We start from the raw sequence: 57671 nt of genomic DNA, 5'->3' as shown, positions 1-57671 counted from the left end.
TAGTAAAGTTTAGAGGCCAATTTATTTATATCCAGGAGGATTCGATTTACATGCTTAACTCAAAAAAACAAGACCCTTTCTTTATAGCTTTGCATAAAATTGCTGAGAATATGAGAGAGGCCGTACATTACGCAAATGATTTTCGTATTAACAGTGTAGCTGACTTAAAAGAGATTAGCATTACTATGAAAAATTACGAAACAGCTGGTGATAAGCTCATTCACGAACTGATCGTGATGCTAAACAAATCATTTATGACACCTATCGAGCGCGAAGACATTCTAGAATTTGCCATTCGTATGGACGACGTATTAGATGGTACGGAGCATTGTATCGCTCATTTTGAAATGTTCTCTCTAACAGAAGTTGACGAATCAATGCGTACTTTCTTAGGCTATATTTCAAAAAGCGCTGATGAAATTGTGAAAGCAACAGAAGAGTTAAAGAAAAAGAATCTTATTGGCATGCGCCCACACGCAATTCTTATTAAGGACTATGAACGTGAATGTGATGAAGTACAACGTTCGTCTATTAAACAACTATTTTTAAATGAAAAAGATCCGATTCGACTTATTAAATATAAAGATATATATGAACAACTTGAAGATATCGCTGATCATTGCCAAAACGTTGCAAATACTATGGAAACAATTATCATGCGTAACGCGTAATTAGGAGATGGGCACTTACAATGAACACAATCATTATTCTAACCGTACTGGTCGTTATCTTTGCCCTAACATTTGACTTTATCAATGGCTTCCATGATACAGCAAATGCTATTGCAACTTCGGTTTCCACTAGAGCATTGAAACCTCGCGTAGCTATCATGATGGCTGCAGTGATGAACTTTATCGGAGCTATTACTTTCGTCGGTGTTGCAAAGGCTTTAACAAAAGATATTGTAGATCCATTCGCTTTAAATGCCTTTGCGGGAGATACAACTGGTTCAGTCGTTATTTTAGCGGCGTTATTCTCCGCTATTATTTGGAACTTACTAACGTGGTATTTCGGTATTCCATCGAGTTCTTCACATACTCTGATTGGCTCCATTGCTGGTGCAGCAGTTGCATCTGCTGGCTTCGGCGTTCTAAACTATGGCGGTTTCACTAAAATCATTATGGCCTTAGTGCTATCACCAATCCTTGCGATTTGCGCTGGCTTTATTATGATGACACTGTTTAAATTATTGTTTAAAAACTTAAATTTATATCGTACGAATAAAGGTTTCCGTACGATGCAAATTTTCACTGCCGCCATTCAATCTTTTACACATGGTACAAACGATGCACAAAAGGCAATGGGGATTATGACGATGGCGTTAATCGCTGGTGGTTTGTATACAGGAGATGAAATTCCTTTCTGGGTACGAGCTGCAGCAGCAACTGCGATGGGGCTTGGTACTTCTATCGGTGGCTATAAAATTATTAAAACAGTCGGCGGTAAAATTATGAAAATCCGTCCAGTAAACGGAGTTGCAGCAGATTTAGCATCTGCGTCTGTTATCTTCGGTGCTACATTAATTCATTTACCAGTTTCTACAACACACGTTATTTCTTCCTCTATCATGGGTGTCGGCTCTGCACAACGTGTACGTGGCGTAAACTGGGGGATGGCGCGTAAAATCGTCACTACTTGGATTATTACAATGCCAATTTCTGCAGTTATGGCAGCTACGATTTACTTTTTATTATCGTTATTCTTTTAACTTCTTCCCACCTCTATAGATGGTGAGAAACATGTGGATTTCATGGAATTATGCCAAGGCATAATTGATTTTGATTGCATACTAAGACTCCTGTTCCTTATTAGGGACAGGAGTCTTTAAATTATTACACGACAAAATGTGACACATCCTTTACACTATTTTAAAAAGGGGGACAGTACCTACTATGAAAACTTTTTCAGCTTTTATAACAGCCCACGCTAAAGCTATCGTAGCCCTATGGTTCGTCATTTTTATTTCCATGGCTATGTTTGCTATACAACTTCCGAGTAAACTTCATGGCGACGGTTTCTTCGTGAAAGGAGATCATACCTACGTAACAAATGAGCTTGCCAAAACATTTGATTTACCTTCCGAGACAATTTTGGTCGTCTTCAATCCAGCGGACGATAAGAAAATTCAAGATACATTAAAAAAGTTGGAAAAAATTAAGGAGATTCATTCAATCCAGTCACCACTCGATGATGTTTCTTTACAAAAGAATGGTATAGCTTATGCCATGATTCATCTAAAAAATAATATTGATCAGCTACCGGATGTTGTGAAAGACATTCGTTCATTAATAGAAGATGACGGTGTGAGCATTACTGGCGGACCTGTTATTTCAGCGGACATCAATACAGCCAGTCAAAAGGATTTAGCGTCAGCAGAGGCGATAGGCTTACCAATTGCTATCATAGTGCTATTACTAGCTTTCGGTACTGTCGTAGCCTCCATCTTACCTATCGTTATTGGCTTAGTTACTGTTGTTACTGCGTTTGGAATTTTGACTTTGTTTAGCGGTAATGTCAATTTATCGATTTTTGTATTAAATATAGTACCCATGCTTGGACTTGCATTAAGCATTGATTTTGCCTTGTTATTTATTAACCGGTATCGCGAAGAACGTGCTTACACATCCATTGTACAAGCTATTCAAACGTCTATACAGACAGCCGGCCGTTCAATCATCTTTTCTGCTGCTTGTGTCATGATCGGCTTAGGTGCCATGATTGTCATTGACGTCGAGATTTTTCATAATATCGCTTTAGGAGGCGCAATTGTTGTATTTCTTGCAGTACTTTCCGGCTTAACCTTGCTACCTGCTACGATGATGTTATTAGGAGATCGCCTTAATAAATGGCGCCTATTACGTGTAAAATCTGGTGGTACAAATCGTTGGCGAGGTTTTGCTGGTTTTGTCATGAGACATCCTGTTGCCATCGTTATTGCGGCTTTATTATTACTAGGTATTGGCATGATTCCATTGAAGGATATTAAACTTACTATTCCTCAGGTGGATTCATTACCGGCTAAATATGAGGCACGTACTGCTTATGATCAGCTAGATGAGACGTTTGGACTTGGTGATACCTCAACATTATATTTATTAGCTGAACGTAAAGAAGGCTGGGAAGATAATGAAGCAAGAAAGCTTATTTACACTATTCAAGAAAAGTTGCTTGATGACCCATTAGTAAATCATGTTTCAACCATTTATACGACGGCTAACATTAAGTCACCTGAGGAACTGACTGCTTCTTTGAAAACTCCACAAGTGGCAGAACAAATAAAACCAATTCTAAATACGTTTGCTAAAGATAAACAACTCTTTATCCCAATTACATTGGATGCAGCCGGTTCATCCACTACCGCTCAAGAATTTGCTCGAACATGGATAGATAAAGATTTAGGTGTCGATTTCACGCTCGGAGGTCATGCGAAATTCAATCAAGAGATTTTCGATGAAATTGCTAGTAAAATTTTCTTGGCTGTATCTATTATTATCATTTCAACGTTCTTTATTTTAATGGTCGCTTTCCGCTCTATTTTAATCCCACTGAAAGCGATTATTATGAATATCATTGGACTTTCATCAGCCTTCGGTATTCTCGTCTATATTTTCCAATATGGACATTTGGGCATTGAAGCCGGTACGATTGTCCTTATTATCCCAGTAATTGTATTTTGTCTTGTATTCGGCTTAAGTATGGACTATGAAGTCTTTTTAATATCTCGCATTCAAGAGGAATATCAAAAAGGGGCGGATAATACACGTGCCACGATTGACGGTCTAACTTCTACAAGTCGTATCATTACGTCAGCAGCGCTTATTATGATTGTTATAACAGGGGCATTCGCTTTTACAGATGTGATGCCAGTGAAGCAAATTGGGGTTGGTATAGCTATTGCGGTCGCCATCGATGCAACAATTATTCGCCTCATGCTTGTTCCTAGTCTTATGAAGCTCTTTGGGGACTGGAATTGGTGGCTGCCCTTTGCGAAGAAACAGAAATAAACGGAAATTAATTATGCCTCAGCATCCGAAATCGGCTTTGTATTTGGACACCTACTGAAAGAAATTAAAAAAATCCGCACCCTTACTCAAAGGTTGCGGATTTTTCCTTATTTTGAATAAATATGGTCGTACCATTCTTTTGCAGCTTCTACCTCAGGCATTGTTAGCTGATGACCATAATTAAACCATACAGTTGTTACATCGGCCCCAGCTGACGTTAAAAGCGCCTCTAAATCTTCAGATTCCTGAGCAGTACACATTGGATCATTCGTTCCAGCACCGATAAAGACAGGAGTTGAAGAAAGTGTAGGCAATTTAATATCGCGTCTAGGCACCATTGGATGATGCAGTATTGCACCTGCTAGAGCATCCTCATAATGGAATAATAGGCTAGCAGCAATATTCGCACCATTAGAATAGCCGATAGCAACAACTCGATTACGGTCAAAGCCATACTGCTGCGCTGCTTCTAATAAAAAATCATTTAATTCCTTCGTACGGAAAATTAAATCCTCTATATCAAAAACACCTTCCGCTAATCTACGGAAAAAGCGTGGCATACCATTTTCAAGGACATTTCCACGGACACTTAAAATACTTGCTGTTTCGTCAATATCCTTCGCAAGGCCAATTAAGCTTTGTTCATTTCCACCTGTACCGTGTAACAGTAAAAAAATTGGTTTTGTTTCATCTGTTCCTTTATAAAAAACGTGCTGCATTTACAGTCCACCTCTCAATTATCTTGAATTCGAGATAATTGTAGCCTGTGGCAAAATTAAATTCAAGCTCTTTGACTTATTTATTTGGCGATTTTCACTATTTGGCTGTTCCTTATGATCTTTATAAAATTTTGTGATCGTAAATACTGAAAATAAACAAGCAGCTAGAACAACAACAATAACTATTCCCACTATTTTTTTCCCATTCATTCGTTCGTATCCCCCGAATTACTTATTTCTTTTTACGAAAACCTTCTTCTAGTAAATATTCTTTCGCAGCATCGTGTGTACCAAAGGCTTCTTCTAAGTTTTCTCCATGATAAACATTCCACGAACGTTGCTCAAAGGCTAGCATTAATTGAGCACCTTCACGATTTTGCCATAGCTCTTCGATCGGCTCTTGCTCCTCTGCTTCTTCCGATAAATATTGGATGGCATCTTCAATAATTTCACGAAGTTGTTGTTCATCGTAGTCACGAATATTTACTAGGCCTTTATCGCTTGCTTCTTCCTCGTAGCGCAATAAATCACCGACAAATACAAAACCGTTGCCATTTGGGTGTAGTTTTTCCACAACAATTGTCTTTTCATAAAGGCTATCCATAAAGTGATAATTTACGCGTTTCAATGAAATTTCCTTCTTTGTCAGTTCAGGAAATGAGTCGATGATGGCTTGCTTTTGTTCAAATGTTAGCATATAAAAATGCTCCTTTTCTATTCAATATCTCTTTTAGTATAACTTATTATTCCTGTTATATTGAAGTAAAATAGGTAGTACTAAAAGTAAAGTTTAATGTCCATAACGTGTAGGTTGATTGTGTAGGTTGATTTCCGTTCCGATTGGGCGCTTTCCTGGGGGCGTCCGATGAGCCGCTTCGTTGCTGTCGCTACGTTAACACTACGCTTTCGCACAGAAAACATCCGCTTCGCTGCAGGGTCTCGGGCCATCAGGATGTTGGTCACGAAGGCGTTAGCACAGGACGTGATGCTCTTAGCCTTCGTTCCTCTATATCGCTAATCCCCGAGGAGTCGCCCAATCTCCACTCCAATCAACTTATTCGCATAGCATACGTTTTAACAAAACGTCATCCCTAAATTAAGATGAGAGACCCAAATTAGAAAATCACATCACTATAACGTAGAAGGCGTTATAACAGGACGTGACGCTTTTAGCCTTCTTCCCTCTACCCAAAGGAGTCACCCAAGATCAACTTATATACACGGCATACTCTTTAACAAAATTAATGATTAGACAAGAAGTCAGATCCTAATCATTTTTACTATTAAAGAAAAAATCCGTTTAAACTCTCTGTGGAAAAAATAAGAATGTACCGATGTGGCACATAGCTTATCCCACGGAAAGCGAAGCGGATTTACCTTTTACAATTATGCTAGAATTCCTATGAAGGTTTTTCAGACACCCCACAAATTCATAACATTTTATCTTTTACAAACTGAATAACATGTGCAACGTATAGTTCCCGGTAAGGGACAAATTGTGCAGCACTTACAGGGCGCACAATTTTCGCTCGTTGACCATCAGGGAAATATTCATAGCCTTCAATATTTAAAGTAGCTGTCTCTCCTAAAAAGAATGCCTCTGCCTCGTCAAGCTTTGCTCGAACGACCCCTGACACTTCCTCATACTGCAGGTTAAATGATTCCCAATCATGTTTGAATGGATATATAAAAACATGACAAAATTCATTGTCAATCATGTTTTCTGAAACGATACTACAAGATGTCATGCCCATTTTAACTACTTCGTGTACGTCAACATCGAGTCCTAGCTCTTCCTTTACTTCGCGAATTCCTGACTCGACTGTCTCTACGGCTAATAAATGCCCCGCCGCTGTAATATCAAGCAAACCAGGATAGTCCTTTTTTTGTGCACTACGGATTTGGAAATAGATATAGTCCTCATTGACAAGCCAACAGTGGAATGTTTCATGCCATAGCCCTTTTTCATGTACCTCTGCTCTCGTTGCTGTCCCTATCTGTTCATGCTGTTCATTAAAAACTTTCACAATTTCTTGTTCCATTTTTTCCGACTCCTATACCGACTTCGTAGCCTTTTTCTTAATCACGTTCCGTTCATCATAAATATTGGATGCGATTACTTTTAATACTGCATAAAACGGTACAGCAATGATAATACCGATAAAGCCTGCAATATTACCTGCTGCTAAAATAACTGTAATAACGGTTAACGGATGAATATCGAGTGTTTTCCCCATTACATTAGGTGTTATAAAGTTACTATCAATTTGCTGCGCCACGAGCGTGACAACAGACACCCATATGACTAACACTGGATCCTGAACAACAGCCACAATCAGCGCTGGTGTAAAGGCAATCCATGGTCCTATAAACGGAATCATATTCATAAAGAAAGCAAATATAACAAGAAGCAATGAATATTCTAAACCTATAATTAAATACCCGACATACATAATGAGCGCAAGTAAAAAACTAATTTGTAGCTGTCCTTGTATGTAGCTACGTAAAACACCATCAATTTCACTTAACGTTTTCTTCACCCATTCACGGCGTTCACCACTAAAATATTTATAAACTGATGGTGCAAATTTTTCATGATCCTTCAACATAAATATAAAGAAAAACGGAATTAAAATAGCTAATAAAGAAACTGAAACAACTGATTGTAAAAACGATACTAGTCCCTTACTTGCCGCAAAAGCAATATCCTGCACATAGTTCGCCATATTGTCGATAAGATCTTTTAACTGTGGCGGGAAGTTATCCCTGTTTCTCAATACATAATCAGCTGCATCTTGAATACTAGCACTAATCTGCGGTACATTTTTCACTAAATTATTTACCTGTACGGCAATCGGATTACCAACGATCCACCCAAAGCTACCTACAAGCGCTATTAATCCAACGATTATCGTTAAAATGCTCGCCCATCTCGGCCATTTACGCTTCTCTAAAAATCTCTGAATCGGTTCTGTAACATAATACAAAACACCGCCCAGTAATAAAGGCACAAAAATAGCTTTTAAGATAATTACAAGCGGCGAAAAAATCCAATGAATCTCTATAAAATATTTAATGACTAATAGGGCAAGTAAAATCCCTACGCCTACTTGAAACCAAACTTTCCTCGTCACTTTAATTCACTTCCTTTTATCTCAGTTACTGAAAATACTACTTATATATTAACCATTTCGCAAGTATCCTATTAATTATTGTCTAAATATGAGAGTTTATCAATTATGCCTCGGCATAATTGTAGCTGCCGCATTGCTTTCGCTACAAAAGACACTTGCTGAAAAAAGTTAGCACAAAAAAATTCGCAACCCTCCAATGGGCAATCTCGCAAGCCCCTCAAATGCCAAAGCATCCGAGGAGGCTCATACGGTTTGCCTTCCACAGGAGTGTCGCAAATTTTCACAATGTAGTAGTTTATAATTTTGTATCGTCTATTGAATTTAAGTAATCTTCAATATCGCCAATAACCGATTCAACACAACCGTCCTCAAATGGTGAAATTAAGCCTGCTTCTTTTACAAGCTTCGTAAAGGACATAGAACCACCTAAACCACATAAATGCGTATAGTCCTTCCAAGCAGCTTCAAATTCTTCACGTGAACGTTTCCAGAACTGGAATGCACAAATTTGCGCTAACGTGTAATCAATGTAATAGAACGGACTTGCATAAATATGTGCCTGACGTTGCCATATACCACCCGCTTCTAGATAACTATTATGATCATAGTCACGGTGTGGTAAATATGTCTCCTCAATTTTTTTCCATGCAGCTTTACGTTCAGCTGGTGTCATATTCGGATTTTCATAAATCACATGCTGGAACTCATCAACTGCAACACCGTAAGGAAGGAATAATAAGCCACTGCTTAAGTGTGTGAACTTATATTTTTCTGTATCTTCCTTAAAGAATAGCTCCATCCATGGCCATGTAAAAAACTCCATACTCATCGAATGAATTTCACAAGATTCATAAGTTGGCCATACATATTCTGGGATTCCGATATCACGGCTTGAATAAACTTGGAAAGCATGTCCTGCTTCATGTGTTAACACATCGATATCACCTGAAGTACCATTAAAGTTCGAGAAGATAAATGGAGAGTGATAGTTTTCGATAAACGTACAATAACCGCCACTCTCTTTTCCTTTCTTCGCCACTAAGTCCATTAATTCATGATCAATCATAAAGTTGAAGAATTCACCCGTCTCAGGTGATAGCTCCTCATACATTTTTTTACCGTTCGCAACAATCCATTGCGGATCGCCTTTTGGTGTCGCATTTCCTGATACAAAGTTGAATGCTTCATCGTAGAACTTAAATTCAGAAATACCAATACGCTTTGCCTGGCGTTCATATAACTTAGTTGCAATAGGTACGATTAAATCACGAACTTGGTCACGGAATTTCTTTACCATATCTGCATTATAGTCAATGCGATTCATTCGAACATAGCCTAGCTCGACATAGTTTTTATAGCCTAATTTAACAGCGATTTCATGGCGCACTTTGACAAGTTCATCATATAATTGATCAAATTCCTCTTCATGCTCAGCAAAGAAGCCAAAGCGTGCATCCGTTGCCGACTTACGCATTTCACGATCAGTAGACTCTGCATACGGACCAAGCTGAGCAAGCGTTAATGTTTCACCATTAAAGTCAATTTGCGCAGAGGCAACAAGCTTATTATATTCTGAAACGAGCTTGTTCTCCTTTTGCATTAGATCAATGACTGCTGGAGAAAAACCTTTAATTTGATAGGTTGCTAAATCAAATAATTGCTGGCCCCATTTTTCTTCTAACTGCTCACGGAATGGTGAAGCGATTAGTGCTTTATAATATTCTGTTGTTACCTCTTCCAGCTCAGGTCCAACCTCATCAAAATAATCGCGTTCTGCATGATAGAATTCATCATTTGTATCAATCGAAGCACGAATATACACTAGGTTTGCCATCGTGGCATAGTCATTACTCAATCCGTTTAATTTCTCAATTATTTCACTTTGCTCGTCGATCGTTTGCGCATTTTTAAATTGGTCAATTAAAGATAATTGTTGCTCTTTCATTGCCTCAACTTTCGGACGGCTGTATTCATAGTCTTTAAATGTTTTCATAAAATCCCCTCTTTCTGTCATATCCCCCGTTTCATTTCTATTATATGCCAAATCTATAGTATTAAGAAATAAATTAATAGCCAAATACATATGTTTTTAATAGTGCAGCCTTTTCACGAAGCGTTAACTTCAATTCCACCGATTTTGGTGTTTTTGCCGCAACGACATCTACTTCAAAGCCTAAAGACTCCGCTAAATATTTTGCACGCTTTAAATGAAAATCATTAGAGACAATCGTAATTTTCTTAGTTTCTTTAGGCAAAAGTTCTTTACTAAATAATAAGTTCTCGTAAGTTGAAGTAGATTGGTCTTCCACTACTATTCTATTTGTATCAATACCATTGTCCTGTAAGTATTTAAGCATGACTGAAGCCTCTGTCCGATCTTCATCTTCCCCTTTTCCACCCGACACAATCACTTTTACACGAGGATACTTTTTCAAATACTTTACTGCCTCTTCTAATCTATTTTTCAAAGAAAGCGATGGAATTCCTCCCGGTTTTACCTTTGCTCCCAGGACAATCATGTATGTAGCTGTTCCGTTTGCAGCTGGCTGGACACCCTGTTTCATCTCCTCGTCAAGCCAAATATAAACAACACTACTCATAGCAAGTAATATAATCCCTAATCTTATTACCCATTTCTTCACGATCGATCTCCCCTTACCTTTTATTAACGTTTAGGCAAAAAAAAGGATGCTTGTACTGAAATTGCTGTACAAACATCCTAATTGATTATCTTAATATAAAACGCTTAATAGAATCCTGTAACGCTGTTATTTCATCTGTTAAATCATTAGAAGATTCACTAACAACCTGAATGGCACGCTGTTGTTCATCAACGGATGCCGTTACTTCCTCTGATGCAGCAGCATTTTTCTCACTAATCATCGCAATACTTTCGATAGATTGCATAATGTTATTTTTTGAGCCATTCAAATATTCTACTCCAGTAGTCATTTCCTTAATAATAGAAATGATTTCTTCTACTGCCAATTCTATTTCCATAAAGGATGACTCTGTTATGGCAACCGAATCATTTTGCTGACGAACAATGACGTTTGTTTTCTTCATCTCATCGTTCACTAAATTAGTTTCACTTTCAATCCCTTTTAAGGTTGTACGTACTCGCTCTGTTGCTACAGATGTTTGATCCGCTAACTTACGTACCTCCTCAGCAACAACCGCAAAGCCTTTGCCATGCTCCCCAGCTCTAGCGGCCTCTATCGATGCGTTCAATGCAAGCAGATTCGTCTGATCAGAAATCTCCGTAATCGTACCGACAATGCCTTCAATTTCCCTAACTTTCACAATTAAGCTATTAAATACAGCATGAACATTATTAATCACTTCTGAAGACTCGTGTGATGTCTCTTTCAAGCTCTTTAAATTTAAGAGCCCGTCTTGATTTGATCGCTTCATATTTTGAGATGCATCAAGCATTACTTCATTTTTGTCATGCAATAATTCAATCTGTCGCGCAAAATCAATAGCTGTTCTATTCGTATCCTCTGCATCTGAAGCTTGCATTAATGCGCCGTTTGAAACCTCATTTATCGCTTTTACTATTTCATCTCCATAAGCGTTTGTTTCCTCTGCCACAGATGTTAAATTTGACGATGTCGATTGAATTTCTACAATAGCTTCCTCTACATCTGTAATTAATGTTTTCAGTTGATCAACCATTTCATTAAAGCCTTCATTTAACTGACCAATCTCATCCGAGCGTTGTAGATTTTCAATTTCTACAGTTAAATTCCCTTTGGCTACCTCACGTACACGTTTCGATAATTTTCGCACTGGTAAAGCTAAATGTCTTGAAACCATTATGACAACTACAGTACCTATAATGATGGCACCTAATAATGTAATACCAATAACGAATAATAATGAATTAGCCCCTTCATTAAAATCTTGCATATATGTACCCGATACAATGATCCATCCCCAATTTGGATCCTTTGCAGAATAAATTATTTTATCAGCTACTACATCTTGCCCTGGTAGCTCAAACTCATATTTGGTATATCCCCCACCGGCAAGTGCTTTTTCGGTTACTTCCCGAATAAAGTAATTTCCGCTACTATCTTGATCGTTCCATAGGTTATCCCCTTCTCGAGTCGGATGGGTTGTTAATGTCCCTTTATCATCTAAAACATATAGATAACCATACTCCCCCAAGTCTCCAGGATAATTAATTGGCCTCTTTCCTTCACTATCCTTCGGTCCTAGAAATGCCTCCCGCACTTTCTCCTGTGCAACTTCTAAAGGAACGTCGCCCCTTTTAACACTCTCATTTGCAAGCTCGATTAATTGCAAAGAAGATTCAACACTATTTTTAATAACTTGTTCACCAATATCATCCAGACCTTTTTTTGCTTTACTATAGCTAGCTAAGCCTATCACTAAGCTAGGGATAATTAATAATGCTAGTGAAATGATAATTAATTTCCCCTGTATCGAACGTGAAAACTTCATGCTTTAGCCCCCCCTTTTCTCCTCTTTCACTATGACTATTAATCTATATTATGTTATGATTCGGAATATTTCACAATGGGTAAAACGTAATTTACGTTTGAATTCTTCGCCTTTTTACGCAAATATGCTTGATTACTTAATGTGGGGGATTTCCATTGCTACTGGACCTATTTCCGGCGGCATCCTGCCTTCACTCCATATCTAACAAATATGATTCCAAACTTTTAATGACGATTTTCAAATATGCATAATAGGTAAAAAAACTATCTTTCTACAAGGATATGCCTTATAGAAAAATAGTTTTTTAATTTTTATCGTCATTAAAATGTTTAGACACTACCTTAGTTCTCGCCTATGATATGATTTTAATCCATATTACTAAAGCTATTAAAGTAGCGAAAAGGGTTGGGATTGTTAACATAATACCTATTTTTAAATACTGAACCCAGCCAATCTTTATTCCTTTTTGCTTCAGTATATGGAGCCATAACAATGTTGCGAGTGAGCCAATCGGCGTCATTTTAGGACCTAAATTTGTGCCGATGACATTTGCATAAATAAGCCCTTCTTTAATAATTCCAGTTGCACTAGTTTCAGCAATAGCTAATGCATCAATCAGTACAGTTGGTAGGTTATTCATAATAGCTGACAAAATAGCTGCTACAAACCCCATCGTAATTGTCGCTACCATTAATCCTTGCTGTATAGAGTGCTCTAATAGACTCGCTAGCAATCCGGTCATTCCTACATTCTTCAAGCCGTAAACAACCACATACATACCGATAGAAAAGAACACAATATTCCACGGTGCCCCTTTCACAACTCTCTTTGTATTTACAATATGGCTACGCCGTGCTAGTAGGAAAAAGATAGCTGCTACACCACATAAAATAAATGACACTGGAATTTTGAAAAACTCACTCGTTAAGAAACCAACTAATAGAATAGCTATAACATACCATGATAATAAAAATAATCTCGAATCACGAATTGCAAGCTTTGGATTATCAACTGCCTCGAGTGAATATTCTTTTGGAATTGAACGGCGAAAGACAATATAAAGTACGACTATACTTGCTAGTAAAGAAACTATGTTCGGTACCAGCATATGTAGGGCATATTCCATAAATCCAATACCGAAATAGTCTGCCGACACAATATTTGTTAAATTACTAATGACTAACGGTAAGGATGTTGTGTCCGCTATAAAGCCACTTGCAATAATAAATGGAAAGATCATTTTATCGGTTAAATTCAATTTACGGATCATTGCGAGAACAATTGGTGTTAGTATTAAAGCTGCACCATCATTTGCAAATAACGCTGAAACAATAGCACCTAGACAGGAAAGGTAAATGAATAAGCGTATACCACTTCCCTTTGCCACTCGTGCTATATGTAAGGCAGACCATTCAAAGAATCCTATTTCGTCTAAAATAAGTGAAATAAAAATAATTCCTATAAACGAGAACGTTGCATTCCAAACAATCCCCGTCACCTCAACAACATCTTGCCAGGTAACAACTCCGAACGTTAACGCAATTGCAGCACCAAAACAAGCAGACCAGCCGATTGATATTTTACGTGGCTGCACTATTACAAAAAATAAAGTTATTAAAAATATTGCAATCGCTAAAAGAGCTTGCACAGATTTCCTCCCTGCCTCCGGCGGATGTTTGGACACCCGCAGAAGTTAAAAACCAGTAGCTTTATTCGCTACTGGTTTCATATGTTTATATTATTCGCCTAAATCAGCGTTATGGTAAACGTTTTGGACATCCTCTAAATCTTCTAATGCATCAATTAATTTTTCAAATTTCGCAATGTCGTCTCCAGTTAATTCTACTTCTGTTTGCGGAAGCATTGAAAGCTCCGCTACTGTAAATTCTTGAATGCCTGCTGCTTTTAGTGCTTCTTGTGCAGCAAAGAATTGATCTGGCTCTGCATAAATGATGACAGCCTCGTCTTCTTCAAGAATATCACGAGCATCAACATCTGCTTCCATTAAAATTTCAAGAACTTCATCTGCTGATTTACCTTCTAAACCAATAACCGCTGTTGAATCAAACATGTAGGCAACAGAACCACTGACACCCATATTCCCATTATTTTTACCAAATGCTGCACGTACATCAGAAGCTGTACGATTAACATTATTCGTTAAAGCATCAACGATTAACATAGTGCCTGCTGGTCCGAAACCTTCATAACGTAATTCGTCGAAGTTTTCATCGCCGCCACCCTTCGCTTTATCAATTGCTTTTTCAATAATATGTTTAGGAACGCTATATGTTTTTGCACGCTCAAGAACAACTTTAAGGGCACGGTTTGATTCTGGATCTGGCTCGCCTGATTTAGCCGCCACATAAATTTCGCGTCCAAATTTTGCATTGATACGACTTGTGCTTTGGTCTTTAGACGCTTTCTTTTCTTTAATATTGTTCCACTTACGACCCATTGTTTCCACTCTCTTTCAAATTATAAGTTGTTTATCAATTGCGCCTTTGCGTAATTGCGTCCGGATTTTGAATTGTGCTAGCACAATTCACTCCTTTCAAAATCCGTGACATCCGCCGGAGGCTTTATCTTCATTTAAACACCTTTGAATAGGAGTGACAATTTCGCTCATCTTATATAGAGGAAGATCTACCGCTGAATGAAGATAATCATAGATGCACAGTTGTACATCATTAAATGGTGATTAAATACTTTTCGTATCTTTACTCTGAAAATAATAACACAAATGATGCTTACAAAGCTAGATATGCCAATGTTTAAGATCATTTTCTGAAGTCATATAATGGTTGGTTGATTTCCGTTCCGACTGGGCGCTTACAGCTTGTATTGTCCTTTGATTTTTTCTAATAATGCATGACAGCCTTCTAAAACTAAATCATAGGTTTCTTGAAAATCTCCTGTATAGTACGGATCAGGCACGTCTTTTCGATGGTCAGTTAAATCTAAAAAGCGAAAGATCTTTGTGGAATCCAGATTCCCTAGCATCGTTCGGATATTACGTATATTGCTTTCATCCATGCCAATAATGTAATCAAAATTTTCAAAGTCAGCCTTTTGTAATTGTCGGCCTTGCATCCCTTTCGTTGAGATGCCATATTCTTTTAGCTTACCTTGTGTTCCTCTGTGTGGAAGATCTCCAATATGCCAAGAGCTTGTTGCAGCCGAATCTACCTCGACTTTATGACTCAAATGCTCTTTCTCTACCAAATCACGCATGACCGCTTCAGCCATTGGTGATCGACATATATTCCCCAAACATACAAAAAGTACTCGAATCATTTTTATGTCCTCCTACAATCAATCTCACCTTGGCGTATCGTAGCTGTCGCTACAGTAAACATTTGTAGCTGCCGCTTTGCATTCGCTACAGTAAACATTTGCTAAATGTAGATAAAGCACTCAAAATCAATCGATTCTGAGCGCCTTCTAAGTTATCCCATATTACTAGCAGTAAGCTACTACTTCAAAAGGATGTGAAGATAATAGTTTGGGTTCTTCACATAGAGAGTTCACCTCTGAATGGTGTTTCACTTTATTTCTTTTTTGCTGCAACTCGCTTCTCTAATTCTTCAGTTAATGCTACTAATTCATGCTCAAGGCGATTTGTAAATTCCTCGCGCCCTTCTTTACCTTTACCCGTTACGTAAAATGGCTCGCCATAAATTAGATAACCTTTACCACGTTTAAAGACATCACCGGCATTACGCGCACCAATGTAAGCGGCTGGTACAATTTGTGCTTTTGACAATTGTGCTATTGTAATCGCACCTTGCTTTAAATCCGATCCTTCCGCATTTCGCGTACCAGATGGGAATATCCCAACAATTTTTCCCTCTTTCAATAGCTGCGATGGAATTTTAATAACGCTTGGACCTGGATTGTCACGGTCGACTGGAAAGGCATTTAAACGCTCTATCAGCCAGCCAATACCCTTTATATCAAACAATTGCTTTTTAGCCATAAAGTTAATTTCTCGAGGGTATACAGCAACACCAAGATTTAAAATATCAACATAGCCCGTATGTGTACATGCAATAATAAACCCACCTTCCTTCGGTAAGTTTTGTTCTTCATATACACGCGCTTTTGAGCCTGTTAATTTTAAGATCACTTTTACAACATTTGCTATAAATTTATACACTGTTTCATTCCTACCTTATTCAATAGTTATCCCCATTGTAATCGAAAAGACCAGTATACTGCAATTGCAGGTGAAAATATCTAGACTCTTCCCACTAATACATCAACATCAATCGTAATTTCATGTAACAGGATAGTGGATCCTTCTTTTTTATGCCAGCCCATTGGTGTCATTTCCAGCAGTGCTGGTACAAGCTCTGTAGCTAGCGGTACCGTATATGTAATACGTTCTACACTAACATCGGTAAAGCTTTCTTTAAAACGAGCAACTATTTGTTCATTCGAATACGACTCTTTAGTAGAATCCGCATATAATTGCGCTCGAAGCTCATGTAAGTACCCACTTTGAGGTACAACCTTAACAACACAACCATCGTGAGTTAATAGACGTTTAAATTCTTCATAATTGGCAGGCGATAAAATATTTAATATGGCATCGAAGCTCGACCTTGCAAATGGACTTTTCGCTAAATCACCAACACACCACATTTGCTCTGGATAATGTCGAGACGCAGCAAGGATGCCTTCCTTCGCTATATCAATACCAATTCCTATCCCATGTTTCTTTGCCATAATACGAGCTAAATGCGAACCTTCACCACATCCCGTATCAAGTACGGTGTCTGCATTAGCAATTAGCTCTCCGATTTTATCTTCTACTACATCATAAATCCCACTATCAATAACCGCTTTTCGTGATTCAAACAGCTCTTTGCTATACTTAGAAACGGCACCATGTGTCAGCATATTAATGTAGCCCTGTTTGGCAATATCGAAAGAATGATTTGAGGAACATACTAATCTACCTTGTTCAAAAACATCCATTGACTCCTGACAAATTGGACAAGCAAAAAGCTTTATATTTTTATCCATTAACGCTGCCCCAGCAGCTCTTTTAGAAAGTGCCCCCATTAATTTTCCTCCTTCGGTTCTGTAGGTGAAACAAGTGCAAAACGCTCCCACTTACGACTTCTCCATCTAAAGTATACGATAATAGCTCGCATCCATTCATCTGCCGCAATCGCTAGCCAAATACCTACTAACCCCCAATTTAAAACGAATACAAACAAATATCCGAGCGGGAGACTCATACATACCATTGATAAGAAACCAATTTTCAATGGAAATCTTGCATCCCCTGAGGCACGCAGCGAGTTAATAACTACAATATTCATTGTTCGCCCTGTTTCAAGGAGAATACTTAATGCTAGGACAGATGCTCCGATGGCAATTATCTCTGGATTATCTGTAAAAACGTGCATAAGTTGCTTACGGAATATCGTTACAACTGCAACCATTGTGATTGTAAAAGCAAAAGCTGCGCGTACACTTGTCCAAAGCTGATGATAAGCTTGATCCTTTTTACCAGCACCGACACTTCGTCCAATAATTATAGCCGTACCTGTTCCGATGGCAATCGCAAATAAATACGTAAACATTGAAATATTCATGGCATATTGTCTCGCCGCAAGTGTCTCTGCGCCTAAGTAAGTCGCATAATAAAGGAAGACAATCTGACAAAACTGATAAAGCACCTGCTCAAATGCTGACGGTAAGCCTATATTTAATATTTTTTGAACATATTCCTTGGAATACTCGAAATAATATTCTAGCTTCACTCTTACTTCCATGACTTGATACAACAGCCAGAAAAACACAAGAACTGCCAAACCACGGCTTACCACTGAGGAAATAGCTGCACCTTTTACACCTAACTCCGGTAATCCTAAGTTACCAAAGATTAAACCGTAGTTTAAGATAACGTGTAGCACATTCATACCTAGTGATACATACATCGTTTGCTTTGTCCATCCATGTACACGGATAATTGCTGCTAAAGCATTTATAATAGCCTGTAAGAAAATAAAGCTTCCGATGATTACCAAGTAGCTTTGTGCGTATTTAAGCACTTCCCCTTGCAAGTTCATCATAGTCATTAAATGACTTGAAAAGAAGAAAAATAAGATACTCATCATTAGTCCAACAACCAAATTCATCGTAACTGCTAAAGCGGAAATCTTCGCAGCCTCAAAAAATCGCCTTGAACCTAAATATTGAGATACAACAATGGAAGCACCATTACCAACTACCTCAAGTATTAAAATTGCAATATGAATATATTGATTGGCTGCACCAACTCCTGATACAGCATTATCTGATAAAGCACTGAGCATAAAAGTATCGGCTAGTCCCATTAACATAAATAAAAATACTTCTAAAAATATCGGCCATGTTAAATGGAATAAACTTAACCTATCTGTCTCTTTAATATCACTTTCTTTTAATATATCTGCCAATACTTTTCACTTCTCCTAATCGTTTCATAAAGATTTTTACGGGCTCCCAACTTTCAACTACCTTCTTTACCATCTATACAGATAAATTACTGCCCAATCAATTATGCCTCGGCATAATTTCGTCCGGAATGGCTTTGTGCTTAGGCCTGCAGGTATTTTTTGTGCGAAAGCGAAGCGACAGCACCAAGGTTTTATCTGCGCGAAAGCGTAGCGGCAGCGGCAACAACACGAGGGCCGACACGATGTCGGTCATTTCCGTAATGCCACAGGACGTGGCGCTCTTAGACTGAGTTCCTCTATTTCAGCCGGTGTTTGGACACCCGCTGAAATAAGTTAAAAATATATAGTATCTTATCATAGATTTTTAGGCTGTAAAGAATTTTTAAAATGAAACACCTAATTATACCTTGTCATAATGCTTCCATAAGCTTTTTGGCCAATATGAGTTAAAAGATTATGCAAAGATAATACAATACGCAAAAAATCCCTCTCACAATTTTATGTGAAAGGGTTTCTTATCATAGTAAACAATAATCCTGCAATTGCTTACGTTTTTCAGTTGTTAACCCAAACTCTTGCTCTAAAAAAGCTGCCTTAGAGCCATATCGGTTATCCATTTCATCAAATGCTGCTTGTAAATAGTCTTCACGGGCAGACATTAACGCATAAAATTGCTGTAATTCTTGATCGCTATAATCTTGCTGAATTGTTAGAGCCATTCGTTCGACTAAGGGACGTAAATGTACATTTGTATCTAAATAATCCTCCATGATCGTTTCCTCAGGGACATCTAAAGCAAGTAAAATAAGCGCACTGCCAATACCTGTTCGGTCCTTCCCGACTGCACAATGATGAACTAGCCCTAAATTTTCAGGTTGTTGAATCGTTGCTATTAACTCTTTGAACGAGGCATTATTAAAAGGCATTTGTGCATAAAATTCTCGAAACATCTCCGTGCTTACAACCTTATAAAAATCTTTCCCACCAGCGTTTGTGGGCATCTCAAAAGCATGATTTCCTTTTGCTGGTATTTGAATATAATTGGCATATGGGAATATCGGATTAGGATTATTTTGAGCCTCATGGTTGTCTCGATAATCAAAAATTGTTTTCACACCTAGCGTTTCAAAGCGCTCTTTATCTGATTTCGTCATTTTACCAAGTGCTGCTGAGCGATAAATCAAACCATTCTTAACAGCACGCCCATCTCTCGACTTATAACCACCCATATCCCGAAAATTATAAACTGCCTCAAACGGAATAATATTCATATCAAACTGTTTCACTGACTGCACCCCTCCCTGTTAGAAAGCATACTTATCTCTATTTTATAGAACAATTCGATATAATACCAATTTTCACACTAGTGGATGTCATACACTTCTTAGACCAACGAGAGATTTATTGGGGGTGTTTCTCTATTGAGGCAGAGCAGTTATCCACTTCATTCTTTCTCTTTCTAACCCATGCGGAACAGTTATCCACTTTACCCGTTCTCTTTTCCACCCAAGCAGAGCAGTTATCCACTTTACCCGTTCTCTTTTCCACCCAAGCGGAGCAGTTATCCACTTTACTCGTTCTCTTTCCCACCTAAGCGGAGCAGTTATCCACTTCACCCGTTCTCTTTCCCACCCAAGCCGAGCAGTTATCCACTTTACCCGTTCTCTTTTCCACCCAAGCCGAGCAGTTATCCACTTTACCCGTTCTCTCTTCCACCCAAGCCGAGCAGTTATCCACTTGATTCTTTCTCTTTCTAACCCAAGCGGAACAGTTATCCTTTTTATCCATAAAAAAAAGCTGCCCTTGATAAAGGACAGCTCAAAACACTATTTTTCAATATCAATTATTTAAATAACTCAGGGTATACTGCTTTTGCGATTAACTCAACAGCTTCGCCAATACGCGGACCTGGACGACTTGAAATATCAGTATCTATATAATAAACCGCTTTATTTTGAATAGCAGTGATTGAATTCCATCCACCACGTGAAAGAATTTCTTCCGTTGTGTTTTTCATGTCTACTGTTGTTAAAATAACAGCTGGGTTTTTCGCAATGACATCTTCCTCAGATACCTTTGCCCAGCTTTCAAGGTCAGCAAAAACGTTGTTAACGTTTGCAGCATTTAAAATCTCTTGTTGGAATGTACCAGAACCAGCTGTATAGATGTCTGGCTTTGGACTAATTTCTAAATAGATATTTTTTGGTTCTTTCACATCTTTAACTTTCGCTTGGACATCTGCAATTTTAGCTTTAATATCTTCATTTAACTTTTCGCCTTTATCTTTGATGCCCATAACCGTTGCGACTTGTTCGATATCCCCATAAACATCATCAAATGATTTAGCTGACTGAATGGCAAACACTTTAATACCCGCATCTTCGAGACCTTTTAAGGCATTTAAATTTTCTTCATCGCCTCCAGTTGTATAGGCAATAACTACGTCTGGCTTTAACGCTAAAATACGCTCGCTATTGAATATTGTAGAAGTAGAAACACGCTCAATTTTTTGCGCTTCTTCTGGATACGTATCATACTCTGTTGCACCTACGATTTTATCGCCAACGCCTAGCGCAAATAAAATCTCTGTATTACTCGGTTGTAATGAAACAATAGTTTTAGGTACTGCATTAAACTCAACTTCTACACCACGGTCATCCTTAACTTTATAGCTAGTAGTTTTCTCAACTTGTTGATCTTCTTTAGAAACAGCATCTTTATTTGTATCCTCTTTCGTGCCACAGCCAACTAATACAAGTGCCAACATCAACACAGAAAGCCATTGTAGCTTAAACATTTTCTTCATTTCATTAACTCTCCTTTTTCTTTTTCATCGGGTATGACTTACTAATAAACGGTATTTCAGCAATACCAGCATGCTGATTCATATAGACAGCCATTACAAAAAATACATTGGTTAGCAATCCTAAATAATCAAAGAGAATAGCTGGTACTTCGCGTTCTTCAGATACTTTGTGCAAAACACGGTATGATTTTTTCGCTTCACTACGACATAAATGTAATGCAGAAGCTGCATCTGTTCCTTGAGGTAATACAAAGTTTTGTATTTCCTCTTTAACATGACTAACATAGAAATCATAGCGATCACTAAGCCGAGTCAAATCATCTTCGGTTACAGCTAATTTACCTCGAACCGAGCCATTTACATGGTAAGCCATTGGCAAAATGGCTAGTAAATCATCTGCTACTACCTCTACCGTTTCTTTTTTAACCGCCGCCAATGCTACACCAATATGTGTTGTTAGGCTATCCGTTCGAATTTCAAAATCTACTGTAGATGCCTTTTCACGCATAAATGGATAACAAGAATAACGTGCATCTTTTTTCAAATATAAATCCCCGCTTTCCTTCATGAAAAATTCTTCCCTTAATAACACCTCGGCTTACACCAGGTGAATTATAAGCGCATAAAAAAAACGTTGTTCCCACTCCTAAGGAAACAACGAAAAATAGCATAAATAGTGTCGCATAAATACGACATAGCCTATGTATTTGCCGCATATTCTCCTAGATTCCGAAGAGTTATCTATACGTTCAAACAAAGGTCGGTCTCCTGGCTTGTACAGCTCACTACGTTCATAAAAAACCTTCCCATCGGATAATTCGACAGTGGTATATCTTTACGACTTCTGTACTTACAGTTGCGGAAACAGCTCCGGTTTTTCACCGAATTCCCGATTATGCTATAGTTTAGCACCTTTATTCTGCAAGAATTATTCACTTGTTATGCAGTTTATCATAGATTGATAGGAAAAAATAGCTGTGGAATTTTAGAATAAACAACGATGGATAAAAATCATGCAGGTATTACCGTATGCACGCGGATATATTCACTGCCCCATTGGGTATTCATCCTGCTCGTGCAAATATTTATTATGCCTCATAAATTAAAGCATTTAATTTTTTCATACGTTATAAAAACTATTTCTCATAATGAAAGAATTTGCAACAAATAGTCATTAACTTTTATCGGATGGCATTTTTATATTTCTTTTTGGATTTAACATCTTTCTCTTCCTCAATTAAACGCTGTGCAATTTTTAGTAGTTTGGGGTCATTTGTTGCATCGAATAGCTTTTTAAAGGATACAATAATATCATAGCGTATTAATGTCGGGTGCTTTTCGTCTAAGCATGTTTGATATCTTTTAGCCAAATATGATACGACTAAATCTCTTTGTACCTGCCCCGCTAAGCCTATTTTCCAAATTGCCTGTAAAGTATGCCTCACAGTGACTGTTTCTTCATCATACGTTACTGCCCAAATCTTTAAGAAGTCCTCTAATACTCTTTCTTCAGGATCGCTTTTTGCTGCCAGTGCGCATAAAAATTGTGCAGCACTTGCACGTATATGTCCATTTTTGTATGTAAGAGTTTGAACTAGTTGTTCCCAAACTGAATAGGTCCAATCAACTGGTTCCTGCATAATTTTCATTAATTCTTCGTATGATTTGTATTGAATATCACGGTCACGCTCTGTTAAATTACTAAAAAGTTGCAAAATCTCTTTTTCCATGATTCATCCCTACCTTTATTGTTTCAGAACGTAAAAAATAGTGTACTTGTAAGTGTTATCTCATTTACCATCATGCTTTACTTTGCTACTACAAAATAAAAGTCTCATATAATTGTAATTTCAGAGCAAAATCCCCGATCGTATATTTCAAAATTATCAGAAATGACATTCATTATGCAAGAATCTTTTCTTTTAGCTATATGAAGATAGAGGAATACTCGTTAGGATTATCATTGGAGTTATCTCACTTATTAGCCTTCGATTGAGTCCAAGCAAAATACGTAATAACAAAAAATTGAAGCTAATTCTTTTTTCGGCTGTATTATCATTTTTATAACTGGGGCTATAGTTGTAAAAATATCTACCTATGTAAATTTATTCATTACAAAAGTTATTTTACTCATTATTGACCGAGTAGTCGAGCCTAAATTAATGAATAACATTATATGTTTGCCTAATAGGTTTAATCGTAGAATCTTAACTATAGTTTAAACAGTTGATAATTTCCAGTACCGCCAAATAATGAAAAAAAGGTTATCTTTGTAATTCTCTTACAAAGATAACCTTTTCGCTATTTAAATCGTCTATATAATAGTACGGCTTATTAAATACGACCGAAGCCTACTAAATATTGATTCCACCAATCAAGTGATTCAATGACAACACCTTTATTTTGAGCATCAATCATTGTGTTGTTCCCTAAGTAAATACCTACATGCGCTATACCTGAACCATAGCTGAAGAATACTAGGTCACCTACACGTGCTTCACTTGCTGAAATACGTTGTGTTGCTAAATATTGTTGTGATGCTGTACGTGGTAAAGATACGCCTGCTTGTTTGTAAGACCATTGTACAAGACCTGAACAGTCAAATCCTGTCGATGGGTTACTACCGCCCCAAACATAGCTACGACCTAGGAATTGTTTCGCAACTGAAATAGCATCACCTGAAGATGCAGTGCCTGCTCCTGAACCAACAACCACATTTTGTGAAGATTTTTCATTGTTAGCTTTGCCACTATTATTAGCATTGCTATTGCTATTGCTATTATCGTTAGTGTTAGTGTTAGTGTTTGTTGCTTGTACAACTGGAGTAGCTGCTTGAAGTGCACGTAAACGAGCTGCCTCTTCCTCTGCTGCTTTACGTTCTGCTTCTAAACGCTCTTCTTCTTGCTTCGTTGCAATTTGTGCTTTTAATGCAAGAGATTTTGCTTCATTTTCAGCTTTTTTCACTTCCATTTCGCTTTCCTTCTGTTGAAGCTCTTGGAATTGCTTTTGAAGCTCTTTTTGTTTTTCATCTAATGTTGTTTTTTGTTTCTCTAAGCTAGCCTTATCTGCTTCTTGTTGATCTACTAATTCTTGGTCAGCATCCATTAATGTTTTTACCGCTACGACACGGTCCATTAAATCTGCAAAACTTTTTGATTCAAGAACAGCGTTTAAATAAATACCTACAGTATTATCTTGAGCTTGATATGCAGCCATACGGTCACTTAAAATCGCTGAACGTTGCTCAATACGTTTTTTAGTGTCTACAATATTTGCATCAACTTCTTTAATGTCCGCCTGTACTTTGTTAAATACTTTTACTTTTTCATCGATCTCTTTTTGTAGGTTTTTTAGCTCTTCGTGTAGCTTTTTAACCTCTGTATCTATTTTAGCTTTCTTATCAATCATTTGTTGAGATGTTTCTTCTGCGTGCACTTGAGTTGGTTGAACTGTATTAAATAATAAGCCGCCCGCTAATGCTAATGCTAGCACCATCGACTTACGCCATTTATTGCGCTTACCCACGTTATTCTTTCCCTTCACTAGTCAATTTCGTTCGTAGAATTTTAATGTACTCATTGGAACGATTTCTTTTATTTTTTCTTATATTTTATTAGCCTTTTAAAGTTTAGCACTATTAGCATAACTTTTATACTATTTCGCGCCTTTTTAATGGTTTAGTAAAACTCGCAACATTCTTGTAATATTTACGTAAATCCCGATAAATTCTACAAAATTACGTTTTATTCTACATATCAACGTTTTTGACTACTTTACCCTTAGTCCTACTCTCTGTTTTGTAATGTTTTTGTAATATTTCTAGAAAACATTTTTAACATAAAAAAAGGTAAGGGAACATTTTCCCCTACCTACAAATAATGTGTAACCATAAACAAAGATTGATTTCTCTCCAAGTTGGCGCTTCTATTGCTTCATGGCACGAAGCGCTTGGATAGAAAGCCGTACTAACAGAATGGCACATAGAAATAATCCTAAGTATGCTGCTGTATTTAAATAGATCGCATACGTGTCATGAATAAATTGTGAAATGGCTAAAAGTGCTACAGAAATAATGCCAAAGGTAATACCAACGAGAAGTAAGACGAAACGGGAAAACAGATTGGTAATAAAACGAGCATTATCCTCATCTGAAAAAACATCGTGATGTAAGATAATTTTCCCACTTTCTACACGTTGAATAAGCTGGTCGACTCGTCTTGGCATTTTGCGCAATGTCGGAATAAGCATGGATAATTCTTCTTGTAAACGTTCCTTTGTTGCCATCGGTTCTTTAAATGGCTTCAGGAAGGATGCCCGCATATATGTGGATGAAAAATCTTTCGCTTCCGTAAAAATATCAAAGCTTGGGTCAATTACCCGTAGTGTGCCATCCAGTGTTACTAAGGAACGCAGTGCTAAACCTACTGCAGGATAGAAAGCAAGACCAAAATCACGAACCACTGTAAATAACGCATGTATCAATTCCTCTGTTGGAATCCGATCCACGTAAGAGATTTTCAAGAGGATTTGATCTATGGCTTGCTCCATCTTTGCACGGTCTGCATGGCCCGAATTTTCAACCAATAGTGTTAAGCCATCATATAAAACACTTGCATCATTTAGCTGAATTCCCATTAAAAATAGCTTTAAGCCCTCTTGCTGTGTAGCTCCCAAACGGCCAACCGCTCCAAAATCAAGCAGTATCGGTGTGCCATCCGTCTCATCAATATGAATATTCCCCGGATGTGGATCTGCATGGAAAATACCAGAAAGAAGCATCTGCTCAAAGAAGGAATATAAAACAGTCCGTGCAAACTGCTTACGATCACTTTCAAATTGGTTAAATTCAGCTATAGCATTTGCAACACTTTTTCCTCGTACATATTCCATGACAATAATATTTTCATTACAATATTCTGTATAGATTTTAGGGATCCGCACCTTATAATCGCTTTTGGCAAGTGCCTTTGTCACCTGCAATGTATTTCGAACCTCAATATCTAAATGGATTTCCTCGCGTAATCCATCTGCAAATCCTTTTGCAAGTTCTCGAAAACCAAGTGACTCAGCCCATGTAGACTTGTTCGAAAGCCAATTAGCGAATTCCTCCAAAATGTCGAGATCGTCTCGCATAATCCCCTTCACTTCTGGACGCAGTAGCTTTACCACGACTTCATCAAAATTTTTCAATCGCGCCTTATGTACTTGTCCAATGGATGCTGCCGCAATAGGCTCCATTTGAAAGTTTGCAAATATTTCATTCATAGGCTTTGGAAGTGAATCTTCTAAAATTTGTGTTACCTGTTCTGGTGGTAAAGGCTTCACACTATCTTGTAGCCTCTCTAACTCGGCAATAAAGATAGGAGAAAATAGTTCCTTACGAGTAGAAAGTACTTGACCAAATTTAATAAATATCCCACCACATTGTTCCAAAGTTACTCTTAAAGCAATGGCAAGCTCTTTTTCATTTTCACGTTGTCTTGCGTATTTAATCGTTTGAACAACGCCATTTGTCACTGCTATTTTCAAAACATGACGCAAGCGCTTTTGTTGTCGCCAGTAGCTTCGAAGGCGCATGAATAAATTTTTTTGCCCATTACGATGATCTGTAGCCCTCATACCGCTTGGATCGAAAAGCTCAAAAACGAGATAGAGCAACATCGAAATTAGTAGCATGCTACCAATCCAAATAAGTGTGCTGACCTCTGTCACTGTTTGCATCATCGGTTCGTATAAAAAATCTGTATGACGTAAATACGTATACCAATAAACGAAGGACGTTAGCGTCACACTAATGACTACAGAAAGAACCCTACGTATGAAATTAATATTTGAACCAATTAATCGGCCACTGACAAAATAAATAAGTCCTGATACAACAATGATTTGGATTAAAAATTTCAAAAAAATCAACAGCGTCACCTCCGATACCACTTCCTAATACCGCTAGTATAACAAATGTAAGGCTCATCATCCTTACGCAGTGGTCACTTCCCTCCCTTAGAAGGCTCTGATTTCCGCTACGTGCTACTCGCTTTGTCGCTGACGCTTCGCTTTCGCGCAGAGCAAGGCTTCCTGCAGGAGTCGAGTAGCCCTTCGCTACAATCAGTTAAAATCATCATATTTTACTGATATCCCCAACTTTTAGTGATAAGCAAATCCGGTTACTTAATTTCTTTTACTAAGTTTATCCCCAAAATTTTGTCTATTTGTTTACTTCTTTAGTATTTATCCACGTACAATGATTTTTACTCAGTAATTTTTGTTGATAAAATACCCAAATGGGTATATAATCCACTTAAATCAATATTTATCCACAGTTTTATTCATTATCGACACAAGAAAAGTCTTGGTTTATCCACAACATACCCCGTTATGTATATTACAAGAAAAGGATGTGCTTACTCATGAGTAAAAAATTTTTAGTTATCGGCGGTGTCGCAGGCGGTGCCTCGACCGCTGCACGTATTCGTCGCCTCGATGAACAGGCTGAGATTATAATGTTTGAAAAAGGACCGAACGTTTCATTTTCAAATTGCTCTTTACCATTTCATCTTAGTGGAATCGTTGATAACAGCGACAAATTAATCTTAATGACACCTCAAGCCTTTCAAATAAAATACAAGATTGAAGCACGTGTTAATCAAGAAGTTTTACATATTAACCGAAAAGATAAAAGCATTACTGTAAAGAATTTAACTACTGACACTGAGTATGAAGAAAGCTACGATACATTAGTGTTATCTCCTGGCGCGAGTCCAATTGTTCCAAACTTGGACGGCGTTCATTCTTCACACGTTTTTACGGTTCGTAACGTCGTGGATATTAACCGTTTAAACAGTTATATCCAAAGCGATGACATACAGGATATCGCTGTTATCGGTGGCGGATTTATAGGCGTGGAGGTTGCAGAAAATTTACGACTTGCCGGTTTTAATGTCTCACTCGTTGAGTTTAGTCAACAAATCATGACGCCATTTGACTATGATATGGCACAAATATTACACAAAGAAATGATGGATAAAGGAATTAATGTCATCGTCAATGACGGCCTAGCTAAGGTTACGGCAGATTATGTAGAATTGAATTCCGGTAAACAATTGAAAGCACAGGCTGTTGTATTAGCTATCGGCGTTCGTCCCGAAATCTCTTTAGCGAAAGAAGCCGGACTGGCAATAGGTGAGCTTGGCGGCATTCAAGTTGATGCTAATTACGCAACATCTGATCCTTCTATATACGCTGTGGGCGATGCTATAGAAGTATTCCATCAGCTAACTCATAAACAAACTCGCCTGGCACTAGCAGGCCCAGCGCAACGACAAGCACGAGCAGCAGCTAACCATATGTACAATATACCTCAACAAAACAAAGGAGTTATCGGCTCTTCAAGCGTGCAAATTTTCGATTACACGTGTGCCACAACGGGCTTAAATGAAAAAACAGCGCTCGCACATGGCTTCCAAGCCAAAAGCGTGTACTTGATCGCCCCAGACAAAGTTGGTTTAATGCCAAATAGTAACCCACTTCATTTTAAACTTGTTTACGAAGTGCCGACCGGGAAGATTCTCGGTGCGCAAGCGATTGGAAAAGGCAATGCTGACAAACGCATCGACGTTATTGCAACTATGATAACAATGAAAGGCACATTAGAAGACTTAAAAGAGCTAGAGCTATCATATTCTCCAATGTTTAGCACCGCACGCGACGTTGTTAATTTAGCTGCACTCGTTGCTCAAAACCAGTTATATGGTCATTATAAACAAGTAAAAGTTGACGAAGTTAGAGATCTCGTTGAAAATAACGCCTATTTCTTAGATGTCCGCGAAAGAAATGAATTCGAGGCAGGTCATCTCATTCATGCGCATAATATTCCGTTAAGTGAGCTCCGCGAACGTTTGGATGAGATTCCACAAGATAGACCCGTTTATGTACATTGCCGATCTGGCCAGCGAAGTTACAATGCTGTAATGACCCTCCAGAACAATGGCTTCTCTAATGTCTTTAATGTCGCTGGATCCTTCCTCGGTATTTGCTTGTATGAATATTTCACTGATGCAACAACTAACAGAGATAAAATTGTCACGGCCTACAATTTTAAATAACACGAAAGGGATGCCGCTAGTTAGCAGCATCCCCTTTCATTTAATTAGTAGAAAGTACTTTCTCCCAATTTATTGTGCCATTTTTAACTTGTTCCCGTTTTTCTTTATTCATAATATCATTTGGACGTCCGCCTTTTGGCCAATCTTTATTATGATTTCCCCATTCAGGTCGATCCTGCGATAAAATAAAGGCTGCTAAATCAGCGGCATCTTGATCTGTCAAAGTACCAGCTGCACCGACTGGCATATTATTTTGGATGTAGCCAGCCATTTTTGACATTCTTGCCATACCCGCTCCGTCATTGAATGATTTTTCACCCCATAATGCCGGACCTGTATTAGCACCATTACCTGAGCCATCTGCCGCGTGACACGCGATACAAGACTGAGCATATACTTCCTCACCATTCTTAACATCCGGTATAGGAATGTCCTTCATATTACTTGTACCTACCCATTCACGTTCCGCCCCGATAGGTACACCTTCTGAAATATAAGAGAAGTACGAGACCATCGCTTCTAACTCTTTGCTATTCATGTCAAATTTCTTACCGTTCATACTGCGAACCATGCAACCATTAATACGCTCCTCAATCGTTACAATATCACCAGAGCGCGCGATATATTGGGGATAATCCGCCATAACACCCACTAGTGACGAAACTTGCTCATCGTAACCTGCCCCCGCATGACAGCTTGTGCAAGACAATTGATTCCCAACATATTCTTCTGCAGCAACATGTGTATTATTGACAAGCTCATACCCATATAATATTGCTTCCTTCATAGGTCCATCCGGTACTTCTTCAATACTTGGTGGCGCATAGACAACTGACTGAGCAGCTGCTGTTGTTGGTACTTTCGTTTGTACATCGGCTTCTTTGCTTTCTGCATCCCCTAAAATTTTGTCGCTAATGGCTGCTCCTACAAAAAGTGTGCCCGCTAACAGCACTACCCCCGCTACTCCTGCTACTATAGGTTTCATCTATAATACCCCCCTTTGTATAATCACCTATATTTTAGCAAAATAGCATCTTTTTCGATGTGACTTTTCTCACATCTCACGCAAATAGAATCATTTAGAGGATAAAATTGTGAAATTCGTTGTTCTACAACACATTAAACGAGACTTAATACCTCTTGCAGTATGTACTATTTCCTGAATTTGTAGCTGACACTTCACGTTCGTGCAGTTCAACATTTCCGAATGAATATAAAAATGCCGAGCACAGCATTGTACCCGACATTTTAGCGTTCTACTATAATTTACATTCACCATCAGCACAAATAGCTTCACCATCACCTATCATCTTTAGCACCGGCTGAACACCTGCTATCTTCGCCGCCTGATGCAATGTTCGTACGAAAACTTCATTCGGCTCTGCACCTTTAATACCGTAACGATTTTCAAAAACAAAGAACGGAACACTTTGTACACCTAGCTGTTGAGCATCATATCGATCTCTGTCTAAAGCTTCACCGAAGTCAGTTGATGCCAGAATACCCTTTGCTATTTCAACATCTAAGTTTATATTTTCTATGACTTTTAACAAGAACATATCATCGTTTAAGTCTTTTCCCTCCGCAAAATAACCATTCATAAGCTCTTCCGTGTAGACCGACTCTTTACCAAATTGTCGTGTCCATTTTGCTAATCGATGAGCTTTTTCAGTATGCGCTGTTTTCATATCTTCAAAATTGTAATGCAACCCAACCTCTTCGGCCCGCTTTGCTATACCCTTAGTAATATCCTTCACTTCTTCTATCGAGGAGTCAAATTTTTCACCCATACCCTCATATAAAGTTGGTGCATCTTTCTTAGGTGTATCTGGTCCAATTTGATATGCTTTATATTCAATTTCTACCTGCCCTAAATAACCTGCCGAGTCAATGGCGCGTTCCAATTCTCTTTTGCCAATATAGCAGAACGGACATGTGAAATCCGAGAAAATCTCAATTTTCATTTTCTACAGCCTCCTACAATATATCTATCCAAATTTTAATGGCAGTTGCTAAAATAAGAACCGCTAAAATAGATTGTAAAACTTTTGTGTTTAATTTTTTCCCTGCTTTCGCACCTAGTGGAGCCGCTATTAAACTAGCTACAATCATAATGATTGCAGGATAATAATCAACTTGTCCCGTCATCAACTTCCCAATCGTCCCGCCTATTGAGGATATAAAAGTAATAGCAAGGCTTGTAGCGATTGTCATACGTGTCGGTATACCTAGCACTACTAGCATTATAGGTACTAACAAGAAGCCACCAGCTGCACCAACAATTCCCGAACCAATACCAACAACGAATGCTAATATGGCCGCTATCGGTTTATTGAACGTTAACTCATCCAACGGCTTATCGTCAATTTGTTTCTTAGGAATAAACATCATCACTGCAGCAATCAACGCCAATACACCATAAACGACGTTAACCCCTGCTTCAGATAAAAATTGGGAGCCATAACTACCAACGAAACTTCCTGCTAATATGGCACCACCCATATAAATAATTAGTGATTTATTTAAATAACCACCTTTACGATATGCCCATACCCCAGCAATAGAGGCAAAAAACACTTGAACCGCACTAATCCCTGATACCTCATGTGCTGAAAATGCTGCAAAACCAAGTAAAGGCGGGATATATAATAACATTGGATATTTTATAATCGATCCGCCAATTCCTAGCATTCCCGATACATATGAACCTACAAAGCCAATCAAAAATATTGTAATAATCCATGCTAAATCCATCTTTTTTCCTTCTTTCTGGTCACCGGAGCCTTAATGGCATTGTTATATCAATTGAAAGGAGGGTTGTTCTAAACTTCCAATAGAAGAGACAACCCTCACCAGTTTTAAGCTTTTTGAATAAAGAATGTAATGACACCAGCGTCTTCAGATTTGTCTAAAATTGTATGACCGCCAGCTTTGGCCCAAGCAGGAATATCCGCAAGAGCCCCCTTATCTGTTACTTGAACCTCTAAAATTCCATCCGAAGTCAATGTATCCATAGCCTTCTTTGTTTTCACTATAGGCATTGGGCAAGATAAGCCCTTTGCATCTAGTTGTAAATTTGATTTCATATTTTTCTCCTTTGAATCAGCAAAGCTTGTAAGCGATTTTGCCGGTTCTTTTTGTTTTTTCACGACTTTACGAAGGATGAGCGCCTTCGCTTCACGATATTTCCATGCTATAACCATGCATGCGTACTCATTACATTTACCCATCTCATCAATTATGCACCGGCATAATTGCGTCCGGTTTCGGCTTTGTACTTAGGCCTGCGTGAGGGCCGACACGATGTCGGTCACTCAGGCGTTTTCACAAGATGTGAAATTCTTAGCCTGAGTTCCTCTATTTCAGCGGATGTCTTTTGTACCAAAAGCCTAGCGACAGGTGCAGATGTTTGGACACCCACTGAAAAGTACCTTAAATCCGTATTAATCTCACCATCTATAGATGTGAGGGATTTCCGCTGAAAGAAGTTAAACAGACTATCGAACTGCGCAACGATTTGGACCAATTTCCATCTCTGTCTGCTCATCCTGCGTTGGCGTAATCTTACCCATATTTACTTGACGAATTTCTTGATATGCATTTGGCTGTGGAGGTAGATGTTCTGTTACGACACTACGGAATTCCGCTTCATCTTTAATATTTAATCCGTGATTTTCAGCAAATAATTGTCCAAGATGTTTTGCTACAGTTCCGTCTTCATTTAGTTCATCGATCATCATAAAATGAGCTGGTAAAACAATTAGATCATCCGATAATTCTCTGTATCGCTTGTAAAGTGTTTCACGCAAATCACCAACCCAATCTTCCGCAAGACCCGCTAAATCAGGGCGTCCAATTGAATCAATGAATAAAATATCACCAGTTAATAAATACTTGTTATCCACAACAAATGACGTTGAACCAATTGTATGACCAGGTGAATAAATCGCTCCTACGTCAATTCGAGAGGCGCCCACTTGGACAGCTGTGCCATCAAGTAACGGTGTATAGTCAAATACAACTTCTTCTGCATCTTTCGGTGGTAAATAATACGTAGCACCAGTAGTTGCAGCTATATGACGTCCACCAGAAATATGATCAGCATGCAAATGTGTATCGAACACATATTTAATGTTTACGTTTTTCTCTTCTGCAAAGCTTGTGAATGCTTCAGTAAAACGAACTGCGTCAATAATCGCCGCTTCACCTTCAGAGATGACCATATAAGAAAGGCAGCCCTTCCCTAAACGTACAAATTGATAAAGCTCACCACCACCCGTTAAATCTCCAACTTTAATCGGTTCTAAATATTCACTCCACGTTTTCATTCCACCAGCTAAATAAGCAACCGTACGACCTGCATCTGATAACATCTCAGCTATCATCAGTGATGACCCTTCTTTCGCACAAACGACTAACACATCTTTATTAGCTGGAATCTCCGGTAAAATATTCTCAACGCCATCTAGTAGCTCAAAATACGGAATATTAAGGTATTCAAATTTACGGCCATCAATTTTCCAATCTTCGAATGCATCCGCATTTCGAACATCTAAAATAAATAATTCTTCATTATTAATTACTTTTTTCGCTACTTCTGCTGCACTCCATTTTAGAACTGACACTCCAATTACCCCCTAAGGTATTATTTTATTGGTTTTTTTAGCGGAAAGGATTGTCCTCTCCGCCTATATAGTGAATTATTTATATTTATTAGAACGTTAATGACGGTGCTGCATCTTTTGCAAACTCTAAGAACGTCACAGCTCCCCCAACTTCAATGCCTTCAATAAAATCATCTGTCGTTAAACTCATTACATCCATAGTCATTTGACACGCGATCAACTTCACACCTAATTCCTGCGCCATCTCCACTAATTGCGGAATTGCTGGTACATTAGCTTTAGCAAACCCTTCTGCAAAATGCTCCGCTCCCGCAGGCATAGGTAATGTATGCATTCCTTGTTTATGAATTAAATTTAATCCTTCGAATGTAAAGAAAATCGCTACTTCTTTCTCCGTAGCTGCCGCTGCCGTTGCAATATTGAACACCTTATACGCATCGAAAAGACCACCGTTACTTGCAATTATCGCTACTTTATTTGACATAATAAATTCCTCCTAAATATGTTTTGTTAAATTTCCCGTCCAGGAAGTCATCCCTGGTAGAACGTTAAATACTTTTGTAAAACCATGTGCCGCCATCTTTTGAGCAGCTAAATCACTGCGCTTCCCAGTTCGACAAACGACATAAATTTCTTGCTCTTTATCAAGTTCAGAAAGGCGTCCCTCTAGCTCACCCATCGGAATTGACTTTGCTCCCTCGATATGACCAAAAGCAAACTCTGCCTCCTCACGAACATCGAGAATAAGTCCTCCTCTTGCCATTGCCTCTTTTAACTCAATTGTATGTTCAAAAGTTTGCTCACCCATCGTGTCGTTTGAGCATTTACGAATATAATGTTTAAGCACACTTCCTTCTTCCACTGTCCCAACATATTGATGACCCACAGATTCAGCCCATGCAGTAATATCCGCCTTCGAACCCTTATCTGTTGCTGATACTTCTAAAATTTGACCATCTACTAAATCAGCCATTGCCTTTTTCGTTTTAACAATTGGCATAGGACAAGAAAGTCCCATGGCATCCAGCTGAAAATCTGCCTTAATACTCATAACTTCCCCCTCATACCTATACAGGTATTATTTTTGATAAAAAAATATAGCAAGCGCTACAGGTTCCCTTCACCTTCTTATTTTACTTCACCATTCCAGGCAAGCATGCCACCAACCATATTAGATACATCGAAGCCTTGGCTTTCTAAAAACTGCGTAGCACTACCACTACGACCACCTGATCGACAGACCATAACATATGGTTCATTTTTATTTAGCTCATTCATACGAAATTCAAGTAAGCCAAGTGGGATATGAATAATGCCAGGAATGTGTCCTGACTCCACTTCATCTACTTCACGTACGTCGATTAAATTTATTGCCTGCCCTTGCTCTAAAGCTTGTTGTACTTCCATTACTGAAATTTCCTTCATACTATTCTCCTCCTAATACGCACTCATGCCTCCACGGACATTTGTCACACGCTCAAATCCTTGTTTCTTCAGCTGTTTACATGCCCGACTACTACGCATACCGCTTTGGCAAATGACAACGATCTCTTTGTCCTTCGGTAACTTGTCAAAGCTAGAACCAAGCGGAATATTTTTGAACTGCGGAATATTTCGCCCCTTATATTCGGCAGGTGTACGCACATCAACAAAAACTTTATCCTTTTCATTTAGAATATTTTTCAATTGTGCCGCTGAAATTGACTGCACACCTTTCGTTGGCTTCATTCGCCAAACGAAAAATGCTATAACAACAGCAAGTATAATCCATGTTTCCAAGTAATATCGCCTCCAACTTGATACTATTAAGGGTATATAAAATCTATCTACTTTTAACGACTAAATCCATTGCTTCTTGGATGGCGTTATTCATTTTTCCCGCATCCCCCTCAGCAGTCGTTACACACTCCAATAAATTTTCACTAACGATTACTCCGATAGTTCGATCAACCGCAGAACGCACGGCAGATAGCTGTGTAATTACATCTTTACAGTTTTTTTCTTCTTCCATCATGCGTAAAACACCACGCAATTGACCTTCTATTCGCTTTACTCGATTAGCTGTTTTTACATCGTAAGCCATACTGTTCACGCCTCCTTTCAAAACGATTGATTGAACTTGCTTACGAGATTTATAATATACCCCATTAGGTATATTGTCAACATGAAAGCTCTAATTTTCTCTTAAACGTCATTTCCATGTTATACCCCTTCTGTATCAACGTTTTATCCCGTTAATCTCAGGTAGTTATCTACATCTCCCTTTAATTTTTCATAAAAAAAGCGAGAAATTCGACGATGCTATCATCGAATTTCTCGCTTATATGAACTTTAAATTATTTCTTTTTAATCGTAATTGTCCAAGCCGCATCACCAACTTGCTCATACTCCGTTACCTCGTGCCCTTCTTCAGCTGCCCAACGAGGAATGGATTCTGTACCTTGTGTACAATCAAATTGCACTTCTAATTCATCGCCTGAATTTAAGCCTTTGATCGCTTCTTTTGCCTCTACTAAAGGAAATGGACAAACCATTCCCATAACTTCTAATATTTTTTTCATATGAAAGCACTCCTTTTTTTATACTGGTATTATTTCTGTAGCTTGCTTAGCTTTTTTACTTGGTCGAACGAACACAAAGTAAGATGCAGTCCATGTACCTAAAATCATAAACCCTAATGAAATCCATCCTTGCCAAGTCATCATCGCCGTCATCACCAATCCATTACCAATTGAGCAACCTCCTGCTAAACCTGCGCCGAACCCCATCATAAGTCCACCACATAAGCTGTTAATCGCCGTTTTTGTATCTGGAATACGGAATCTAAATTCGCCACTCATTTTTGCTGCTAATAATGATCCTAAGAAAATACCTAGCACTAAGAAAACACCCCAGTTGATGAAGCTAATTTGTCCAGTCACCAAAAACTGCAAAATATTAGCAGAAGGTGTTGTAACGCCTAACCCACCTATGCGTCCAGTAGCAACACTTAATGGCCACGCTAAAGTTGCAATCACTCCAATAATTGTTGCAGTTATAAATGGATGCCAACGTTTTTCAAATAGTATATGTGCTAATCCCGTTTTTTTCGGCTTTAACCCCGGAATTTTCACTCGTGGCTTCTTTAGCTCACGGTAAATGATAAATGTAACGACTACTACAAAAATCGTAATAATCAACCAGTTATTTACGCCAAGTGTCTCGGCAATAGAATTACTTTCAATTTTCGTTTCTTTAATAGCCGTATCCATCGGCAACAATACGCCTGATTTCATCATTGCTGCTACAAGCATATAACCAGCTAATGCAATCCAACTGCCAAGTAAACCTTCCCCTGCCCGATACCAAGTACCTGTTGCACAACCACCTGCGAAAATAATGCCAATTCCAAAAATAAACGAACCAACAATAACAGCTACGATTGGTAGCGAACCAGCACTGAATTCAAATACCTTTAAACTAATTAAGGTATATACACCCACACTTTGGATTGCTATTGCAATAAGTAATGCGTAAAACATACGGTTATCTTTTGTTAAATACATATCGCGGAATCCGCCAGTTAAGCAAAAACGACCACGTTGCATAACAAATCCAAGTAAAGCTCCGCAAATAAGTCCTGTTATAACCATTTGAACCATCGTCATTCCCCTTCCGATACCTTAGTATTCTTATAGGGTATATTACCACTTGTTTTACTATGAATTCAATGACTTTTTTTACTATTTTAAATACAATGACTTTTTTTCATATTTGCGCACACAAAAACCCCTTGCTACAAGTGCAGAAAACTGCTTCTTATAACAAGGGGGCAGATCATTATTTATTTGGCTAACTGCATTGCTGGACCAAAAAATTCATAATGAATTTTTTCGTCTTTCACGCCGATCTCATGTAAATTTTCAATGATTGCTTCCATAAAGCCAACAGGTCCACATACGTAAACATCTGCATTATCGGCTACTTTTTCGGCTAACAATTCTTTTGAGATTTTCTTATTTTCATCCGAATATAACGCTGTATATGACGCATTTGGTAGCACATTTACTTTCTTTTTGATGTCATCGCTAAATGCTACAACTTTTTCATTGCGTGCACACTGGATAAAGCTCACTTCGTTTGTTGCATCGTCTGTTAGTGATTGCAGCATACTATTCAATGGTGTTACACCGATACCACCGCTTATAAATGTAATAGGAGTAGAAGTTTCTTCTAAGACAAATAGCCCTGCTGGAACACTTACATCCACTAAATCTCCCACTTCTAATACGTCATGAATAAAGTTAGATACTTTACCATTTGGCGTATGATCACTTTCACGTTTCACTGAAATACGGTAGCCGTCTTCTGCGTCTGCTTGCGAAAGCGTATACTGACGGTTCATTAAATATTGTTCGCCTGGTACTTTCACACGGATACTGATATATTGACCTGGCTCATAAGCTGGTAGCGGCGTACCGTCTTCATTTTCAAAGTAGATAGATGTAACAAGATCACTTTCTACTACTTTTTTCGCCACTTTCAGTTGTTTAAATAAGCGCCAACCGCCATTACGCTCAGCTTTTTGATATAGCTCTTCTTCTACTTGAATGAAGATATCTGCAATGACGCCATATGCTTCAGCCCAAGCATTAATAATATCATCTGTTGCTGCATCACCAAGCACTTCTTTAATCGCTTTTAGTAAGTTTTCTCCAACAATTGGATAGTGCTCAGGTAAAATACCTAGACTACGGTGTTTATGAGCAATTAACATCACCGCTGGTAAAATAGCTTCTAAATTTTCAATATGAACCGCAGCAGCATAAACTGTGTTTGCTAATGCTGTTTGCTGGCGGCCTTTTTCTTGGTTTGTATGGTTGAAAATATTTAATAATTCTGGATGAGCTTGAAACATATTTTTGTAAAACGTTTTAGTAATCTCCACTCCATGAACTTCTAATACAGGAACTGTCGCTTTAATAATTTGTACTGTTTCTTGTTTTAACATATCGCATACCATCCTTTCGTGATTACAATATAACGCTATCAATTCCTTAAAGCAATATGTAAAATACATCTTTAACAAAATGGACATAATTAATGTATTTTAAATACATCTTTAAAAAAGTATTGAATTTATTATACTTCAATGTAAAAATGCTATAATTATTTTGAACTATAGAAAGTAGGGTGTTCTTATGCGCTTAACTTTATACACCGATTATTCTCTTCGAACACTCATTTATTTGGGTGCAAAGGATGAAGGCCAATTATCAACTATCCAAGAAATTTCTGATGCTTACAATATATCGAAAAACCATCTAATGAAGGTGACACATCAACTTGGATTATTGGGCTATATTGAGACAATTCGAGGACGGGGCGGAGGAATTCGCCTAGCGATTGATCCAAAAACCATTACAATTGGTGAAATCGTGCGTCATACAGAAGAGGATTTTCATCTTGTCGAATGCTTTGACAAAGAAAATAATCTATGCAAAATTGCACCAGAATGTCAGCTAAAAGGCGTATTATATGAAGCATTACAAGCTTATTTATCAGTCTTAGATCGCTATACGCTTGATGATTTTTTACATTCGAAAGAAAAGTTGATGGCACTGTTGCTTGGCGAATAAAAATACCCGCACAACTCAAGTTGGACGGGTATTTCTTATGTCTATATTGTTTTACAATGCCTTTGAAAAGAAAATCATATCTAGCGCACGAATTCCATTTTCAAAGATTGGCTCTGGATAATTACTGAAAAAATCTTTTTCAATTGCTTCCATTCGAAAACCTGCTTTTTGATAGAACGCAATATTATCAATACTAGAATTCGCAGTTCCAACTATTATCGTTTGATATCCTTGTGTTTGACAAATTGTAGTTATTTGACGAAGCGCTTCTTTTCCAAGCCCTTTACCTTGATACTTCGGTATGATCGCAATATTTTTTAATTCTACTGTCTTATCAGCCTGTTCTAGAAGTAACGCTACACCCGCTAACTGTTCACCACATTTAATCTCATATAATTCACCGTCATTTAAATATTTCCGAACAGCTTCTTCACTTTCATCGGCCAATAACAATTGTGGTAAATAGTCTTCCCTCACACCTTCCACTTTCTTTAAAGATGTACGATATTGGACAAAATCTTCGCGCTCAAAAACATTTAAAACACAAGGTTGCTTTTCTTTGACCTCTAGCCATGAATGCTCCTTCGGAAAATCATTTTCAACTCCGAGTCGAATAAAAGGCAACTTTTCCTGTGCCTTTTGTGAGCGAATATTGACCTTTCTAGCTCCTGCAAAAACATACTTTAACCCTAACTCAAAAAATGCAATATCTAAAATGGCAATTTTAGATTGAAGATTATAGCCTTTACCCCAAAATTCATAGCCTAGCCATGATCCAATATGACAGCTCTTTTTATTGTGATCAATAAACATTAACGCCGTTACACCAATCAGTTGTCCTTCCTCATCTAAAACAACACGAGGAACTGTCTTTCCTGCTTCTTCGTCCACACACTCACGTTTAATAAAATTAATCGTATCTTCCACTTTTCCAGCAGGTAACCCTAGCGCATCTCGAACCTGTGGCATAGAAGACAGTGCATGCATTGCTTCAGCATATTTTATAGCGTGTCTCACTAAAGTTACGGCCATATTCTATTCTCCTTTTAATATGATCGTGCCCTACGCATTGGATTTTTGTATCATCCTCTAATGGCATAAGAGCTTTTTCCATCCATTTATTCATGTCTATGGCTTCATCACCATAGCGTGAGGTTGATTTCCGTTCCGGCTAGGCGCTTTGTTGCTGACGCTTCGCTTTCGCACAGAAAACATCCGCTTTGTTGCTGACGCTTCGCTTTCGCACAGAAAACATCCGCTTCGCTGCAGGGACTGTTGGTCACGAAGGCGTTATCACAGGATGTGATGCTTTTAGCCTTCGTTCCTCGATTGCTGGTCCCCAAGGAGTCGCCCAGTTCTAACGAAGATCAACTTATACACATAGTATACGTTTTAAAAAAAGTCATCCCTAACTTTGACGATGAGGCATATTCATTTATTCCTAAATTTAATTATATGTTAGTTGCCAAGATACACCGAAACGATCCTGAATCCAGGCAAATTTCTTTGAAAACCCATAATTATCAAGAGGCATTAACGCCTGTCCACCTTCTAAAATTTGAGCAACCAGACTGTCGATTTCATCTATAGACTCACATTCCACAAAGATAGAAGTTGACGGTGTAAATGTAAAGTTATGTTGTATCACACTATCATTCACCATTATTTTCAAACCCTTTAAATGAAGAACAGCCATTGCAACCTGTTGTGAGTCTTCCATATAAGTTAAGCTGTCTACTTGTAACTCCGAAAACCATTGTTGATATTGCTGGATAGCTTCATTGGCTTGTCCTTGAAACATTAGAAACGTTGTGGCACTTTTCATTTATTTAACTCCCCTTCATATTTTGTAATCCATTGTGCTGGTGTCATTTTCGAAACGAGCTCTCCAATTAATTCGTACGGAATATTTTTAGTGTTTGTAAAACGAATACAGCTTTTCCCCATATTAAGCTTTGTCGGAACTCGTTTCGCATATTCCTCTTGGAACCACGAGAGTAACGCTTGATCTGCATAAATGCCCATATGATAAACCGCAATATGACGTTTTTGTGCAGCAAGACTTATAAAGGGTAAAGGAGTATTCGGTGTACAATGGTAACCCTTCGGATAAGTAGATAACGGGACAACATAGCTTATCATGTCATAATTCATATTTTCTTCAAAACCCTCTGGTAAATTGCTTTCTACCACATCTACAAGTTTAGCAAAACCCTCCTGCCATTTTTCATCTACTTGCTCAATATAAGTGTTTTTCATACTCTGTCCCCCTTTTCAATATAGTATTATTGCTAGGTGTATATCTTTATAAAAGACTCTTTCCATAACGTAGAATTGATTTCCGTTTCGACTAGGCGCTTTGTTGTTACTGTCGCTTCGCTTTCGTACAGATAAAACATTTGCTGCCGCTTCGCTTTCGCACAGAGCAAAGCTTCCTGGGGGCGTCCGCTGAGCCGCTTGGGGCAACAGGATGTTGGTCACGAAGGCGTTATCACAGGACGTGATGCTTTAGCCTTCGTTCCTCTATATCGCTGATCCCCAAGGAGTCGCCTAGTCTACACTCCAATCAACTTAAATTTCATACTAAATATCATCCCTAATTTTTTATAATGAGCCAATCTGATTTCTGTTTTTAATCGCTCTATTGTGTAATGGATACTAGGCTAATCATAGGATTGCCAATGACAATGAATATAGCATCACTAAAAGGAAACAATAAAGTCTCTTTGTTATTTATGCTTTACCTTCTGCCTTTGCTTTTCGGTATAATTCCTTTGTTTTGTAGCCTAGTCTAATAATTTCACGCATCTCCTCCAAGCGCGCTACCTGCGTCTCTTCCTTTTTCGCACTATAAATATATCGGGCCCAATCTTTTTGATAGCCCGGTGTTAATCCATCATAAAATGTTAAATCATCCGTATTTTCCGCAAGTGAATCACGCAATTGAGGAATCATACCTTCATAGTCGCTTACGCATTGACTACTCGCTGTCTTCTTCTTGCCACGGCTTTTGCCATCTCTTTTTATGCTTAATATTGAAAATGTCTCATCTAAAGACATAAGACTCGCAAATTTATAATCACTGCCAACAATGTATTTTTCATCGTCTACTTGAATAGCCGGGAAGATTTCATCGCGATGAATACACTGTTCATACTTTTTATTCCCTTTTTTCGGATACACAAAAAATAAATAGCCTTGTTCCACGAGAGTGTTTAACTTTATTTCATTTTGTAAGTACGTTACCATTTCATCAATAGTAAATACAAAGGTAATGATTCGATCATGGGGTGTATTCCCTGATTGGGGTATCCCCTCTAGTAACATTTCCTGCGGCTGATTATGAATAGCAATGGACAATCCATCTTTTACTTTAAATTTCTTTTGCATAGTTTTGACACCTCTTTTAATGATCCATACAATTTTCTCTTAGTTTTGATAGTATAGCTGATTTAATGAAAAATTCGTACAAAAAAAACGCTCAAATTTTCTCGAGCGTTTCGTTTACATTGAAATAAGCTATTTTATTTTGGTAGTCGCTACTATACCTTTAATTATCGGAATGGCTGTTCCAATTAGCACTATCGGTAGGAACCACCAGCCAAGATTCTCTACCTCACCAAGTGCAATGCGTACCATTTGGAAGGATATAGCTGCAAATAAAATGAGACAAAGGTTTTTCACTTCATTTAATATTTTTCGGCTATTCAAATAAAAAGCTTCAACATTACTTTCATTTAAGCGTGCTGGGTAATTATGCGTATGCGGAACCCTTTCAAGGAACCCTAGAAAAATACATAGAAATAGTCCAATAAACGGAAGGATAAATAATTCTATTTTAGAACCCCAGCGATCAACTTCTCCTGCGCCATTAAAGTGAGCTGGAATCTCCTCGGGTAGTTTGCCCCACATGACAAAAATATAAAGGATAGACAGTACAAATAATCCACCACCGATATAGTCCCAAATCTTTTCATATGTTGTTTTTGGCAATTTCAAAACAGGCCTATACATTTTCCCACATCCTTGCTTATTCCTTTACCATTTCTACGTTACTACAGTTCATTTAGTTTCAAATTTGCGCAAATTGTCTTAATTGTTTGCAATATACACATAACTATCCGCTTTCACTAGCAGTGAAACGGCACTTTATTCTACCTTTTTTATCATTTTATCTACAACTTACGTCCTTACTCTTCCTATTCAATATAGTAGAAATTCTCATAATACTTTGTAAAATTAATATAATCTGATATAAATGGTATATACATATTTCATTTTTTTGTAACATTTCTACTAAATTACTGAGAAAGGAAACGACAACTATGCGATTTACTATCTATAAGAAGCTAACACTCGGTTTTTTTATTGTTATTTTAGTATTAATTGGCACTATCGGATTAAATTTTAAACAGCTTAATTCCGTAAACAAGACATATCGCGTGTTACTTGAAGAACAAACAACAAAATCTATTAGTATACAAGAGCTCCGCGCAATTGCTAAACAAGAAATTGTAAATATGAGAGGCTATCTATTACTTGGAGACAAGCAAAATTTTCAAAGTAATACGGCGTCCCGTGAAGAATTTAAAAAGAAATATGATGAATTAATGGCATCATTCGATTCTCAAAAATCAATTGAATTATTAGAGGCAATCAATAAAAGCGAGCAAGATGTCCAACAGTTCGCAGATCGAATGTTTTCATTAAAGGCAGATGGAGAAACAGAACAATATGTAAAGCTTGATAGCACACAAGGCCGACTAATTATTAAACAATTCGATGAACGTGTAGCTAACCTTGCTAACTACCAAGATGAATATATAAAAGAAAAAATCGCTGCTACATCAAAAGATATTCAAGATATTAAATTCCAAATGATTATTCTTGGTATCTTTGCTGTTGTCATTAGTCTGATAATTGCTATGATCATGGGAAGCCTTATTTCCCGCCCAATCAGGGGAATGGCAAAGACTGCGAAAAAGATTGCTGGGGGCGATTTGACAGCTGAGCAAATTCAAATTAAAAATCGTGATGAAGTAGGCGATTTAGCACTTGCCTTTAATCAAATGGCGGCAAACTTAAAGGATCTTATTACAAATGTACGTCATAACACTGTACAAGTAAGTGGCTCTGCTGCTGAGCTAACCGCAAGTGCTGAACAAACTATTCAAGCGACAGAACAAATCACTTCCTCTATACAAGAAGTAGCAAGCGGCTCCGAAGCTCAAGGGAAAAACGCTACTGAAAGCTCGGTAGCTATGAAAACTATGACAAAAGGCATTCAACAATTGGCTGTGACTACAGCTGCTGTTTCAGAGCTTGCTATAGAGACAAATACGGAAGCGAATAAAGGAAATGGATCACTACACCGTGTTATTACACAGATGGACACAATCAATTCAGCGGTTTTAGAATCTGCTAGCGTTGTGAAAGATTTAGAAAACCATTCTGTTGAAATCGGAAATATTATTAGCCTCATTACAGATATTGCAGAGCAAACAAATTTACTAGCATTGAATGCTGCAATTGAGGCAGCACGTGCAGGAGATCATGGTCGAGGATTTGCAGTAGTTGCGAATGAAGTAAAAAAATTAGCGGAGCAATCCAAACGATCTGCTGAACAAATTTCAACTTTGATTTCAGAAATCCAACAGAATACACACCACGCCGTAGCTGTTATGGATACCGGTACACAAGAGGTTCAAGTAGGTATGCAAGTTGTAAAAGTAGCGGAGGAAGGCTTCTCAAAAATTGTTGAACTGACCGAGCATGTATCCAAACAAATTCAAGAAGCAACGACAGTTTCAGAGGAAATGTCATCAAGCGCTGAGCAAATTTACGCATCCTTTGATGAAATTGCAACAATCGCACAGACGTCTTCTTCCAATCTACAAAATGTAGCTTCTGCTTCCGAGGAACAGCTTGCGACTATTGAAGAAGTGGCCGCTTCCGCTGCGACACTATCAAACATGGCCGAGGAATTACAAACACAGGTTGCGCGTTTTAAAGTGGAGTAAGGAATTTGGTAAAGTTTCTATAATAGCTAATTATCATAACGTGGGGTTGATTTCCGTTCCGACTAGGCGCTTTCCTGGGGGCGTCCGATGAGCCGCTTCGCTTCGCTGCAGGGTCTCATCTGTGACGCTGATCCCCAAGGAGTCGCCCAGCCTCCACTCCAATCAACTTAATACATTGCATGCATTTTAACAATATTATGCCTCGAAGCACAACGACTATAGTTAAACGTATGAGCTGTTTTCAAAGCATCTACCTGGTAAAACGTAGAAAATCATTGATTCTACGAGTGCAAAGTCAGCTCATAAAACAAATATATTTATCCTTTTCTTTTTAAAAACCAAAATAATAAAGTTAAAATGAAAAGAACAAATGGTGTTAGTCCAATATATTTAAAAGCATTTACTGCTCCTAAAAAATATAATGCTATAGGCAAAAATGTAATTGTACTTATCAGCATAAAAACCCAAGACTTTTTAAAAATACCTACTATTAACGAGACTCCAAAAATGAAAAATGAGAGCTGCCATAGGAACAAAATTGTGTTAGAATCTGCCATATCGTCTTCTCCTTTTTAACATCTTCCTATATGAGAATGGGCTCTGATTATCCCTAGATGGTATCTATCGATAACATTCATTTATGTGTACAAGATTCTTCGATTTATGAATAATTCCCAGTACGAGTAGCACGGGAATCTAATCAATTACAGCCTCTTCCTTGTACTTTTCATTTAACACACTTAACATCTTAATAATTGCCGTTTCCTCACTCGGTACTTGTAAGGACGCAAGCTCGCGTACTTTATGTTCACCTACACAAACGCTTTCTTTTGCCTTTGCAAACATGGACGCATCATTCGTATCATTTCCAAATGCGATAAATTCACCTTCAGCGATACCTAACTTCGTTAAACCATTCCATTTATCTATGCCGCTCGGGCTCATATCTACAATATTTTCAGATGTATGTTCATATAACGAAATTGGTAGTTTTTTTAGTTCACCTACTATTTCATTACGTTGCCCTCCAGGGAATAATACAACTTTCACTATATCCTTCAACTCTTGCAACGAAACATTTTTCGCAAGTTTTAATGGATCTAAATTTTGATAAATTGGATGTGTCTCACTACCTGTATATGCATAATCCCAATCACCGTCTATTAAATACGGCAATCCAAATGCTGAAATAATATTTTGAATCTCTTCTACAATTTTTGCTTCAAACGCTGTTACCTCAATAATTTCACCGTTCCGTGCAACAAATGCACCATTTCCCCCTACCATTGAAAATTTTCGCATTGTTTCAGGTAATACTGGTAGTAAATCACGAATCGGACGAGCTGATGCAAAAATGATTTCATGCCCGTTTTCGATGCAAGCTTCTAAAGCATTAGTAACTCCCTCACTTAATGGTTGTCCCTTAAAGCAAATCGTACCGTCTAAATCAAATACAAATTTCATTGTCACGCCCTCTTTCTAAACTGTTAATTACCCATTTATTATCTCGTAAATATTTACATTTATTGTAGAAATAATGATTATTATCATAGCGTAGGGTTGATTTCCGTTCCGGCTGGGCGCTTTCCTGCGGGCGTCCGATGAGCCGCTTCACTCGCGCTGCTCGCTCCAGGGTCTCATCTGTGACGCTGATCCCCAAGGAGTCGCCCAGCCTCCACTCCAATCAACCTATATACATGGCATACATTTAACAATACCATCCTCAAATTTCGGAGATAAGTCAAAAATAAGGGAGCTTTTTAATGTTATTAAAGGTTCGAATCCATAATAAGGTACTACTATCGAACAAGACAGAAAAGAAATAATTTTTAGAATATTATTGACAAACCAACAATATCCACGTATTATTGCTTTCAACAACACATTATTGTAGGCCAAGATTGGAAATAGTAGAAATGAAAGTGTACTTGTAGAGAGTCGGTGGTTGGTGCAAACCGATAGGCACACATTTTGAACTCGTCCATGAGCCACTCCCTGAACTTTAAGTAAGGGACGTCGGTTTCCTCCGTTAACGGGATAGACAGTGATAGCTGTCGATAAGGGGGCTTTTTCTATAAAGAGAAAGTCAATTAGGGTGGTACCGCGAGCATAAACTCGTCTCTATATTTTTATATAGAGGCGAGTTTTTTTATTTTTATTGGCCTAGGTGTGGATTTCGTCTCTAGCAGAGCTAAAGGTTAAAAGCAGAGACAATATCAATATTACTACTACAAAAGGAGTGTTTGAAAATGGGAAGAAAAATTTGGGTGTTTGATACGACTTTACGTGATGGCGAGCAAGTGCCAGGTGCAAAACTGAATTTATATGAAAAAGTAGAGATTGCTCAGCAACTCAAAAAATTAGGCGTCGATATTATCGAAGCTGGGTTCCCCGCTTCATCACAAGGAGATTTTGATGCAGTTAAAGCTGTTGCACAAAAAGTTGGGAATACAAGCGACATTATGATTACTGCTTTAGCACGTGCTGTACAGGCAGATATTGATGCTGTTTATAATGCTGTAAAATATGCAGAAAATCCGATGATTCATATGGTACTCGGTACTTCTGATATTCATGTTGAGAAAAAATTTAGTAAATCCAAGGATCAAATTCTACAGATTGGCGTAGATGCAGTAAAATATGCGAAAACTTTTCTACCACAAGTCCAGTATTCAACAGAAGACGCTTCTCGTTCAGATTTCGAGTATCTTTGGAAAACCATCGAAGCCGTAATGAAGGCTGGTGCAACAATGATAAATGTACCTGACACAGTCGGCTTTGCAGAACCAGAAGAATTTGGAGCGATGATTTATAAACTAAATGATCGTATGAAAAACTTAGACGATAGCGTTCTGTTAAGTGTTCATTGCCATAATGATCTTGGAATGGCAACTGCTAATACGCTTGCTGCGATTAAAAACGGTGCAGATAAAGTAGAATGTACAATTAACGGAATTGGCGAACGCGCAGGAAATGCTGCATTAGAAGAGGTAGTCATGGCATTGAAGACACGTAGCTCTGTATACAATGCTGAGACGCGTATCAACACAAGAGAAATTATGAATACGTCTCGTCTTGTTTCAAGCTTTATGGGCTTAGACGTACAAGTAAACAAAGCGATTACTGGAGATAATGCTTTTGCCCATTCATCTGGTATTCATCAAGACGGTCTTCTTAAATCTCGTGATGCCTATGAGATTGTCCATCCAGAAGATGTAGGTCTTGACGATATGGAGCTAGTCCTGACAGCTCGCTCTGGACGTCACGCGGTGAAAAATGCTCTTGAAAAACTTGGCTTTTCAAATCTTACAGCGGATGAATTCGAAGGAATCTTCGAAGACTTCTTAAAGCTGGCTGATGCAAAGAAAGAAGTTTACGATCACGATTTATATGTTATTGTAGAAAGCTATTATGAAAAGCATGATGCAAACAATGCTAACGCCACTCACTATAGTGATCAATTCTTTGATTTCGATGATTTACAAGTCGTCAGCAACGTAAGTTTCCCTTCAGCAAGTGTGAAAGTACGTAAAGGCGGGGAGATATTTAAAGCAAGTGCAGTTGGCTCAGGTCCAATTGATGCCCTATATTCAGCCATCGCAGAAATTACAAACATCGATGTGAAACTTGTAGAGTATAATATCAATAGTGTTTCGCGCGGTAAAGAAGCGCTTGGTAAAGTAAAAATTACAATCGAGCATGAAGGTGAAAAATATATCGCAAAAGCTGCAGATACAGATATTTTAAAAGCGAGTGCGCTAGCTTATATTAATGCCATCAACAGTATTGTTGTTGCTAAATTAACGCCTGTTATGAACTAAATAATAGATCAATTATGCCTCGGCATAATTGCGTCCGGAATCGGCTTTGTGCTTAGGCCTGCACAAGGGCCGACACGATGTCGGTCATTTCGGTATTGCCACAGGACGCGGCGTTTTTACCGATGCAGGTCAGTTAGCCGTTATCGCATGGATGCGATGATTCCCCTAAGCACTCCTTTCCGATGCCGTGACATCCGCCGGAGGCTTTAACTACTTTCATCTGAAAGAAGTTAAAAGCAGTATGACACTATTTGGAGTCATACTGCTTTTACTTTTCCTATCGACTGCCCTCAACTAATTTTTGATATTCCTCTTCAATTAGTGCCACATCAAGACGTTCAAACAGCGGTGTCACTTCGCTAATGCTTGTTGGTAAGTCTACTTGTTCATGCCACTTCACTTCTTTGATCCCTAACATTTTTCTCACCTTCTCAGCTGAAAACGGTAAAAATGGATGTAATAGCTGTCCAAGGTTGGCAATGATATAAACACATGTCGCTAATGTTTGATTTCCAGCTTCCACATTCTCTTTCGCCTGTAGCCATGGCTGCTGCTCATCAAAATAGCGATTAGCCGCACGAATATATTCAAAAACAGCCTCTAATGCTTGCTTAAAATGACCCGCTTCTATATGATTCCCAACATCATTAAACAGCTGAGTTGTTCGTTTTCGAATAGTGTCATCTACCTCTGCATGAGGCACTTGACGATCAAACGATTTCTCTAAAAACTTCAATGTACGATTAACAAAATTACCGTAAGCGCCAAGTAATTCACCATTATGACTATAAATAAATTCTCGCCAAGAGAAATCCGTATCGCGATTTTCTGGCGCATTCATTGTTAAAAAGTAACGAATAGAATCTGCATCGTATCGACTTAAAATATAAGGCACCCATACCGCCCAGTTTTGACTCGTCGATAATTTTCGTTTTTCTAATGTTAAATATTCGTTTGATACAATATGTGTAGGTAATGTCTTCGCTCCCATCCCCATTAGAATGGCTGGCCATATAATTGTATGGAACGGGATATTATCTTTACCATGCACATAATATGAAATCGTTTCTTCATTCCACAAATCTTCAATCGCTATTTGGTGCTGCTTTGCCCATTCCAAACTCGCCGTTAAGTAGCCTGCTACTGCTTCAATCCACACATATATTTTTTTGCCTTTAAAACCTGGTACTGGCACATCTATTCCATTTGGTAAATCCCTTGTTACAGCACGATCCGGAACCCCTTCTGCCAAGTAACGCTCTGTTAGACTTAAGGCATTGTCTCGCCAGCGTTTTTCTGCCTTTGCCCCCGCTAAATAAGTCTCTAGCCTCCCCTGAAACTGACTAAAGGCAAAGTAAAAATGCTCTGTCTCCTTGATAATTGGCGCATTCCCACAAATCTTGCAGCGTTTATCGATTAAATTGAGTGGGTCTAAAATGGTTGAGCAATTATCACATTGGTCACCACGTGCCATCGCACCACAGTTTGGACAAATCCCCTCGACAAATCGGTCAGGCAAAAACTGCTTGTCCGTTTCACAATAAGCCTGTTCAATTTTCTTTTTGTATAAAAAATTGTTCGCTAATAGCTGTAAAAAAATTGTTTGAACCGATTCATGATGGTGCTGCGCATCTGTCCGCGTATACAAATCATAGGTAAATCCTAATTCATTGAAGCATTTTGAAAACTCTTCGTGATAATGATTAGCAATTGCTTCCGTTGTCGTATTTTCCTGTGCAGCCCGAATAGAAATCGGGGTGCCATTACAGTCACTTCCTGAAACATATAATACCTTCTCGCCCTTTTGTCGATAATATCTAGCCAAAATATCGCCCGGTAATAATGCAGCAACATGCCCTAAATGCAAAGAACCGTTTGCATATGGCCACGCGCCTCCAATAACAATTGTCATCCTAAGTTGCTCCCCTCGAAAAAATGTAAAAAGTGTAAGGTGTGTTGATCAACCATTTTTATTCATCTAAACCTATATTCACTTAACCAAAACACCTGAAAAAATGTATAAAAAAACGCCCTAATCAAAATTGATTAGGACGAGTATACCCGTGTTACCACCTATATTTACAAATAGCTCTCACTATTTGCCTCCATCAGTGCGTCTCATTTCAAATTTCAATGAGGGATACTGCCGCTGTTGTAACGAGTGCCCATCTCGTCGTAATCTACTCGCAAACTTGCTTTCGGTACGAAGCTCAAAGGTCATTTTCAAAAGGGGACATTTACCTCATTTCCACCAACAGAGGCTCTCTATATAATGCTTATCCAATTTACTTTTCCTTATCAATGCTTTTATTATAGATTTCCACTATCTTACTCTTTTTGATTATGAATTGCAATGTATGTCGATAAATCGTTCCTATTTCTCGATAAAATTTTATCCTAATTTTAAATCAAGTAATTCTTTTAAATCATCAATAACTATGTTAGCTTTCTGTAATTCTGATTCCTGTGCAAAGTCGAAACGAACACCAACAGAGAATAACTGATTGTCATGGGCTGCTTGAATATCAGAAGAACGATCACCAACGACTGCTCCACGTTCAATGGCATTTTCCTCAATTACCTTTTTCACTAAATCCGATTTATGACCACTCGAAATGGACTGAATACTATATGTACTTTTAATAAAACGTTGTAATTGATAAGTTTCTACTATCGCCTGTAAATACTCAGTTTGTCCATTACTAGCAATGAATAAATCGTAGTTATCCGCCAAAGCAGACAGTGTTTGCTCTGCATGTGGATACAATGCACCCTGACGATTCTGTATTTGTTCAATAAGCTTAACATGGAATAATGCATTGCTTTCTTCCCGTGTCGCTAGCGTATGCATAGGACATAACGTTTCCCACACAACAGGTAATGGAACCCCCATAATTTCATGGTATTTCTCTATTGGTGTTTCTCCCTGCCACAAGCCCTTTGCGCGCAGCACATCAAACGTTGCCGCAAGTGCTGGCTCTAATATTAGATTTGTTTGAAATAAAGTACCGTCCATATCAAAAATAATAGCTTTTTTCATAAAATCACCCCTTCTACTATTATCAACGTATTCATTAGAAAGAGTGTTGCAACCTTTAGACATCAAAAAACTCCATATGCATTTTTTCCTTTTTATAATAATCCAAGCGATCCTGTAAAGTCCCTGTATGAAATTCGAACTTATGACCGTCTGGATCTGTGAAATAAATCGATTTTTTATCTCTCACATCTCTTTGTCTACCTTCTAGGATATTGACATTAAGTTGGATTAACTTTTCATACATTTTGTCAAAATCATCCTCATGGATAGAAAAAGCTAAATGTGTATAGGATTGATGTATTTCATTACGAGGAATATCCTTTTCTACATTCAGGGCAAGCCACAGCCCATTTACATCAAAATAGGCTGTACTTTTCCCCTTCACTAATAATTTTGCGTCAAAAACCTTTTCATAGAATGCAATGGATTCCTCTAGATTTGAAACTGAAAATAATAAATGATTTATGTTTTGGATTGTCATATGTGTGTCCCCCAACTATGAGATAACCGTTCACCCTCATATCATGTTTCGTTTAATTAGATTTTTTACCTTTCTTCCCCTTCGCAAGTTGCTTTGATTTGCGTTGCTCATTAAGTTTTGCCTGTGCATTTGCTTTTCGTTCGATAAAAGCAAGCTCTCTTTGCAATTTAAAATAGCTTTGAAGGCGGGATTGTTCAAGCACACCATCTGTAATGGCTTGCTGTACAGCACAATGCGGCTCCTTCTGATGTTTGCAATCTCTGTAACGACAGGCTGTAGAAAGTTCCTCAATGTCCTTAAAACTAGAAGATAAGCTGTCACTCTGATCCCATAATTGTAATTCTCGCATTCCAGGTGTATCAATTAAACAGCCACCACCTGGCAATAAAACTAATTCACGATGTGTAGTTGTATGACGCCCCTTCGCATCATCTTCACGAATATCCGAAACCTTCATATAGTCCTCACCGCTAAGGGCATTCGTCAATGTAGATTTCCCTGCGCCAGAAGAACCGAGCAATGCTCCTGTTACGCCTTCCGTAAATAGCGCACGAATATCCTCTAAGCCCTCACCTGACAGAGCACTAGTCACAAAAATATCCACACCGAACGCTACAGACTCAACCTCACGTATTTTACTAGCAATATCTTCACACAGATCAGCCTTCGTCAATACAACGACCGGCTTCGCACCTGAATCCCACGCAGCTACTAAATAACGTTCTAAACGACGAATATTAAAGTCTGCATTTAAGCTCATCACTAGAAGCACGATATCAACATTCGATGCTACGATCTGCTCTTGTACTTCCGCCCCCGCGGCCTTCCGTGAAAAGACTGATTTTCGAGTAAACAATTTATGAATAATCGCCTTTTCCTCACCAGGCATTTTCTCAACTAGCACCCAATCCCCAACTGCGGGAAAATCCTCACGTGCTAATGATGTATACGCGTAATGTCCAGCAATCGTTGCCAGCCACTCTCCTTCTTCAGCCAGCACACGATAGGAATGCTTATGCTCCAATGTAACCCTAGCCGGCACACAGTTCGCTAGCTTAGCCTCCTGTTTAAATCCAGTCATTTGATCTTCAAAATATGTTAAAAATCCTAAAGTTGTTAAATTCAATTTGTTTTCCTCCTAAATATGCATATCGTTTATCATCACTTGAAAATAAACACAAAAAAACCATGTCTCTGCGCAATTCGGCAGTTACAAGGTTCACAGGCACATTTAAGAGAATATACAAAACACCACAATCATGAATTAAATCTCGCTACTATGTGTGGTTAAATTGTATATTTTAGGCGTGTGAAATTGAACAAACCGAATTGCTGTTCGTTAATAGCGGCTCTATTCATCATGTCACATCACCTACTTTCGATTTTGTTATTTTCAATATAACGGAATCTTCCGAAATTGTCAATTATAACTTACAAGCATGTATCCCCTCCCTACCTGCATACAATAAACAAGACCACTATTGGCGAAGGAGATGTTGAATTGTCAAAAATCATTTCGATCAGTACATACAAACCACCGTACACATTACAACAGACAAATGCGGAGGAGCTAACGAAGGAACTTTTTTATGCAAAAATCCCTAAATTAGAACGCTACTTAAAAGTGTTTGAGAATGGTGGTATTGCAACACGTCATTTTTGTGTGCCACCGGAATGGCATCGTACGGATCATTCCTTTGAGGAACGTAACGATTTATATATTGAGCTAGCTACACAATATAGCGTTAACGTCATTCAAGCCTGTTTACAAAATGAAACCTTTTTACAATCACCGATTTCTCCTAAAGATATCGATGCTATTATTTTTGTGAGTAGCACAGGCATTTCCACACCGAGTATTGATGCACGGGTTATGAATCAACTTCCTTTTTCAGACAGACTTAAGCGTATTCCACTTTGGGGACTTGGCTGTGCTGGTGGTGCAGCTGGTGTTAGTAGAGCCTATGATTTTTGTCGTGCTCACCCGAAAGCGAAAGTTCTTGTCGTTTGCGTTGAGCTTTGTAGTCTAACCTTTCAGCCAAATGATTTTTCAAAAAGCAATTTAATTGGTGCCTCTCTTTTTGCGGATGGCGCAGCATGTATACTCGTCTGTGGAGACGAAGTGAATATCGCAGTAAAAAAATCAACACCTACAATTATCGGAACCGGCTCTAAGTGGATGCCAGATTCAGAAAATGTTATGGGCTGGAATATTAAAAATAATGGCCTACATGTCGTTTTTCAGAAAAGTATTCCTGCCATCATCACCAATTGGCTCGGTCCATTCATTGAACAATTTTTATTGGAACATGAGCTGTACAGTGAACAGCTTAACCATTTCATTGCACATCCTGGCGGTAAAAAAGTATTAACAGCCTATGAAGAAACACTTTACTTAGCTCCCCAAAAAACCGACATTTCTCGGGAAATATTAAAATATCATGGAAATATGTCATCTCCTACGGTGCTATACGTGTTGGAGCAATTTATGTTAAATGAAGGACAAGTAGAGGATACTGGTTTGCTCGTCGCTCTTGGCCCTGGCTTTTGTGCTGAAGCCGTATTACTTAAATGGAGGGAGTAGCATGATGATTCACATTATTTTGATCCTCGTCATTCTACAAAGATTGACAGAAGTTTTCATTGCAAAACGCAATGAAAAATGGATGCTCTCACAAGGGGCCTATGAAGTCGGTTCCTCTCATTATCCGTATATGGTTACTTTGCACGCCGCCTTTTTCTTGTTTTTAATGATTGAAGTAGCCACTAATCATAAAAGTGTATCGCCTTTATTTCCGTTATTGTTTTTATTATTTATTGCCGTTCAAGCATTACGCATTTGGTGTATCCGTTCTTTAGGGTCTTTTTGGAACACAAAAATACTCATATTGCCTAATGCAGAAGTGGTACGGAAAGGCCCTTATACATTTATGCGTCACCCAAATTACGCAGTGGTTTGTTTAGAAATTATTCTTTTGCCTTTAATGTTTCAAGCATACTTCACAGCCTTCTGCTTCACACTTTTAAATATAACAATGCTATCTGTACGCATTCCAATTGAAGAAAAAGCTTTACGAGATGCAACAAATTATAATCACGTATTTCACAAGAAGATTTCGGAATCCTAGCCGAAATCTTTTTTGTTTTCCAATTAGCAACATGAAAAGGCTGTTTCATCTTACTTTTGAAACAGCCTTCTACAACATATTTTATACAGTTTTATCAGTATTGATTTCTATTGTTAGCTCGTTCAGTTTGTGATCCAGGTCCTCAAGCAAGCGTAATTTATGATTCAACTGCTTTTCAAAATCCATTGATTGAGCCAATACCTTATTCACTTGGGCATCTACACGTGTCAGGAACTCGGGATCCATCTTCGTTTTTCCACTTAGGGAAGAACTTTGTTTTTTTACATCAGCTAATTCTTCCGATAATTTTGCTATCTCACTGCTTTTCTCCTCTATTTCTTTGGCTAAATGCTTATTAAGATTGTCTAAATCGGCTTGCTCTAAATGGGATCTTTCGATGGCTTCAATGATCGACTTCATTTGTTGGCCTATATCTCTTGTAAAAACATTCAACTTATTTTCAAGGCCATCCACTGTAGTCTTATAATTAGCATCTGAATTCATAGAAAGTAGTAATTCATCTTTAGTGAATTTTAGAGATTCCTTTATTAGCTTATTTTCTTCACGCAGTTCTTCCAGTTCTTTTAATAAACCTTCTATCGAAGAAAGTTGTTTTTTCTTCTGGATTTCTCTCGCTTGTATATCATCAAAGTAAGTTTTTATTGTTCTATCATGGTCTCTCTTCAGCTTTAAAAGCTCCATCGAAAGCTCCTTTTTCTGTTTTGTTAATTCAACATTTTCTCGCTCTAATCTCAGGACTAGTGAATAATAATCACCATCTCTAAGCCTTTTAACTTCATTTTTATACTTCGCTAATTCGGCTCTTAAAAAAATGATCATTTGCTGAAGCTGCATAGGATCATTGTTTTTGACAATATCATTATCCACACTTACACCTCCTATCACGACAATTTTTTAAGTAAACTAATCACTTCTTCAAATTGCTCCTTACTCTCCTCTAACATCTCATCCAGCTGCTTCATCATCTTCATTTCTATTTCCTCATCGCCAACTTCTTCAACTTTTCTCTTTTCTCCTGACATTAAATAGGCAAGAAGTAAATTCAATGTGCCTTTTTCGAGATAAGCAAAGCTATTATTTTTCGTATTACTATAGTTAGAAAGATTCGTAAGCTGTTCCTTTATTAGTTGATGGACAACACTATCTATTTTTTGATTTATATTTTCAGACTCACTCATTTTCATCCTCCTGTGTATAACTCATTCCATTGAGATTAATAGGATTTAA

Annotated in this window: 56 protein-coding genes, 1 riboswitch and 2 other annotated features (1 of these 59 cut by a window edge); of the genes, 9 read left to right on the top strand and 47 right to left on the bottom strand. The window is 38.1% G+C overall.

Annotation, left to right across the window (positions count from 1 at the left end):
* Positions 1-50 precede the first annotated feature (50 nt).
* The 3 genes from ACFTQ7_RS11280 (at position 51) to ACFTQ7_RS11270 (ending at position 4004) form a co-directional block, all read left to right on the top strand.
* Positions 51-671 carry a DUF47 domain-containing protein gene (locus tag ACFTQ7_RS11280; RefSeq protein WP_079562474.1) on the top strand — a complete coding sequence of 207 codons (621 nt, stop codon included), beginning with the start codon at positions 51-53 and terminating at the stop codon, positions 669-671.
* Between the two features lie 20 nt (positions 672-691).
* Positions 692-1708 (top strand): inorganic phosphate transporter, encoded by a 1017-nt coding sequence (locus ACFTQ7_RS11275; protein WP_386828781.1) that lies wholly within the window; start codon positions 692-694, stop codon positions 1706-1708.
* A gap of 184 nt (positions 1709-1892) precedes the next feature.
* Positions 1893-4004, top strand: a complete 2112-nt coding sequence (locus tag ACFTQ7_RS11270) for an MMPL family transporter (protein WP_386828779.1) — start codon at positions 1893-1895, stop codon at positions 4002-4004.
* A gap of 107 nt (positions 4005-4111) precedes the next feature.
* Here ACFTQ7_RS11270 and ACFTQ7_RS11265 read toward each other — a convergent pair whose 3' ends face one another.
* From ACFTQ7_RS11265 to ACFTQ7_RS11170, 20 genes are all read right to left on the bottom strand, one after another.
* Positions 4112-4723: an alpha/beta hydrolase gene (locus ACFTQ7_RS11265; RefSeq protein WP_386828778.1), complete on the bottom strand. Its 612-nt coding sequence runs from the start codon at positions 4721-4723 to the stop codon at positions 4112-4114.
* An 18-nt stretch (positions 4724-4741) separates the two neighbouring features.
* The gene (locus tag ACFTQ7_RS11260; RefSeq protein ID WP_349659337.1) at positions 4742-4933 is read right to left on the bottom strand and encodes a hypothetical protein; all 192 of its coding nucleotides are present in this window, start codon (positions 4931-4933) and stop codon (positions 4742-4744) included.
* Positions 4934-4955: 22 nt separating this feature from the next.
* A complete protein-coding gene (locus ACFTQ7_RS11255) occupies positions 4956-5420 on the bottom strand; it encodes a hypothetical protein (RefSeq protein ID WP_349659338.1) in 465 nt (154 codons plus the stop codon).
* Positions 5421-6153: 733 nt separating this feature from the next.
* Positions 6154-6765: an NUDIX hydrolase gene (locus ACFTQ7_RS11250; protein ID WP_349659339.1), complete on the bottom strand. Its 612-nt coding sequence runs from the start codon at positions 6763-6765 to the stop codon at positions 6154-6156.
* A gap of 12 nt (positions 6766-6777) precedes the next feature.
* Positions 6778-7857, bottom strand: coding sequence for an AI-2E family transporter (locus ACFTQ7_RS11245; protein ID WP_349659340.1), 1080 nt, complete (start codon positions 7855-7857; stop codon positions 6778-6780).
* Positions 7858-8152: 295 nt separating this feature from the next.
* Positions 8153-9850: a M3 family oligoendopeptidase gene (locus ACFTQ7_RS11240; RefSeq protein ID WP_386828776.1), complete on the bottom strand. Its 1698-nt coding sequence runs from the start codon at positions 9848-9850 to the stop codon at positions 8153-8155.
* A 73-nt stretch (positions 9851-9923) separates the two neighbouring features.
* Entirely contained in the window at positions 9924-10499 is a 576-nt protein-coding gene (locus ACFTQ7_RS11235; protein ID WP_483869437.1) for a YdcF family protein, read from the bottom strand.
* Positions 10500-10584: 85 nt separating this feature from the next.
* Complete coding sequence (locus ACFTQ7_RS11230) at positions 10585-12327, bottom strand: methyl-accepting chemotaxis protein (RefSeq protein ID WP_386828774.1); 1743 nt, start codon at positions 12325-12327, stop codon at positions 10585-10587.
* Positions 12328-12679: 352 nt separating this feature from the next.
* A complete protein-coding gene (locus tag ACFTQ7_RS11225; protein WP_386828773.1) occupies positions 12680-13975 on the bottom strand; it encodes an arsenic transporter in 1296 nt (431 codons plus the stop codon).
* A gap of 90 nt (positions 13976-14065) precedes the next feature.
* Positions 14066-14785 (bottom strand): YebC/PmpR family DNA-binding transcriptional regulator, encoded by a 720-nt coding sequence (locus tag ACFTQ7_RS11220; RefSeq protein WP_386828772.1) that lies wholly within the window; start codon positions 14783-14785, stop codon positions 14066-14068.
* Positions 14786-15159: 374 nt separating this feature from the next.
* Positions 15160-15624: a low molecular weight protein-tyrosine-phosphatase gene (locus ACFTQ7_RS11215; protein ID WP_386828770.1), complete on the bottom strand. Its 465-nt coding sequence runs from the start codon at positions 15622-15624 to the stop codon at positions 15160-15162.
* A gap of 253 nt (positions 15625-15877) precedes the next feature.
* A complete protein-coding gene (locus ACFTQ7_RS11210) occupies positions 15878-16486 on the bottom strand; it encodes a lysophospholipid acyltransferase family protein (RefSeq protein ID WP_349659347.1) in 609 nt (202 codons plus the stop codon).
* Positions 16487-16566: 80 nt separating this feature from the next.
* Positions 16567-17397: a putative RNA methyltransferase gene (locus ACFTQ7_RS11205; RefSeq protein ID WP_386828768.1), complete on the bottom strand. Its 831-nt coding sequence runs from the start codon at positions 17395-17397 to the stop codon at positions 16567-16569.
* The gene (locus ACFTQ7_RS11200) at positions 17397-18773 is read right to left on the bottom strand and encodes an MATE family efflux transporter (protein ID WP_386828829.1); all 1377 of its coding nucleotides are present in this window, start codon (positions 18771-18773) and stop codon (positions 17397-17399) included. Before ACFTQ7_RS11200 ends, ACFTQ7_RS11205 begins: the two co-directional genes overlap by 1 nt.
* A gap of 527 nt (positions 18774-19300) precedes the next feature.
* Positions 19301-20068 carry a tyrosine-protein phosphatase gene (locus ACFTQ7_RS11195; RefSeq protein WP_386828767.1) on the bottom strand — a complete coding sequence of 256 codons (768 nt, stop codon included), beginning with the start codon at positions 20066-20068 and terminating at the stop codon, positions 19301-19303.
* A 557-nt stretch (positions 20069-20625) separates the two neighbouring features.
* Entirely contained in the window at positions 20626-21588 is a 963-nt protein-coding gene (locus tag ACFTQ7_RS11190; protein ID WP_386828766.1) for an ABC transporter substrate-binding protein, read from the bottom strand.
* A gap of 4 nt (positions 21589-21592) precedes the next feature.
* Entirely contained in the window at positions 21593-22132 is a 540-nt protein-coding gene (locus tag ACFTQ7_RS11185; RefSeq protein ID WP_386828827.1) for a hypothetical protein, read from the bottom strand.
* Between the two features lie 197 nt (positions 22133-22329).
* Positions 22330-22519: riboswitch (cobalamin riboswitch) on the bottom strand.
* A gap of 250 nt (positions 22520-22769) precedes the next feature.
* The gene (locus ACFTQ7_RS11180; RefSeq protein WP_349659352.1) at positions 22770-23318 is read right to left on the bottom strand and encodes a hypothetical protein; all 549 of its coding nucleotides are present in this window, start codon (positions 23316-23318) and stop codon (positions 22770-22772) included.
* Positions 23319-23922: 604 nt separating this feature from the next.
* Positions 23923-25113, bottom strand: coding sequence for a C40 family peptidase (locus ACFTQ7_RS11175; protein ID WP_483869436.1), 1191 nt, complete (start codon positions 25111-25113; stop codon positions 23923-23925).
* A gap of 399 nt (positions 25114-25512) precedes the next feature.
* Complete coding sequence (locus tag ACFTQ7_RS11170) at positions 25513-27501, bottom strand: ABC1 kinase family protein (RefSeq protein ID WP_386828764.1); 1989 nt, start codon at positions 27499-27501, stop codon at positions 25513-25515.
* Positions 27502-27995: 494 nt separating this feature from the next.
* Between ACFTQ7_RS11170 and ACFTQ7_RS11165 the strand changes: the two genes are divergently transcribed.
* The gene (locus ACFTQ7_RS11165; protein WP_386828762.1) at positions 27996-29690 is read left to right on the top strand and encodes an FAD-dependent oxidoreductase; all 1695 of its coding nucleotides are present in this window, start codon (positions 27996-27998) and stop codon (positions 29688-29690) included.
* A 40-nt stretch (positions 29691-29730) separates the two neighbouring features.
* Here ACFTQ7_RS11165 and ACFTQ7_RS11160 read toward each other — a convergent pair whose 3' ends face one another.
* The 13 genes from ACFTQ7_RS11160 to hmpA all read right to left on the bottom strand — a co-directional run bounded on the left by ACFTQ7_RS11160 (position 29731) and on the right by hmpA (position 39305).
* Positions 29731-30675 (bottom strand): c-type cytochrome, encoded by a 945-nt coding sequence (locus ACFTQ7_RS11160; protein ID WP_386828761.1) that lies wholly within the window; start codon positions 30673-30675, stop codon positions 29731-29733.
* 274 nt (positions 30676-30949) lie between these two features.
* Positions 30950-31654, bottom strand: coding sequence for a DsbA family oxidoreductase (locus ACFTQ7_RS11155; protein WP_386828759.1), 705 nt, complete (start codon positions 31652-31654; stop codon positions 30950-30952).
* A 13-nt stretch (positions 31655-31667) separates the two neighbouring features.
* Positions 31668-32444: a sulfite exporter TauE/SafE family protein gene (locus ACFTQ7_RS11150; protein WP_386828757.1), complete on the bottom strand. Its 777-nt coding sequence runs from the start codon at positions 32442-32444 to the stop codon at positions 31668-31670.
* Positions 32445-32548: 104 nt separating this feature from the next.
* Complete coding sequence (locus ACFTQ7_RS11145) at positions 32549-32776, bottom strand: sulfurtransferase TusA family protein (protein WP_386828826.1); 228 nt, start codon at positions 32774-32776, stop codon at positions 32549-32551.
* Between the two features lie 411 nt (positions 32777-33187).
* Complete coding sequence (locus ACFTQ7_RS11140; RefSeq protein WP_386828755.1) at positions 33188-34315, bottom strand: MBL fold metallo-hydrolase; 1128 nt, start codon at positions 34313-34315, stop codon at positions 33188-33190.
* Positions 34316-34403: 88 nt separating this feature from the next.
* Positions 34404-34799, bottom strand: coding sequence for a DsrE/DsrF/DrsH-like family protein (locus tag ACFTQ7_RS11135; protein ID WP_386828754.1), 396 nt, complete (start codon positions 34797-34799; stop codon positions 34404-34406).
* 12 nt (positions 34800-34811) lie between these two features.
* Complete coding sequence (locus tag ACFTQ7_RS11130) at positions 34812-35366, bottom strand: sulfurtransferase TusA family protein (protein ID WP_386828752.1); 555 nt, start codon at positions 35364-35366, stop codon at positions 34812-34814.
* A 77-nt stretch (positions 35367-35443) separates the two neighbouring features.
* Complete coding sequence (locus ACFTQ7_RS11125; RefSeq protein WP_386828751.1) at positions 35444-35740, bottom strand: rhodanese-like domain-containing protein; 297 nt, start codon at positions 35738-35740, stop codon at positions 35444-35446.
* Positions 35741-35752: 12 nt separating this feature from the next.
* Positions 35753-36094: a rhodanese-like domain-containing protein gene (locus ACFTQ7_RS11120; RefSeq protein WP_386828749.1), complete on the bottom strand. Its 342-nt coding sequence runs from the start codon at positions 36092-36094 to the stop codon at positions 35753-35755.
* A gap of 43 nt (positions 36095-36137) precedes the next feature.
* Positions 36138-36398, bottom strand: coding sequence for a metal-sensitive transcriptional regulator (locus ACFTQ7_RS11115; protein ID WP_197143834.1), 261 nt, complete (start codon positions 36396-36398; stop codon positions 36138-36140).
* Positions 36399-36651: 253 nt separating this feature from the next.
* Positions 36652-36876: a sulfurtransferase TusA family protein gene (locus ACFTQ7_RS11110; protein ID WP_079562211.1), complete on the bottom strand. Its 225-nt coding sequence runs from the start codon at positions 36874-36876 to the stop codon at positions 36652-36654.
* A gap of 18 nt (positions 36877-36894) precedes the next feature.
* Positions 36895-37956, bottom strand: a complete 1062-nt coding sequence (locus tag ACFTQ7_RS11105; RefSeq protein ID WP_386828746.1) for a YeeE/YedE thiosulfate transporter family protein — start codon at positions 37954-37956, stop codon at positions 36895-36897.
* A gap of 182 nt (positions 37957-38138) precedes the next feature.
* Positions 38139-39305 (bottom strand): NO-inducible flavohemoprotein, encoded by a 1167-nt coding sequence (gene hmpA, locus ACFTQ7_RS11100; RefSeq protein WP_349659365.1) that lies wholly within the window; start codon positions 39303-39305, stop codon positions 38139-38141.
* A gap of 190 nt (positions 39306-39495) precedes the next feature.
* Here hmpA and ACFTQ7_RS11095 point away from each other — a divergent pair, with 190 nt between their 5' ends.
* Positions 39496-39933 carry an Rrf2 family transcriptional regulator gene (locus tag ACFTQ7_RS11095; protein WP_079562208.1) on the top strand — a complete coding sequence of 146 codons (438 nt, stop codon included), beginning with the start codon at positions 39496-39498 and terminating at the stop codon, positions 39931-39933.
* A 51-nt stretch (positions 39934-39984) separates the two neighbouring features.
* Here the strand turns inward: ACFTQ7_RS11095 and ACFTQ7_RS11090 are convergent, their stop codons facing one another.
* The 5 genes from ACFTQ7_RS11090 to ACFTQ7_RS11070 all read right to left on the bottom strand — a co-directional run bounded on the left by ACFTQ7_RS11090 (position 39985) and on the right by ACFTQ7_RS11070 (position 43947).
* A complete protein-coding gene (locus ACFTQ7_RS11090) occupies positions 39985-40965 on the bottom strand; it encodes a GNAT family N-acetyltransferase (RefSeq protein ID WP_386828743.1) in 981 nt (326 codons plus the stop codon).
* 415 nt (positions 40966-41380) lie between these two features.
* On the bottom strand, positions 41381-41758 hold the full coding sequence (locus tag ACFTQ7_RS11085) for a VOC family protein (protein WP_386828741.1): 378 nt from the start codon (positions 41756-41758) through the stop codon (positions 41381-41383).
* Complete coding sequence (locus ACFTQ7_RS11080; RefSeq protein ID WP_386828739.1) at positions 41755-42192, bottom strand: DUF1801 domain-containing protein; 438 nt, start codon at positions 42190-42192, stop codon at positions 41755-41757. Before ACFTQ7_RS11080 ends, ACFTQ7_RS11085 begins: the two co-directional genes overlap by 4 nt.
* Positions 42193-42666: 474 nt before the next feature.
* Complete coding sequence (locus ACFTQ7_RS11075; protein WP_386828738.1) at positions 42667-43323, bottom strand: YdeI/OmpD-associated family protein; 657 nt, start codon at positions 43321-43323, stop codon at positions 42667-42669.
* Between the two features lie 129 nt (positions 43324-43452).
* The gene (locus tag ACFTQ7_RS11070) at positions 43453-43947 is read right to left on the bottom strand and encodes a DUF1648 domain-containing protein (protein WP_386828736.1); all 495 of its coding nucleotides are present in this window, start codon (positions 43945-43947) and stop codon (positions 43453-43455) included.
* Positions 43948-44258: 311 nt separating this feature from the next.
* On the opposite strand from ACFTQ7_RS11070, the gene ACFTQ7_RS11065 reads away from it, so the two are divergent.
* Positions 44259-45953 carry a methyl-accepting chemotaxis protein gene (locus ACFTQ7_RS11065; protein ID WP_386828734.1) on the top strand — a complete coding sequence of 565 codons (1695 nt, stop codon included), beginning with the start codon at positions 44259-44261 and terminating at the stop codon, positions 45951-45953.
* Positions 45954-46270: 317 nt separating this feature from the next.
* On the opposite strand, the gene ACFTQ7_RS11060 is transcribed toward ACFTQ7_RS11065, so the two are convergent.
* Both ACFTQ7_RS11060 and ACFTQ7_RS11055 read right to left on the bottom strand, forming a co-directional pair.
* Complete coding sequence (locus ACFTQ7_RS11060; RefSeq protein WP_386828732.1) at positions 46271-46510, bottom strand: hypothetical protein; 240 nt, start codon at positions 46508-46510, stop codon at positions 46271-46273.
* A 139-nt stretch (positions 46511-46649) separates the two neighbouring features.
* Complete coding sequence (locus ACFTQ7_RS11055) at positions 46650-47417, bottom strand: HAD-IIB family hydrolase (RefSeq protein ID WP_386828730.1); 768 nt, start codon at positions 47415-47417, stop codon at positions 46650-46652.
* 424 nt (positions 47418-47841) lie between these two features.
* Positions 47842-48079 (top strand) — a binding site (T-box leader).
* A 123-nt stretch (positions 48080-48202) separates the two neighbouring features.
* Between ACFTQ7_RS11055 and ACFTQ7_RS11050 the strand changes: the two genes are divergently transcribed.
* Positions 48203-49774 (top strand): 2-isopropylmalate synthase, encoded by a 1572-nt coding sequence (locus ACFTQ7_RS11050; protein ID WP_386828728.1) that lies wholly within the window; start codon positions 48203-48205, stop codon positions 49772-49774.
* A 277-nt stretch (positions 49775-50051) separates the two neighbouring features.
* On the opposite strand, the gene metG is transcribed toward ACFTQ7_RS11050, so the two are convergent.
* The 4 genes from metG to rsgA all read right to left on the bottom strand — a co-directional run bounded on the left by metG (position 50052) and on the right by rsgA (position 54421).
* On the bottom strand, positions 50052-51686 hold the full coding sequence (gene metG, locus ACFTQ7_RS11045; RefSeq protein ID WP_386828726.1) for a methionine--tRNA ligase: 1635 nt from the start codon (positions 51684-51686) through the stop codon (positions 50052-50054).
* A gap of 132 nt (positions 51687-51818) precedes the next feature.
* Positions 51819-52085, bottom strand: a binding site (T-box leader).
* Between the two features lie 81 nt (positions 52086-52166).
* Entirely contained in the window at positions 52167-52814 is a 648-nt protein-coding gene (locus ACFTQ7_RS11040; protein ID WP_386828724.1) for an HAD hydrolase-like protein, read from the bottom strand.
* Between the two features lie 55 nt (positions 52815-52869).
* Positions 52870-53295: a FosM family fosfomycin resistance protein gene (gene fosM / locus ACFTQ7_RS11035; RefSeq protein WP_386828722.1), complete on the bottom strand. Its 426-nt coding sequence runs from the start codon at positions 53293-53295 to the stop codon at positions 52870-52872.
* Positions 53296-53347: 52 nt separating this feature from the next.
* Complete coding sequence (rsgA, locus tag ACFTQ7_RS11030) at positions 53348-54421, bottom strand: ribosome small subunit-dependent GTPase A (RefSeq protein ID WP_386828721.1); 1074 nt, start codon at positions 54419-54421, stop codon at positions 53348-53350.
* 375 nt (positions 54422-54796) lie between these two features.
* Between rsgA and ACFTQ7_RS11025 the strand changes: the two genes are divergently transcribed.
* The gene (locus ACFTQ7_RS11025; RefSeq protein WP_386828720.1) at positions 54797-55879 is read left to right on the top strand and encodes a type III polyketide synthase; all 1083 of its coding nucleotides are present in this window, start codon (positions 54797-54799) and stop codon (positions 55877-55879) included.
* A 1-nt stretch (position 55880) separates the two neighbouring features.
* Positions 55881-56423 (top strand): isoprenylcysteine carboxyl methyltransferase family protein, encoded by a 543-nt coding sequence (locus tag ACFTQ7_RS11020; protein ID WP_386828719.1) that lies wholly within the window; start codon positions 55881-55883, stop codon positions 56421-56423.
* Positions 56424-56504: 81 nt separating this feature from the next.
* Here ACFTQ7_RS11020 and ACFTQ7_RS11015 read toward each other — a convergent pair whose 3' ends face one another.
* The 3 genes in view from ACFTQ7_RS11015 to ACFTQ7_RS11005 are tightly spaced (at most 14 nt apart) and all read right to left on the bottom strand, a layout consistent with a single transcriptional unit that may run on beyond the window.
* Positions 56505-57311, bottom strand: coding sequence for a hypothetical protein (locus ACFTQ7_RS11015; RefSeq protein ID WP_386828717.1), 807 nt, complete (start codon positions 57309-57311; stop codon positions 56505-56507).
* Positions 57312-57325: 14 nt separating this feature from the next.
* Entirely contained in the window at positions 57326-57622 is a 297-nt protein-coding gene (locus ACFTQ7_RS11010) for a hypothetical protein (RefSeq protein WP_386828715.1), read from the bottom strand.
* Positions 57615-57671, bottom strand: the 3' end of a protein-coding gene (locus ACFTQ7_RS11005) for a hypothetical protein (RefSeq protein ID WP_386828714.1). 519 nt of this gene lie beyond the right edge of the window; 57 of the gene's 576 nt are visible here — the last part of the coding sequence; its start codon lies beyond the right edge, outside the window; its stop codon occupies positions 57615-57617. The genes ACFTQ7_RS11010 and ACFTQ7_RS11005 overlap by 8 nt, the downstream gene beginning before the upstream one ends.

It is taken from the genome of Lysinibacillus sp. NPDC056959, assembly GCF_042674095.1.
Taxonomy (GTDB): domain Bacteria; phylum Bacillota; class Bacilli; order Bacillales_A; family Planococcaceae; genus Lysinibacillus; species Lysinibacillus zambalensis.
This window is presented reverse-complemented; position numbering and strand designations above follow the sequence as displayed.

Coding starts and splice junctions, on each gene's coding strand:
- ACFTQ7_RS11280 (WP_079562474.1), top strand. CDS start 51: ATGCTTAACTCAAAAAAACAAGACCCTTTCTTTATAGCTTTGCATAAA.
- ACFTQ7_RS11275 (WP_386828781.1), top strand. CDS start 692: ATGAACACAATCATTATTCTAACCGTACTGGTCGTTATCTTTGCCCTA.
- ACFTQ7_RS11270 (WP_386828779.1), top strand. CDS start 1,893: ATGAAAACTTTTTCAGCTTTTATAACAGCCCACGCTAAAGCTATCGTA.
- ACFTQ7_RS11265 (WP_386828778.1), bottom strand. CDS start 4,723: ATGCAGCACGTTTTTTATAAAGGAACAGATGAAACAAAACCAATTTTT.
- ACFTQ7_RS11260 (WP_349659337.1), bottom strand. CDS start 4,933: ATGAATGGGAAAAAAATAGTGGGAATAGTTATTGTTGTTGTTCTAGCT.
- ACFTQ7_RS11255 (WP_349659338.1), bottom strand. CDS start 5,420: ATGCTAACATTTGAACAAAAGCAAGCCATCATCGACTCATTTCCTGAA.
- ACFTQ7_RS11250 (WP_349659339.1), bottom strand. CDS start 6,765: ATGGAACAAGAAATTGTGAAAGTTTTTAATGAACAGCATGAACAGATA.
- ACFTQ7_RS11240 (WP_386828776.1), bottom strand. CDS start 9,850: ATGAAAACATTTAAAGACTATGAATACAGCCGTCCGAAAGTTGAGGCA.
- ACFTQ7_RS11230 (WP_386828774.1), bottom strand. CDS start 12,327: ATGAAGTTTTCACGTTCGATACAGGGGAAATTAATTATCATTTCACTA.
- ACFTQ7_RS11220 (WP_386828772.1), bottom strand. CDS start 14,785: ATGGGTCGTAAGTGGAACAATATTAAAGAAAAGAAAGCGTCTAAAGAC.
- ACFTQ7_RS11215 (WP_386828770.1), bottom strand. CDS start 15,624: ATGATTCGAGTACTTTTTGTATGTTTGGGGAATATATGTCGATCACCA.
- ACFTQ7_RS11205 (WP_386828768.1), bottom strand. CDS start 17,397: ATGGGGGCACTTTCTAAAAGAGCTGCTGGGGCAGCGTTAATGGATAAA.
- ACFTQ7_RS11190 (WP_386828766.1), bottom strand. CDS start 21,588: ATGAAGAAAATGTTTAAGCTACAATGGCTTTCTGTGTTGATGTTGGCA.
- ACFTQ7_RS11180 (WP_349659352.1), bottom strand. CDS start 23,318: ATGGAAAAAGAGATTTTGCAACTTTTTAGTAATTTAACAGAGCGTGAC.
- ACFTQ7_RS11165 (WP_386828762.1), top strand. CDS start 27,996: ATGAGTAAAAAATTTTTAGTTATCGGCGGTGTCGCAGGCGGTGCCTCG.
- ACFTQ7_RS11160 (WP_386828761.1), bottom strand. CDS start 30,675: ATGAAACCTATAGTAGCAGGAGTAGCGGGGGTAGTGCTGTTAGCGGGC.
- ACFTQ7_RS11155 (WP_386828759.1), bottom strand. CDS start 31,654: ATGAAAATTGAGATTTTCTCGGATTTCACATGTCCGTTCTGCTATATT.
- ACFTQ7_RS11150 (WP_386828757.1), bottom strand. CDS start 32,444: ATGGATTTAGCATGGATTATTACAATATTTTTGATTGGCTTTGTAGGT.
- ACFTQ7_RS11145 (WP_386828826.1), bottom strand. CDS start 32,776: ATGAAATCAAATTTACAACTAGATGCAAAGGGCTTATCTTGCCCAATG.
- ACFTQ7_RS11135 (WP_386828754.1), bottom strand. CDS start 34,799: ATGTCAAATAAAGTAGCGATAATTGCAAGTAACGGTGGTCTTTTCGAT.
- ACFTQ7_RS11130 (WP_386828752.1), bottom strand. CDS start 35,366: ATGAGTATTAAGGCAGATTTTCAGCTGGATGCCATGGGACTTTCTTGT.
- ACFTQ7_RS11125 (WP_386828751.1), bottom strand. CDS start 35,740: ATGAAGGAAATTTCAGTAATGGAAGTACAACAAGCTTTAGAGCAAGGG.
- ACFTQ7_RS11115 (WP_197143834.1), bottom strand. CDS start 36,398: ATGGCTTACGATGTAAAAACAGCTAATCGAGTAAAGCGAATAGAAGGT.
- ACFTQ7_RS11110 (WP_079562211.1), bottom strand. CDS start 36,876: ATGAAAAAAATATTAGAAGTTATGGGAATGGTTTGTCCATTTCCTTTA.
- ACFTQ7_RS11105 (WP_386828746.1), bottom strand. CDS start 37,956: ATGGTTCAAATGGTTATAACAGGACTTATTTGCGGAGCTTTACTTGGA.
- hmpA (WP_349659365.1), bottom strand. CDS start 39,305: ATGTTAAAACAAGAAACAGTACAAATTATTAAAGCGACAGTTCCTGTA.
- ACFTQ7_RS11095 (WP_079562208.1), top strand. CDS start 39,496: ATGCGCTTAACTTTATACACCGATTATTCTCTTCGAACACTCATTTAT.
- ACFTQ7_RS11090 (WP_386828743.1), bottom strand. CDS start 40,965: ATGGCCGTAACTTTAGTGAGACACGCTATAAAATATGCTGAAGCAATG.
- ACFTQ7_RS11085 (WP_386828741.1), bottom strand. CDS start 41,758: ATGAAAAGTGCCACAACGTTTCTAATGTTTCAAGGACAAGCCAATGAA.
- ACFTQ7_RS11080 (WP_386828739.1), bottom strand. CDS start 42,192: ATGAAAAACACTTATATTGAGCAAGTAGATGAAAAATGGCAGGAGGGT.
- ACFTQ7_RS11075 (WP_386828738.1), bottom strand. CDS start 43,323: ATGCAAAAGAAATTTAAAGTAAAAGATGGATTGTCCATTGCTATTCAT.
- ACFTQ7_RS11070 (WP_386828736.1), bottom strand. CDS start 43,947: ATGTATAGGCCTGTTTTGAAATTGCCAAAAACAACATATGAAAAGATT.
- ACFTQ7_RS11065 (WP_386828734.1), top strand. CDS start 44,259: ATGCGATTTACTATCTATAAGAAGCTAACACTCGGTTTTTTTATTGTT.
- ACFTQ7_RS11060 (WP_386828732.1), bottom strand. CDS start 46,510: ATGGCAGATTCTAACACAATTTTGTTCCTATGGCAGCTCTCATTTTTC.
- ACFTQ7_RS11055 (WP_386828730.1), bottom strand. CDS start 47,417: ATGAAATTTGTATTTGATTTAGACGGTACGATTTGCTTTAAGGGACAA.
- ACFTQ7_RS11050 (WP_386828728.1), top strand. CDS start 48,203: ATGGGAAGAAAAATTTGGGTGTTTGATACGACTTTACGTGATGGCGAG.
- metG (WP_386828726.1), bottom strand. CDS start 51,686: ATGACAATTGTTATTGGAGGCGCGTGGCCATATGCAAACGGTTCTTTG.
- ACFTQ7_RS11040 (WP_386828724.1), bottom strand. CDS start 52,814: ATGAAAAAAGCTATTATTTTTGATATGGACGGTACTTTATTTCAAACA.
- fosM (WP_386828722.1), bottom strand. CDS start 53,295: ATGACAATCCAAAACATAAATCATTTATTATTTTCAGTTTCAAATCTA.
- ACFTQ7_RS11020 (WP_386828719.1), top strand. CDS start 55,881: ATGATGATTCACATTATTTTGATCCTCGTCATTCTACAAAGATTGACA.
- ACFTQ7_RS11010 (WP_386828715.1), bottom strand. CDS start 57,622: ATGAGTGAGTCTGAAAATATAAATCAAAAAATAGATAGTGTTGTCCAT.